General features: G+C 71.7%; 44 protein-coding genes, 1 tRNA gene, 2 pseudogenes and 1 riboswitch (2 of these 48 cut by a window edge). Of the genes and pseudogenes, 28 read left to right on the top strand and 19 right to left on the bottom strand.

Annotated elements, in window-relative coordinates:
- Together MTF69_RS16905 and MTF69_RS16900 are read right to left on the bottom strand one after the other, a co-directional pair.
- On the bottom strand, positions 1-37 hold the 5' end (the start) of the coding sequence (locus tag MTF69_RS16905; protein ID WP_243335625.1) for a TetR/AcrR family transcriptional regulator. It extends 635 nt beyond the left edge of the window; 37 of the gene's 672 nt are visible here — the first part of the coding sequence; the start codon lies at positions 35-37; its stop codon lies beyond the left edge, outside the window.
- On the bottom strand, positions 37-1,017 hold the full coding sequence (locus tag MTF69_RS16900; protein WP_243335283.1) for a fatty acid desaturase: 981 nt from the start codon (positions 1,015-1,017) through the stop codon (positions 37-39). The genes MTF69_RS16905 and MTF69_RS16900 overlap by 1 nt, the downstream gene beginning before the upstream one ends.
- Before the next feature lie 362 nt (positions 1,018-1,379).
- Between MTF69_RS16900 and ppc the strand changes: the two genes are divergently transcribed.
- Entirely contained in the window at positions 1,380-4,142 is a 2,763-nt protein-coding gene (gene ppc, locus MTF69_RS16895; RefSeq protein WP_374323211.1) for a phosphoenolpyruvate carboxylase, read from the top strand.
- 61 nt (positions 4,143-4,203) lie between these two features.
- On the opposite strand, the gene pth is transcribed toward ppc, so the two are convergent.
- From pth to MTF69_RS16865, 6 genes and pseudogenes are all read right to left on the bottom strand, one after another.
- Positions 4,204-4,794, bottom strand: coding sequence for an aminoacyl-tRNA hydrolase (gene pth / locus MTF69_RS16890; protein ID WP_243335281.1), 591 nt, complete (start codon positions 4,792-4,794; stop codon positions 4,204-4,206).
- A 91-nt stretch (positions 4,795-4,885) separates the two neighbouring features.
- On the bottom strand, positions 4,886-5,464 hold the full coding sequence (locus MTF69_RS16885) for a 50S ribosomal protein L25/general stress protein Ctc (protein WP_243335279.1): 579 nt from the start codon (positions 5,462-5,464) through the stop codon (positions 4,886-4,888).
- A 208-nt stretch (positions 5,465-5,672) separates the two neighbouring features.
- On the bottom strand, positions 5,673-6,650 hold the full coding sequence (locus MTF69_RS16880) for a ribose-phosphate diphosphokinase (RefSeq protein ID WP_243335276.1): 978 nt from the start codon (positions 6,648-6,650) through the stop codon (positions 5,673-5,675).
- Between the two features lie 133 nt (positions 6,651-6,783).
- A complete protein-coding gene (gene glmU, locus MTF69_RS16875) occupies positions 6,784-8,235 on the bottom strand; it encodes a bifunctional UDP-N-acetylglucosamine diphosphorylase/glucosamine-1-phosphate N-acetyltransferase GlmU (RefSeq protein ID WP_243335274.1) in 1,452 nt (483 codons plus the stop codon).
- A gap of 110 nt (positions 8,236-8,345) precedes the next feature.
- Positions 8,346-8,422, bottom strand: a tRNA-Gln gene (locus MTF69_RS16870).
- A gap of 15 nt (positions 8,423-8,437) precedes the next feature.
- A pseudogene (locus tag MTF69_RS16865) lies at positions 8,438-9,329 on the bottom strand (hypothetical protein).
- 131 nt (positions 9,330-9,460) lie between these two features.
- Between MTF69_RS16865 and MTF69_RS16860 the strand changes: the two are divergent.
- Entirely contained in the window at positions 9,461-10,726 is a 1,266-nt protein-coding gene (locus MTF69_RS16860) for a sensor histidine kinase (protein WP_243335272.1), read from the top strand.
- A gap of 147 nt (positions 10,727-10,873) precedes the next feature.
- Here the strand turns inward: MTF69_RS16860 and MTF69_RS16855 are convergent, their stop codons facing one another.
- Both MTF69_RS16855 and MTF69_RS16850 read right to left on the bottom strand, forming a co-directional pair.
- Positions 10,874-11,398 carry an SUKH-3 domain-containing protein gene (locus MTF69_RS16855; protein ID WP_243335270.1) on the bottom strand — a complete coding sequence of 175 codons (525 nt, stop codon included), beginning with the start codon at positions 11,396-11,398 and terminating at the stop codon, positions 10,874-10,876.
- A gap of 5 nt (positions 11,399-11,403) precedes the next feature.
- Positions 11,404-11,868 (bottom strand): YwqJ-related putative deaminase, encoded by a 465-nt coding sequence (locus MTF69_RS16850; RefSeq protein WP_243335614.1) that lies wholly within the window; start codon positions 11,866-11,868, stop codon positions 11,404-11,406.
- Between the two features lie 502 nt (positions 11,869-12,370).
- Between MTF69_RS16850 and MTF69_RS16845 the strand changes: the two genes are divergently transcribed.
- From MTF69_RS16845 to MTF69_RS16830, 4 genes are all read left to right on the top strand, one after another.
- A complete protein-coding gene (locus tag MTF69_RS16845; protein WP_243335268.1) occupies positions 12,371-14,272 on the top strand; it encodes a transposase in 1,902 nt (633 codons plus the stop codon).
- Between the two features lie 48 nt (positions 14,273-14,320).
- Positions 14,321-15,394: an SMI1/KNR4 family protein gene (locus MTF69_RS16840; protein ID WP_243335266.1), complete on the top strand. Its 1,074-nt coding sequence runs from the start codon at positions 14,321-14,323 to the stop codon at positions 15,392-15,394.
- A gap of 7 nt (positions 15,395-15,401) precedes the next feature.
- A complete protein-coding gene (locus tag MTF69_RS16835) occupies positions 15,402-17,672 on the top strand; it encodes an SUKH-4 family immunity protein (RefSeq protein ID WP_243335265.1) in 2,271 nt (756 codons plus the stop codon).
- 137 nt (positions 17,673-17,809) lie between these two features.
- Positions 17,810-18,682 carry a DivIVA domain-containing protein gene (locus tag MTF69_RS16830; RefSeq protein WP_243335263.1) on the top strand — a complete coding sequence of 291 codons (873 nt, stop codon included), beginning with the start codon at positions 17,810-17,812 and terminating at the stop codon, positions 18,680-18,682.
- Between the two features lie 100 nt (positions 18,683-18,782).
- Here the strand turns inward: MTF69_RS16830 and MTF69_RS16825 are convergent, their stop codons facing one another.
- On the bottom strand, positions 18,783-19,346 hold the full coding sequence (locus MTF69_RS16825; protein WP_243335261.1) for an ABATE domain-containing protein: 564 nt from the start codon (positions 19,344-19,346) through the stop codon (positions 18,783-18,785).
- A gap of 96 nt (positions 19,347-19,442) precedes the next feature.
- Between MTF69_RS16825 and MTF69_RS16820 the strand changes: the two genes are divergently transcribed.
- Positions 19,443-20,312: an alpha/beta fold hydrolase gene (locus tag MTF69_RS16820; protein WP_243335259.1), complete on the top strand. Its 870-nt coding sequence runs from the start codon at positions 19,443-19,445 to the stop codon at positions 20,310-20,312.
- A gap of 19 nt (positions 20,313-20,331) precedes the next feature.
- Here the strand turns inward: MTF69_RS16820 and MTF69_RS16815 are convergent, their stop codons facing one another.
- On the bottom strand, positions 20,332-21,141 hold the full coding sequence (locus tag MTF69_RS16815; protein ID WP_243335258.1) for a hypothetical protein: 810 nt from the start codon (positions 21,139-21,141) through the stop codon (positions 20,332-20,334).
- A 71-nt stretch (positions 21,142-21,212) separates the two neighbouring features.
- Positions 21,213-22,898, bottom strand: coding sequence for an MFS transporter (locus MTF69_RS16810; protein ID WP_243335256.1), 1,686 nt, complete (start codon positions 22,896-22,898; stop codon positions 21,213-21,215).
- Positions 22,899-23,241: 343 nt separating this feature from the next.
- Between MTF69_RS16810 and MTF69_RS16805 the strand changes: the two genes are divergently transcribed.
- From MTF69_RS16805 to mfd, 3 genes are all read left to right on the top strand, one after another.
- The gene (locus MTF69_RS16805) at positions 23,242-24,018 is read left to right on the top strand and encodes an ABC transporter ATP-binding protein (protein WP_279345861.1); all 777 of its coding nucleotides are present in this window, start codon (positions 23,242-23,244) and stop codon (positions 24,016-24,018) included.
- Complete coding sequence (locus MTF69_RS16800; RefSeq protein ID WP_243335252.1) at positions 24,015-26,588, top strand: ABC transporter permease; 2,574 nt, start codon at positions 24,015-24,017, stop codon at positions 26,586-26,588. The genes MTF69_RS16805 and MTF69_RS16800 overlap by 4 nt, the downstream gene beginning before the upstream one ends.
- 244 nt (positions 26,589-26,832) lie before the next feature.
- On the top strand, positions 26,833-30,369 hold the full coding sequence (gene mfd / locus MTF69_RS16795; protein WP_243335250.1) for a transcription-repair coupling factor: 3,537 nt from the start codon (positions 26,833-26,835) through the stop codon (positions 30,367-30,369).
- A 152-nt stretch (positions 30,370-30,521) separates the two neighbouring features.
- On the opposite strand, the gene MTF69_RS16790 is transcribed toward mfd, so the two are convergent.
- Entirely contained in the window at positions 30,522-30,695 is a 174-nt protein-coding gene (locus MTF69_RS16790) for an Rv0909 family putative TA system antitoxin (RefSeq protein WP_243335248.1), read from the bottom strand.
- A gap of 111 nt (positions 30,696-30,806) precedes the next feature.
- On the opposite strand from MTF69_RS16790, the gene MTF69_RS16785 reads away from it, so the two are divergent.
- From MTF69_RS16785 to MTF69_RS16775, 3 genes are all read left to right on the top strand, one after another.
- A complete protein-coding gene (locus MTF69_RS16785; protein ID WP_374323208.1) occupies positions 30,807-31,289 on the top strand; it encodes an HNH endonuclease family protein in 483 nt (160 codons plus the stop codon).
- A gap of 102 nt (positions 31,290-31,391) precedes the next feature.
- Entirely contained in the window at positions 31,392-32,105 is a 714-nt protein-coding gene (locus MTF69_RS16780) for an HNH endonuclease family protein (protein WP_374323263.1), read from the top strand.
- 63 nt (positions 32,106-32,168) lie between these two features.
- Positions 32,169-32,681 (top strand): NUDIX hydrolase, encoded by a 513-nt coding sequence (locus MTF69_RS16775; protein WP_243335245.1) that lies wholly within the window; start codon positions 32,169-32,171, stop codon positions 32,679-32,681.
- 527 nt (positions 32,682-33,208) lie between these two features.
- On the opposite strand, the gene MTF69_RS16770 is transcribed toward MTF69_RS16775, so the two are convergent.
- Positions 33,209-34,276: a hypothetical protein gene (locus MTF69_RS16770; protein WP_243335244.1), complete on the bottom strand. Its 1,068-nt coding sequence runs from the start codon at positions 34,274-34,276 to the stop codon at positions 33,209-33,211.
- A 205-nt stretch (positions 34,277-34,481) separates the two neighbouring features.
- Positions 34,482-35,198, bottom strand: a complete 717-nt coding sequence (locus tag MTF69_RS16765) for a hypothetical protein (RefSeq protein ID WP_243335242.1) — start codon at positions 35,196-35,198, stop codon at positions 34,482-34,484.
- Between the two features lie 144 nt (positions 35,199-35,342).
- Between MTF69_RS16765 and MTF69_RS16760 the strand changes: the two genes are divergently transcribed.
- The 3 genes from MTF69_RS16760 to MTF69_RS16750 all read left to right on the top strand — a co-directional run bounded on the left by MTF69_RS16760 (position 35,343) and on the right by MTF69_RS16750 (position 39,914).
- Positions 35,343-37,526: an N-6 DNA methylase gene (locus MTF69_RS16760; RefSeq protein ID WP_243335241.1), complete on the top strand. Its 2,184-nt coding sequence runs from the start codon at positions 35,343-35,345 to the stop codon at positions 37,524-37,526.
- Positions 37,527-37,728: 202 nt separating this feature from the next.
- Complete coding sequence (locus tag MTF69_RS16755; RefSeq protein WP_243335239.1) at positions 37,729-38,409, top strand: hypothetical protein; 681 nt, start codon at positions 37,729-37,731, stop codon at positions 38,407-38,409.
- On the top strand, positions 38,406-39,914 hold the full coding sequence (locus tag MTF69_RS16750; protein WP_308401411.1) for a serine/threonine-protein kinase: 1,509 nt from the start codon (positions 38,406-38,408) through the stop codon (positions 39,912-39,914). The genes MTF69_RS16755 and MTF69_RS16750 overlap by 4 nt, the downstream gene beginning before the upstream one ends.
- Here the strand turns inward: MTF69_RS16750 and MTF69_RS16745 are convergent.
- On the bottom strand, positions 39,902-42,397 hold the full coding sequence (locus tag MTF69_RS16745) for a YfhO family protein (protein ID WP_243335238.1): 2,496 nt from the start codon (positions 42,395-42,397) through the stop codon (positions 39,902-39,904). The two genes, MTF69_RS16750 and MTF69_RS16745, sit on opposite strands and share 13 nt — an antisense overlap.
- Positions 42,398-42,573: 176 nt before the next feature.
- Between MTF69_RS16745 and MTF69_RS16740 the strand changes: the two genes are divergently transcribed.
- The gene (locus MTF69_RS16740; protein ID WP_243335237.1) at positions 42,574-43,194 is read left to right on the top strand and encodes a SurA N-terminal domain-containing protein; all 621 of its coding nucleotides are present in this window, start codon (positions 42,574-42,576) and stop codon (positions 43,192-43,194) included.
- Between the two features lie 42 nt (positions 43,195-43,236).
- Positions 43,237-44,226, top strand: coding sequence for a nucleoside triphosphate pyrophosphohydrolase (locus MTF69_RS16735; RefSeq protein WP_374323203.1), 990 nt, complete (start codon positions 43,237-43,239; stop codon positions 44,224-44,226).
- Positions 44,227-44,259: 33 nt separating this feature from the next.
- Here MTF69_RS16735 and MTF69_RS16730 read toward each other — a convergent pair whose 3' ends face one another.
- A complete protein-coding gene (locus MTF69_RS16730) occupies positions 44,260-45,471 on the bottom strand; it encodes a globin domain-containing protein (protein WP_243335236.1) in 1,212 nt (403 codons plus the stop codon).
- 172 nt (positions 45,472-45,643) lie between these two features.
- Here MTF69_RS16730 and MTF69_RS16725 point away from each other — a divergent pair, with 172 nt between their 5' ends.
- From MTF69_RS16725 to MTF69_RS16685, 8 genes and pseudogenes are all read left to right on the top strand, one after another.
- The gene (locus MTF69_RS16725; RefSeq protein WP_243335610.1) at positions 45,644-46,921 is read left to right on the top strand and encodes a cytochrome P450; all 1,278 of its coding nucleotides are present in this window, start codon (positions 45,644-45,646) and stop codon (positions 46,919-46,921) included.
- A gap of 89 nt (positions 46,922-47,010) precedes the next feature.
- Positions 47,011-47,343: pseudogene (locus tag MTF69_RS16720) on the top strand (recombinase family protein); the annotation flags it as partial.
- 324 nt (positions 47,344-47,667) lie between these two features.
- Complete coding sequence (locus MTF69_RS16710; protein ID WP_308401410.1) at positions 47,668-48,798, top strand: transglycosylase family protein; 1,131 nt, start codon at positions 47,668-47,670, stop codon at positions 48,796-48,798.
- A 276-nt stretch (positions 48,799-49,074) separates the two neighbouring features.
- Positions 49,075-49,247, top strand: a riboswitch (cyclic di-AMP (ydaO/yuaA leader).
- A gap of 2 nt (positions 49,248-49,249) precedes the next feature.
- On the top strand, positions 49,250-49,942 hold the full coding sequence (locus MTF69_RS16705; RefSeq protein ID WP_243335224.1) for a transglycosylase family protein: 693 nt from the start codon (positions 49,250-49,252) through the stop codon (positions 49,940-49,942).
- 311 nt (positions 49,943-50,253) lie between these two features.
- Positions 50,254-51,540, top strand: coding sequence for a phosphopyruvate hydratase (gene eno / locus MTF69_RS16700; RefSeq protein WP_243335222.1), 1,287 nt, complete (start codon positions 50,254-50,256; stop codon positions 51,538-51,540).
- A gap of 108 nt (positions 51,541-51,648) precedes the next feature.
- Positions 51,649-52,137 carry a septum formation initiator family protein gene (locus MTF69_RS16695; protein WP_243335220.1) on the top strand — a complete coding sequence of 163 codons (489 nt, stop codon included), beginning with the start codon at positions 51,649-51,651 and terminating at the stop codon, positions 52,135-52,137.
- Positions 52,138-52,177: 40 nt separating this feature from the next.
- Positions 52,178-52,744 (top strand): DUF501 domain-containing protein, encoded by a 567-nt coding sequence (locus MTF69_RS16690; RefSeq protein WP_243335219.1) that lies wholly within the window; start codon positions 52,178-52,180, stop codon positions 52,742-52,744.
- A complete protein-coding gene (locus tag MTF69_RS16685; RefSeq protein WP_243335216.1) occupies positions 52,741-53,682 on the top strand; it encodes a Ppx/GppA phosphatase family protein in 942 nt (313 codons plus the stop codon). The genes MTF69_RS16690 and MTF69_RS16685 overlap by 4 nt, the downstream gene beginning before the upstream one ends.
- Before the next feature lie 340 nt (positions 53,683-54,022).
- Here MTF69_RS16685 and MTF69_RS16680 read toward each other — a convergent pair whose 3' ends face one another.
- Complete coding sequence (locus tag MTF69_RS16680; RefSeq protein ID WP_243335214.1) at positions 54,023-55,123, bottom strand: MerR family transcriptional regulator; 1,101 nt, start codon at positions 55,121-55,123, stop codon at positions 54,023-54,025.
- A gap of 465 nt (positions 55,124-55,588) precedes the next feature.
- Here MTF69_RS16680 and MTF69_RS16675 point away from each other — a divergent pair, with 465 nt between their 5' ends.
- Positions 55,589-56,971, top strand: a complete 1,383-nt coding sequence (locus tag MTF69_RS16675) for an NAD(P)/FAD-dependent oxidoreductase (protein WP_243335212.1) — start codon at positions 55,589-55,591, stop codon at positions 56,969-56,971.
- 162 nt (positions 56,972-57,133) lie between these two features.
- Positions 57,134-57,671, top strand: the beginning of a protein-coding gene (locus tag MTF69_RS16670) for a cyclopropane-fatty-acyl-phospholipid synthase family protein (protein ID WP_243335209.1). It continues 785 nt past the right edge of the window; 538 of the gene's 1,323 nt are visible here — the first part of the coding sequence; its start codon is at positions 57,134-57,136; the stop codon falls past the right edge of the window.

Raw genomic sequence — 57,671 nt, 5'->3', positions numbered from 1 at the left:
TGCTGGAACTGCTGCCGTCGTTTCCCACACCCCCCATCATGCCGCGTTCGACACTTCTTCCTTGCGCCGGGCGTCGATGCGGGCCTCGGACGGCCAGCGGACGTCGGACGCCCAGCCCAGCTGTTCGAACCAGCGGATCAGCCGCGCACTGGAGTCGACCTGGCCGCGCAGCACACCGTGCCGGGCCGAGGTCGGGTCGGCGTGGTGCAGGTTGTGCCAGGACTCACCGCAGGACAGCACCGCCAGCCACCACACGTTGCCGGAGCGGTCGCGCGACTTGAAGGGGCGCTTGCCCACCGCGTGGCAGATCGAGTTGATCGACCACGTCACGTGGTGCAGCAGCGCGACCCGGACCAGGGAGCCCCAGAAGAACGCGGTGAAGGCGCCCCACCACGACATCGTCACCAGACCGCCCACCAGCGGCGGCAGCGCCAGCGAGAACATCGTCCAGAAGACGAAGTCGCGCGAGATCCGGCGGATCGCCGGGTCCTTGATCAGGTCCGGGGCGTACTTCTGCTGGTCGGTCTGCTCCTCGTCGAAGAGCCAGCCGATGTGCGCCCACCACAGGCCCTTCATCAGGGCCGGGACCGTCTCGCCGAAGCGCCACGGCGAATGCGGGTCGCCCTCGTGGTCGGAGTACTTGTGGTGCTTGCGGTGGTCGGCCACCCAGCGCACCAGGGGTCCTTCGACCGCCATCGAGCCCATGACCGCCAGCACGATGCGCAGCGGCCGCTTCGCCTTGAAAGAACCGTGCGTGAAGTAGCGGTGGAAGCCGATGGTGATGCCGTGGCAGGCCAGGAAGTACATGAACACCATCAGGCCCACGTCCAGCCAGCTCACCCCCCAGCCCCAGGCGAGCGGAACGGCCACCAGCAGGGCGAGGAAGGGGACGGTGATGAACAGCAGCAGCGCGATCTGCTCGACGGACCGCTTGCTCTCACCGCCGAGGGTCGCGGACGGCGCGGACGCGCCGGAAGACGCCGAGGCGTCCTCGATCACGTCGGGACTGATGGTCATAGGTGTGTCCCCTGAGGGTGAGGGAGTCGGCAGGCGCGCCGCCCGGCCACACATCCCTACGGATGCGTAACCTACGGCAACGTAAGTATGGCAAAGGTCCCCCGCGGGGCAAGAGGAGCGCGCCCGCAGCCGGGTCCATCGGCCCGAGCCGCAGGGCCGTCGTCCCGCCTGGTGACACACGGGCCAGGTCACCGGTACGGGCCACCTATCCTGGTGTCGTCGGACAGCGCGGTCCGCACGGGCAGCCCGAGCTGCGCATCAGGAGCGGTGGCACCGCCGGACCCAGGTCCGGGCGGGCACCACCGCGCGCAACCGGAGCCCACCTCCCAGTAGCGCTCGAAACACTGCAAGGAGCCGCACCTGTGAGCAGTGCCGACCAGGCCCACTCGACCACCGCCACGGCGACGTCCGCCGGCGCCGCCAACGCCGAGCTGCGCGCGGACATCCGCCGCCTCGGCGACCTCCTCGGCGAGACCCTCGTACGCCAGGAGGGCCAGGACCTCCTCGACCTGGTCGAACGCGTCCGAGCCCTCACCCGCACCGACGGCATCGCGGCCGCCGAGCTGCTCGGCGACACCGACCTGGAGACCGCCGCCAAGCTGGTGCGCGCCTTCTCCACCTACTTCCACCTCGCCAACGTCACCGAGCAGGTGCACCGCGGCAAGGAGCTGCGCGCCCACCGCGCCGCCGAGGGGGGCCTGCTGGCCCGCACGGCCGACATGCTCAAGGACGCGGACCCCGAGCACCTGCGCGAGACGGTCAAGAACCTCAACGTCCGCCCCGTCTTCACCGCGCACCCCACCGAAGCGGCCCGCCGCAGCGTCCTGAACAAGCTGCGCCGCATCGCGGCCCTCCTGGAGGAGCCCGTCGCGGGCGCCGGCGAGCGCCGCCGCCACGACCTGCGCCTCGCGGAGAACATCGACCTCGTCTGGCAGACCGACGAACTGCGCGTGGTCCGCCCGGAGCCCGCCGACGAGGCGCGCAACGCCATCTACTACCTGGACGAGCTGCACGCCGGCGCCGTCGGCGACGTCCTGGAGGACCTCGCCGCCGAGCTCCAGCGCGTCGGCATCGAGATCCCGGCCGGCACCCGCCCGCTCACCTTCGGCACCTGGATCGGCGGCGACCGCGACGGCAACCCCAACGTCACCCCCGAGGTGACCCGGGACGTGCTGATCCTCCAGCACGAGCACGGCATCACCGACGCCCTGGAACTCATCGACTTCCTGCGCGGACTGCTGTCGAACTCCATCCGCTACACCGGCGCCACCGAGGAACTCCTCACCTCCCTCCAGGCCGACCTGGAGCGCCTCCCGGAGATCAGCCCGCGCTACAAGCGGCTGAACGCCGAGGAGCCGTACCGCCTCAAGGCCACCTGCGTCCGGCAGAAGCTCCTCAACACCCGCGAGCGCCTCGCCAAGGGCATCCCGCACGAGGAAGGCCGCGACTACCTCGGCACCGCCGAGCTGCTCACCGACCTCACCCTCATCCAGACCTCCCTGCGCGAGCACCGCGGCGCCCTCTTCGCCGACGGCCGCATGGACCGCACCATCCGCACGCTGGCCGCCTTCGGCCTCCAGCTCGCCACGATGGACGTACGCGAGCACGCGGACGCCCACCACCACGCGCTGGGCCAGCTCTTCGACCGGCTCGGCGAGGAGTCCTGGCGCTACGCGGACATGCCCCGCGACTACCGCGGCCGGCTCCTGGCCAAGGAACTGCGCTCGCGCCGCCCGCTGGCGCCCACCCCGGCCCCGCTCGACGCGGCCGGCCTGAAGACCCTCGGCGTGTTCGGCGCCATCAAGGACGCCTTCGAGAAGTTCGGCCCCGAGGTCATCGAGTCCTACATCATCTCGATGTGCCAGGGCGCCGACGACGTATTCGCCGCCGCCGTCCTCGCCCGCGAGGCCGGTCTCATCGACCTGCACGGCGGCTGGGCCAAGATCGGCATCGTCCCGCTCCTGGAGACCACGGACGAGCTCAAGGCCGCCGACGTCATCCTCGACGAGATGCTCGCCGACCCCTCCTACCGGCGCCTCGTCTCGCTGCGCGGCGACGTCCAGGAGGTCATGCTCGGCTACTCCGACTCCTCCAAGTTCGGCGGCATCACCACCTCCCAGTGGGAGATCCACCGCGCCCAGCGCCGGCTGCGCGACGTGGCCCACCGCTACGGCGTCCGCCTGCGCCTCTTCCACGGCCGCGGCGGCACCGTCGGCCGCGGCGGCGGCCCCTCGCACGACGCGATCCTCGCGCAGCCCTGGGGCACCCTGGAGGGCGAGATCAAGGTCACCGAGCAGGGCGAGGTCATCTCCGACAAGTACCTCGTCCCCTCGCTGGCCCGCGAGAACCTGGAGCTGACCGTCGCGGCCACCCTCCAGGCCTCCGCCCTGCACACCGCCCCGCGCCAGTCCGACGAGGACCTGGCCCGCTGGGACGCGGCCATGGACACCGTCTCGGACGCCGCGCACGACGCGTACCGCGAGCTCGTCGAGGACCCGGACCTGCCGGCGTACTTCTTCGCCGCCACCCCCGTGGACCAGCTCGCCGACCTGCACCTGGGCTCGCGTCCCTCGCGCCGCCCCGACTCCGGAGCGGGCCTCGACGGCCTGCGCGCCATCCCGTGGGTGTTCGGCTGGACCCAGTCCCGCCAGATCGTCCCCGGCTGGTACGGGGTCGGCTCGGGCCTGAAGGCCCTGCGCGAGGCCGGCCAGGGCGACGCGCTGGCCGAGATGGGCGAGCGCTGGCACTTCTTCCGCAACTTCCTGTCCAACGTCGAGATGACGCTGGCCAAGACGGACCTGCGGATCGCCCGCCACTACGTCGACACCCTGGTGCCCGACGAGCTCAAGCACGTCTTCGCCCGCATCGAGGCCGAGCACGAGCTCACCGTCCGCGAGGTCCTGCGGATCACCGGAGGCGAGAAGCTCCTCGACTCCAACCCGGTCCTGCAGCAGACCTTCTCGGTCCGCGACGCCTACCTGGACCCGATCTCCTACCTCCAGGTCTCCCTGCTGGCCCGCCAGCGGGCGGCCGCCGAGCGCGGCGAGGAAGCGGACCCGATCCTGTCCCGGGCCCTGCTCCTCACCGTGAACGGCGTCGCGGCCGGCCTGCGCAACACCGGCTGAGGTTTCGTACGGCACGGCAGAGGGCCCGCACACCGGATGGTGTGCGGGCCCTCTGCCCGTACTAACTGTTGTACGTGGACTGCGCGCGCTCCAGGCCCTCCTGGATCAGGCACTCCACGGCGTCCGCCGAACGGTCCACGAACCAGTCCAGCTCCTTGCGCTCCGTGGAGGAGAAGTCCTTCAGCACGAAGTCGGCGACCTGCATCCGGCCGGGCGGGCGGCCGATGCCGCAGCGCACCCGGTGGTAGTCGGGGCCCATCGACTTGGTCATCGACTTCAGGCCGTTGTGGCCGTTGTCCCCGCCGCCCAGCTTCAGCCGCAGCGTCGGGTAGTCGATGTCCAGCTCGTCGTGGACCGCGATGATCCGGTCCAGCGGCACCTTGTAGAAGTCCCGCAGCGCCGTCACCGGGCCGCCGGACAGGTTCATGAACGACATGGGCTTGGCCAGCACCACCCGCCGGTTCGCCGGCCCGGGCGGGCCCATGCGGCCCTCGACCACCTGCGCGCGGGCCTTGTGCGCCTTGAACTTGCCGCGCATCCGCTCCGCCAGCAGGTCGGCCACCATGAAACCGATGTTGTGGCGGTTGCCCGCGTACTCCGCACCCGGGTTCCCGAGACCCACGATCAGCCAGGGCGCCGCGTCGTCCGACATCAAAAGCTCCTTATACGAAGACGACCGCCGTCCCGCTCCAGTGGAGCCGGACGGCGGTCGTTCAGCAAGTGCTGAGGGGGAGGGGCGAGGCTCAGGCCTCGGCGCCCGCCTCCGCGGCCGGCTCCTCGGCCGAAGCGCCGATGACCTGCAGGACGGCGATGTCGCCGTCGACGGCCAGCGTGGTGCCGGCCGGCAGGACCAGGTCCTTGGCGGTGATGGTGGTACCGGCCTCCAGGCCCGCGATCGAGACGGTGACCTCGGTCGGGATGTGCGTGGCCTCGGCCTCGACGGAGATGGTGTTCTGGAGGGTCTCCAGCATGTTGCCGCCCGGGGCCAGCTCGCCCTCGGTGACGATCGCGACGTCGACGGTGACCTTCTCGCCCTTCTTGACGATCAGGAAGTCGACGTGGGAGATCGAGCGCTTCAGCGGGTGCTTCTGCACGGCCTTCGGGATGACCAGCTCGGTGCCGGCGCCCTCGATGTCCAGGGAGAGCAGGACGTTCGGGGTGCGCAGCGCCAGCTGGAGAGCGTGGGCGTCCACGTTGACGTGCTTCGGGTCGGTGCCGTGGCCGTAGATGACCGCGGGGGTCAGGGCGTCACGGCGGGCCTGGCGGGCAGAGCCCTTGCCGAAGTTTTCGCGGACCTTCGCGGCAAGCTTGATCTCGGACATGCTCACTCCTCGTGGGGTGACGGAAATGGACGACAGTCACCCGGCCGGAACACGGCCTGCTACGAAGAGCGCGTCGATAACGGAGCATCCATACCCGTGGAAAACAGGTACGGCCTCCCTCGCCGAGCAACTCAAGGAGTGTACCCGGCGGGGAGGCCGTACCCAAAAATGATCTCACCCCAGAGGAGTCAGCACCGTGGGGACGTGCTTACTGCTGCTCTTCGAACAGGCTGGTGACCGAGCCGTCCTCGAAGACCTCGCGCACGGCGCGGGCGATCATCGGGGCGATGGAGAGCACCGTGATCTTGTCGAGCTCCAGGTCGGACGGGTCCGGCAGGGTGTTCGTGAACACGAACTCGCTGACCTTGGAGTTCTTCAGGCGGTCGGCGGCCGGGCCCGACAGGATGCCGTGCGTGGCCGTCACGATGACGTCCTCCGCGCCGTGCGCGAAGAGCGCGTCGGCGGCGGCGCAGATGGTGCCACCCGTGTCGATCATGTCGTCGACCAGGACGCAGACGCGGCCCTTGACCTCACCGACGACCTCGTGGACGGTCACCTGGTTGGCGACGTCCTTGTCGCGGCGCTTGTGCACGATCGCCAGGGGGGCGTCCAGGCGGTCGCACCAGCGGTCGGCGACGCGTACGCGGCCGGCGTCCGGGGAGACGATCGTCAGCTTGGAGCGGTCGACCTTGGCGCCGACGTAGTCCGCGAGGACCGACAGGGCCGAAAGGTGGTCGACCGGGCCGTCGAAGAAGCCCTGGATCTGGTCGGTGTGCAGATCGACCGTGAGGATGCGGTCCGCACCCGAGGTCTTCAGCAGGTCCGCGACCAGGCGGGCCGAGATCGGCTCGCGGCCCTTGTGCTTCTTGTCCTGGCGGGCGTACCCGTAGGACGGGACGATCACGGTGATGGAGCGTGCCGACGCGCGCTTGAGCGCGTCGACCATGATCAGCTGCTCCATGATCCACTTGTTGATCGGAGCCGTGTGGCTCTGGATCAGGAAGCAGTCCGCGCCGCGCGCCGACTCCTGGAAGCGGACGTAGATCTCGCCGTTCGCGAAGTCGAAAGCCTTGGTCGGCACGAGGCCGACACCGAGCTGGTGCGCGACCTCCTCGGCCAGCTCGGGGTGGGCGCGGCCGGAGAAGAGCATCAGCTTCTTCTCGCCGGTCGTCTTGATCCCGGTCACAGCACTGTCTCCTCAGACGTGGGAAAGCTGCTCGCCCCCATGTGCGTCCGTCCCGCACACGGTGAGCCAGCCGAATTGCGTTCACGTATCACGGTACGCCGTCTCGGGCGTAGCCGTTTCCGGTCAGTTCACCTCAGCGTTCGTCGGAGTCCTCGTGGACCGCCGACTGAGCCGCTGTTGCGGCGGCGCTTCCCGGACGCTTGCGGGCCACCCAGCCCTCGATATTCCGCTGCTGGCCACGGGCCACGGCCAGGGCGCCGGGCGGCACGTCCTTCGTGATCACGGAGCCGGCGGCCGTGTAGGCGCCGTCCCCGATGGTGACGGGAGCCACAAACATGTTGTCCGAACCCGTCTTGCAGTGTGAGCCGACGGTCGTGTGGTGCTTGTGCTCACCGTCATAGTTCACGAACACGCTGGCCGCGCCGATGTTCGTGTACTCGCCGATCGTCGCGTCGCCGACGTAGGACAGGTGCGGGACCTTGGTGCCCTCGCCGATCGTGGCGTTCTTCATCTCCACGTACGTGCCGGCCTTGGCCTTCGCGCCCAGGTTCGTGCCCGGACGCAGGTACGCGAAGGGGCCGACGCTGGCCGAGACGCCGACGACGGCGGTGTCCGCCACCGTGTTGTCCACGCGGGCGCCGGCGCCGACCTGCGTGTCCTTCAGGCGGGTGTTGGGGCCGACCTCGGCCCGCTCGGCGATGTGCGTGGTGCCGAGCAGCTGGGTGCCGGGGTGCACGATCGCGTCCTGGCCGAAAGTCACCGTCACGTCGACGAGGGTGCTCGCCGGGTCGACGATGGTCACGCCGGCGAGCATGGCGCGCTCCAGCAGGCGGGCGTTCAGCAGGGCGCGGGCCTCGGCGAGCTGGACCCGGTTGTTGATCCCGAGGATCTGCCGGTGGTCCGCGCCCACGGCGGCGCCGACGCGGTGGCCGGCCTCGCGCAGGATGCCGAGCACGTCGGTGAGGTACTCCTCGCCCTGGCTGTTGTCGGTGCGGACCTTGCCGAGAGCGTCCGCGAGGAGGGCGCCGTCGAAGGCGAAGACCCCGGAGTTGATCTCGCGGATGGCGCGCTGGGCGTCGGTGGCGTCCTTGTGCTCGACGATGGCGGTGACCGCCCCGGTCGCTTCGTCGCGGACGATCCGGCCGTACCCGGTGGAGTCGGGGACCTCGGCGGTCAGCACGGTGACGGCGTTGCCGTCGGCCTCGTGCGTGGCCGTCAGCGCGGCCAGGGTCTCGCCGGTCAGCAGCGGGGTGTCGCCGCAGACGACGACCACGGTGCCGGCCGGGCGGTCGGCGCCCAGCTCTTCGAGGGCCATCCGGACGGCGTGCCCGGTGCCGTTCTGCTCGTACTGGACTGCCGTGCGGACGTCGGCGTCGATCGCGGCGAGGTGCGCGGTGACCTGCTCGCGGGCGTGCCCGACGACGACGACGAGGTGGGTGGGGTCCAGCTCGCGGGAGGCGGCGACGACGTGACCGACGAGCGAGCGCCCGCTGATCTCGTGCAGAACCTTGGGTGTGGCCGACTTCATGCGGGTGCCTTCACCCGCTGCGAGTACGACGACGGCTGCCGGGCGGTTGGCGCTCACGGGTGTGCCCTTCGGCTTCGGGTGGTGGACCCGTGAAGGATACCGGTGGGTTTAGGGCGCCAAACGAGGGCGGGTCCCGACCGTGTAGGTCAGGACCCGAACCTGCTGAGCTCCCGGGGCAGGAGTCGAACCTGCGTCGTACCCAGATTCAAAGTCTGGTCGCCCCTGCCGACAGAGCAACCCGGGATTGCGCGCCGCCAGCCTACGCGTTTCTGCGGCGCGCCTCCACTGCCATCCGTGACCACCACCCTTCTATGCGGCGGTAAAGGTCGGTGCTGCCCAGTACGTTGACGACCAGGCAGCCGTGGTAGTCGTCGCCGGTGTTCTTCCGTACCGTCTTCGGGTTGTGCTTCTTGAGCGTTGCCCTCTGGAGCTCCGAAAGATCCACTTTGGCCAGGTCGGCCCAGTACTGCTCGGCGCCCCTCACGTCCCCGGACTCGTGGATCATGACGCGGTAGCGGATTCTCGCGGGGTCCACTCCAAGGACGCCCAACCAGGCCAAGTAGACGTGGATCATGTCGGGGTCGCTGTTTACGAAGGTGACACGTTCGCGTCGGGAGTAGGTCTTGCTCTTCGAGCCCTCAGCCCAATAGAGCCCCACGCCGACCAGGAAGAGCTCCCGCTCGGACATCTCGCCCAATTCCTCGGCGGCCTGCTGCTTGGTCCCCTGTCGCACTTCCTCGCGGAGCAAGGGTCCTCTCCCATCCGCGCTTGGCGATCGCTGACGCCTCTTCGGGGGTGCGCCGCCGCTCCGGCTTCGGGAGGTCGCGGACCCAGAGGGAGATGGAGCTCTTCGAGCAGCCCAGCTCGACCTGGATCTCGTCGTAGGTCATGCCCTGGAGGCGGAGTTCGCGGGCTCGGTCGCGGAGGTCGTCCTTCGCGTTGGGGCGCTTCGTCCATTCCGGTGGGGGCTCTCCCTTCACCAGGGCGTTGAGGATGTTGTTGTTGTGGATGCCCAGGCGGTCGCGGATCTGGCGCAGGCTGAGCCCCTCGCGCCGCAGGGCTATCGCCTGCTCGCGCAGGGATTCGTAGGTCGCGGTTCCGGTGCGGAGGCCGCCGGTGCCGTCGCCGGGGCGACGTCGGATTTCGGTCATGTCGCCAATGTCGTCCGGAATGCGGGATTCAGGTCTCGCTCAGCGGGCTATTCAGTCGTACGTGCGGTTACCGCTGGTTTGCAGGAATTTCGTTCGCCTGTGTGCTGGGGCCCCTGCGTACGCTGGTCGGCATGACCAGTACGGGGGAAGAGCAGGGAGAGGCGGGGGCCGGGCGGGACGGGCCCCTGTGGTGGGAGCGGCGCAGGTCGGCCGCGTGGGACGTGGGGCTCGGGGCGGTGTCCGCCGTCGAGTGCGGGGTGCTGGGCGTCAGGTTCGCCCACGAGGCCGGGATCCCGGTCTTCGCCGGGGTGCTGTTCGGGGTGCTGGTCGGGTCGGTGCTCGTGCTGCGGCAGCGCTGGCCCATCGTCGTGGTGCTGGTCGGCATCGCGGTGTCGCCGGCGGCCATGGGCTTCCTGCTCGGGGTGGTCGGGCTGTACACGCTGGCCGCCTCCGAGGTGCCCCGGCGGATCACCGCGACCCTGGCGTCGATGTCGCTGGCCGCGACCTTCGTGGTGATGTACATGAGGACCCGGGCGCAGGACCCCGATGTCACCCTCACCCTCGCCATCACCCTGTCCGTGTTCGTGGCGGTGGCGCTGACCGTGCCGCCGGTGCTGTTCGGGCTGTACACGGCGGCCCGCAGACGGCTGATGGAGAGCCTGCAGGAGCGGGCGGACTCGCTGGAGCGGGAGCTGTCGCTGCTCGCGGACCGTGCGGAGGAGCGGGCCGAGTGGGCCCGTACGGAGGAGCGGACCCGGATCGCGCGGGAGATGCACGACGTCGTGGCGCACCGGGTGTCGCTCATGGTGGTGCACGCGGCGGCGCTCCAGGCGATCGCCGCGAAGGACCCGGTGAAGGCGGCGAAGAACGCCGCGCTGGTCGGGGACATGGGACGCCAGGCGCTGACGGAACTGCGCGAGATGCTCGGGGTGCTGCGGGCCCAGTCCCCGAAGCCGGCGGCCGTGGCCGCGCCGACGGCGCTGGTGGGGAGCTTCGACGACGGACCGACGCTGGGCGAGCTGGAGGCGCTGGTCGGACAGTCGCGGGCGGCCGGGATGGCCGTGGAGCTGGACGTGCACGGCGAGTACTCCGCGTACGTGGCGGAGGTGGAGCAGACCGCCTACCGGGTGGTGCAGGAGGCGCTGACCAACTGCCACAAGCACGCCGCGGGCGCACGGGTCGTCGTACGGCTGGCGCACCGGGAGGGGGAGGTGGCCATGCAGGTGGAGAACGGCCCCTGCGACGGCCAGGCGGCCGAGCCGGGGCTGCCGAGCGGCGGGAACGGCCTGCTCGGGATGCGCGAGCGGGTGCTCCGACTGGGCGGGGTGTTCGTGTCCGGCCCGACCGACGAGGGCGGCTTCAAGGTGTCGGCGGTCCTGCCGGGCGAGCGGGGGTAGGGACGGATGGCGGGGGATCCGGTGGCGGCCCCGGGCAGGTCCGGGCGTACCGGGCTGCGGGCTTGCCCGTGATCTGCGGGCGTACCCGTTCCGGCGGGAGGAGGGCCGCTGCCCGCAGGGCGGGGAGCGGCCTCCGGAGCCGGCGGGTCAGCCCGTCGTCAGACGGGTCGGCTGGAGGCCGGTGAGGAGGAGGGTGAGGGCCTCGTCGAGGCTCGCGCCCAGGTACCAGTCGCCCGTGTGGTCCACGCAGTAGACGCGGCCCTCGCGGTCGAGGGCGAAGTGGGAGCCGCCGCCCCCGGCCTGGTCCGTGTCGGCCTCGACGCCGAGCGGGCAGAGCTGGGTGGACAGGGCGCGGCCGAGGTCCGCGAAAGTACGGGCGAGGTGCAGGCCCGTGAGGGGGTCCAGGCGTATCGCGGTGGGCGCGATCTGGCGGCCGGGGCCCGGGGCGGTGACGGTGAGGTTCCCGAACTCCGCCCAGGCTTCGACGGCGGCCGGGAAGACGGTGTGCCGGTGCCCGGCGGGGGTGGTGTGGTCGCGCAGGGCGTCGGCCCAGTACTCGGCCTGCTTGATGTCCCAGCGGCCCGGCTCCCAGCCGGCGGTGCGCAGGGCGGAGTCCACGGCGACGGGGAAGCGGGTCGCCGAGGAGCGGGCGTAGGAAGCGGAGGTGGTCATGGCGGCTACTCGGGGTGAGTGAGGTCGACGGGGCGTACGCCGAAGTGGGCGAGGAGGGCCTCGCAGGAGCGGCAGGGGGGTGCGTAGCTGCCGTGGAGCGGGTCGCCGTCCTCGCGGATGCGGCGGGCGGTGATCTTGGAGTGCTTCAGCGAGCGGCGCGCCTCGCTGGGCGTCAGGGGCTTGCGCGAGGCGCGCTTGCTGCGGGCGCCCTCGACGGTGGCGAGGTGGCGGGAGAGCAGGATCGCCTCCGGACACCGGCCGGTGAAACGTTCGCGCTGGCCGCTCGTGAGGGTGTCGAGGAAATCCTGTACGAGGGCGTGCAGTACGGGGGGCAGGTCCGCCTTGCCGGCGGTCCCGGTGAGGGTTTCGCCGCGTACGGACAGGGCGGCGGCCACGGTGGGCAGGATCCCGTCCCGGCGGAAGCGGAGCGTGGGCACGGCGGGGCGGCCGTCCCCGCCGCCCCAGCGCAGCCGGGGATCGCCGGGGCCCTGCTCGGCCGTGGCGCGGGCCTGCGCGGGGACGGCCGCCGGGCCGCCGGTTCCCGTGGGACCGGCGGTATCCGCGGGTCCGCGGGCGCCCGCGGGGCCCGCTGACCCCTGGGCTCCCGCGCCTCCTGAGTGGGCGTCGGCCGCTTCTGTACGTGTTGCCGTGTTCTGCATGGTTGCGCTTTCCCTCCCGTGGCCGCGGCGCCGGCCGCTGTCGCGCACGCCCCCGTGCTCTGGGGACAGCCTGTCAAATGTCCCGTGGCATGTGGAAGCGGGGTCGAATATTCGTATCAATTCGGATCTTCCCGGCCGTCCCGCGGGTGTCGTGTGTGGGTTCGTGAATCGAATGAGTGACCTTTCTCCAGGGGTGTCGTTGATGAGATGACAGCACTGGGGAGGTTGGGGGCGAAGGGTGGGTCGGAAGGGGACGCTCACCGAGGGCGAGGCCACTCGGATCGCTTCTGCCCGTGGTCTGTTGCGGACGGGTGTGGATGAGGAGAGCGGTGAGCTGCTGACGGTCTCGGTGCTGGCGGAGCGTGTCGGCTGGGCAACTGCTCTGGTGTCCGACATGGCCGCCGAGCTGCTCGGCACCCACTGGAGCGCGGGTGATGTGAATGCGTTGGCATCCGGGGCGGACGGTGGGGGCCGGAAGCTGCCGTCGAATGCATGGATGGCGTTGCGCCGCCTGGGCTGGACCGCCGGGCCGCCCCCCGGTATCCGGGTCAACGACCGGATCGTCCGCATGGCGCAGGAGCTGGCCGGACGCTTGCTGCGTTCGGTGAAGTGGCGCGGCGACCTGACCGCCGGGGTACTCACGACCTGGCCTGCTCAACCTGCCAGGCGAACTGGCCTGGAGTGGGATGCGGTGCGTGAGGCGGTGCCGGGCGGATGGAATCTGCCGTCCAGTGTCATCACGTCCCGTACCCGGCAGATCGCCGCGTTCGCCAAAAAGCGGGGGCGGCTGCCTGTCGATGTGTTCGAGGTGGAGAGCGCACCCAAGGCGGCGCGGATGCTGCTGCTGTCGGCATGCGACGGGCAGCAAGCCGTCATCGAACGGGCAGACGATCCTGGCCGGGCAATGCTGCGCTTGCAGCTTCCCACCCGGCCCGACCCGCGGTCGTACCGGGACTGGACGTGGGTGTCCTGTCCCGTCAAGCTGCCGCCGATGATCCCCGCCTCGGCGGTGTTGCACCTGCCCACCCTGCGCCCGCACCAGGGCCGTGTTCGCGTAGATCTTGCCTACACCCACGCCGTCCCGAGGGCGGCACGCAGCGGGCACACGGTCGCGCTCGGTGTGGACTGGGGTCTGAACACCCTCCTCAGCGCGGGCCCGGCCCGGCTGCACGAGGACGGGCGGATCACCGCCCTCGGAGCAGGGGGTATGTTCCGGGCAGCTGGTGTCCTCGCCAAACAGCACCGCCTGCGCCGACTCTCCGAGTACCTGCATGCCAAGGCCGAGGGCTATCAGCGGCTCACCGGCGGAGAAGAGCAGCACGTCCTGGCCGCCAAACACGCCATCCTGCGCGAGGAGATCGGCCGGGTTGGCGCACGCCGGTCGAATCTCAATGACGCGCTGGCCCGGGCCGCCGCCAGGTGGGCGGTTGATCAGGCCATCGCCGCCGGGGCCGGCGTCATCTACGTCGAAGACCTCCGTTCCCTGGAGGCGCGTGGCATGGGCCGCACCGTCAACACCCGCATGTCCCAGCAGGTACGCGGGAAGATCGTCGACAACATGCGGCATATGGCAGCCGAGACGGGCATAGCCGTCGTCACCGTTCCGGCGCGCAACACCTCCAGGCACTGTCCGCAATGTCTCACCCCGTTGCGGCACCGCAAGGCTCCCGACAGGCCCACCACACCGGGCTGGAAATGGGCCATCTGCCCATCCTGCCTTTGGCAGGGAGACCGGGATCACGGTGCCTGGCAGCGCATCGCAGCGCGCGGCCTGGCCCATCAGGCCGAGACCGCCTGTGACCGTGTCACAGGCGCCATGGCCATCCACGCGATCGTGGACAACCTCGAAGCGGGCGCGGTCATTACACCGCGGGCTAACCTGACCAGCAGGCGGGACCGGACCAAGACCGGACCCACCCGGCACGAGACAACATGTCCGACGCCCAGGCGACGCCGGACACCCTCCCCCACCAGACCGCAAGGCCCGGCGGGAAAGCGTCCGGAGGGACACGTTCACAGGGACCGGACCCGGCTGCCCCGCGCAGCCCACCGGCACCAGGACGTGACAACGATCAGCACACCCGCCACCGGTCGGCACCGGCCACGAGGCGCGGCGCTGGGCGCGGGATTCCACCTGCAGGCTCACGTCACTCCTCCATGGTGGGAACATATCCTCGAACCAGACACTCAGTCCGGCTCAGGATCACTTAGCTGATCAGAGACGCTGTGGTGAACCAGCCAGATCCAGCAGGGGGCTACCGCCATGACGACAGGTCGGCTCGGGCATCAGGCCGCGCCACCCAACGCCGCTTATTCGGGGCAGGTCGTGCATTTCCCGGACCCCGTCCGGGCCGCGCGCCATCCCCACGGAGTCCGCATCGACGCGAACGGACACCCCGACTTCGCGCTGTACGCCCGTGCGGCCGTCGAGATCGCCGAACCCCCGGAGGGCTTCGGCGTGGACGAGCTGCGCCTGACGGACTGCGTGTCCGCGAACGCCGCCATGCGGGCCACCGGCCACGAACTGTGGGACACGGTCGGCCCGGTGTCGACCCCGCACGGCTGGACCTGGCACCACGTGTCCGGGACGCGCCGGATGGAGCTGGTCCCGGTCGAGGTGAAGTCGCTGCTGAGGCACCACGCCGGTCTGGCGACGGCGGCGGTGGACCACGGCAAGCGCGGGACGCGGTCGTTGCAGGAGGTGCGCCCGGTGCACCTGGGGCTGCCCAAGACGGTGGTCTCGGTGTCCGAGCAGCAGGTCCAGGGCGTCGAGGAGGACCTCGGCTACCGGCTCCCGGAGGCGTACCGCTCCTTCCTGAAGGCGGCGGGCGGCTGCGCGCCGGTGGGCACGGGACTCGACGTGGACCTGGGACTGCTGGTGGACCAGCCGTTCTTCACGGTGCGCGAGGAGGCGGCGGTCAACGACCTCGTCTACGTCAACAAGTGCCTGCGGGACCACCTGACGAAGGACTACCTGTGCGTGGCCTTCGTGCAGGGCGGGCTGCTCGCGGTGAAGGTGCGCGGTGAGGCCGTGGGTTCGGTCTGGTTCTCCCCGTACGACGATGCGCGCGACCAGGACGGCTGGTCGGTGCAGGAACGCGTGGAGCGGTTGCTGCTGCCGTGCGGTGCGGATTTCGACGCCTTCCTGGAACGGCTGGCGGGCAATCCGCCGGAACTGGAAACGGTGGCCGGTCTGATGGTGGACGGCGGATTCGCGCGCTCGGTTCCCGTGACGGGTCCGGGTCCGGGAGCGGGGCCGGGTGCGGGTTCGAGTGCGGGTTCGGCGGAGCGTTCGGTTCCGGGTGCCGGGCCGGCAACGGCACCGGTGGAAGGGTGACGGCGCGATGGTGACGTTTGCGCAGGCGCAGGAGCGCGCCGAAGAGTGGATCAACGGGGACGTGCCCGGGTACCAGCACCGCGAGGTGCGCGTACGGGAGTTCGGACTCGGTTTCGTGGTGTGGGCGGAGGACCGCCCGGCGGGCCCGGTGTCCGGGGGCGGCCGGCAGCGGCTCGTCATCGCGCGGGACAGCGGGGAGGTGACGCTCTGGCCCGGCCTGCCGGTGGGTGAGGTGATCCGCCGCTACGAGGAGGAGTACGGGGCGTCGGCCGCGCAGGCCGAGGCTTCGGTGCCGGTGCCGCGCATCGACTCGGAGCAGACCTCGTTCATGCTGAGTCCGCCCGAGTGGCTCCAGGAGGCGGCGGACCGGGCGGGGATCCCGGCGGCTCCGGCGGCTCCTGCTCCGCAAGCCCCGGTGGCTCCTCCGGCGCCGGCCGGGCAGGCGGTTCCGGCCGCTTCCGGGGCGGGCTCTGCGGAGCCGGACCCGGAGCCCGTGCCGCTGCGGCGCGGGGGAGAGGTCCCCTACGAGCCGACCGCCAACGACGGGGTGCCCGCCGCGGTCCCGACCGGGGCCACGCCGTGGGCCGGTACCGACGTGAACCCCGGTGCGGACTCCGTGTCCGTACCGCTGCCGGCGACGGTGTTCGCCCCGCCGCTGTCCGGGACGGACCTGGACGACGCCCCGGCGCCGTCGGGGCCGGGCCCGGAGGCGCGCACGACCCTGATGCCCAGGGGCAGTGAGCTGCCGAAGACCGCCGTCGTGCCCGCGCTGGACCCGGAGTCCTCCGGGCCGGGGCAGGGTGCGGCCTCCGGTCCCGGGCCGGTGTCCCGCGGGGACATCGCCGACGCGCCGACGAGCAAGGCCCGGGTCAACCGGCCCGGGGCCCCCGCGCCCGTGACTCCGCCGGGTCCGCCCGGTGCGCCGGGCAGCGGCGCGGACTCGCCTTCGTACGCCGCCACCATGCTGGCCGGTCCCGGCGGACCGCAGCAGCCCGGCCCGCCCGGCCCGCCCGGAGCTCCGGGCGGCGGGCTGGACCACGCGGCGACGATGCTGGCGGGTCCGGCCGTGGCGGGGCAGCCCGCGCCTCCCGGTCCGCCGGGGGCTCCCGGGGCCTCCGGCGGGCGCGGAGACGCGTACGCGGCCACCATGCTGGCCGGTCCCGGCGGACCGCAGCAGCCCGGTCCGCCCGGCCCGCCCGGAGCTCCGGGTGCCGGGCAGCCGCCCGCGCCGCCCGGCCCCGCGCCGCAGTCCCCCGTACACGCGCCGCAGGCACCCGCGCCGCAGGCCCCCGCTCCCGGGGTGCCCACGGTCGGCCCCGGCTACCAGGCCGTGCTGCGCTACCGGGCTCCCGACGGCTCCGAGCAGCAGCTCATCCGCCGCTCCGCGCCCGGCACCCCGCACCCGGAGTGGCAGATCCTGTACGAGCTGCGGGCGATGAACGTGCCTCCGCAGCAGGTGCTGGAACTGCACACCGAGCTGGCTTCGTGCGAGCTGCCCGGCGGCTACTGCGCCCGCATGATCCGGGAGACCTGGCCGCAGGTCCGGATCACGAGCGTGGCCCCGTACGGGACGGACCACGCGGGCCGACAGCAAGGCATGCGGCACCTGCTGACCCACCAGGGCGAACTGCACCAGGTGGCGGACGGCCCGGCGCGGCCCGCGCCGGTGCGCGCACCGCTGCCCCAGGTGCCGTTGCAGCCGGCGATCCCGCTCGACGCGATCGCGCAGGAGCTGGCGGGGGCGTTCGGGCCGCAGGGCGTCTTCCGCTTCGAGCAGCGTGCGGTGTCCCGGCAGGGTGTGCCGGAGATCGTGGCGCAGACGCTGATGTGGTCGGGTCTGCCGGTGGACTTCGGGCCGTTCTTCTGGGCCCAGGCCGTACCGGGTGCCCCGTTGCCGACGCTGGCCGAGCTGGCGGCGCAGCGGCAGGTGCAGCCGGCCTCGGACGCGGGCTCGTACCTGGTGGTGGGCAGCGACTTCGGCAAGGCGCTGTGCGTGCAGTACGGGACCGCGCACATCGTGGCGGTGCCGGTGGAGGCGGGTCCGGGGGGCGCTCCGGTGCCTCCGCAGTTCGTGAACTCCTCGCTGCCGCAGTTCGTCCGGTCGCTGGCGATGCTGGGTCACATGTGGCGGCTGCGCCAGCATCTGACGCCGGAGCAGGCGGGCCGCTGGACCGTCGATTTCCAGGCGAATCTGGCGGGCCTGGACAGTGCGGCGCTGGCGTCGCCGGAGAACTGGTGGTCGGTGCTGCTGGAGCAGATGTGGGACGGGCTCCTCTGAGCGGTTTCTGCTGATCCTGCGCTGATCCGGATGGCCGGGCCGTGACCCCCGAACGGGGTCTCGGCCCGGCCATTCGGGCTTCTGCGAGCAAATGACGCATCCTTGGCAGGAACCCCCGCGAGAGAGGCGCTTCCAGGATGAGTGCACCCTTTACGACCGTGCGTGGCCGTGGCTACCGGGCGGAAGAGGTGGACCGGTACCTCGCCCGGCTGTCGGGGAGCCGGGACGAGGCCTGGGAGCGGGTGGCCCGGCTGACCGTCCTGGCCAGGCAGATGGAGGCGGACGCGGAGCGGCTGCGTGTGGAGGTCTCCCACCTGGCCCCGCAGATGTACGAGGACCTCGGCGAGCGAGCCCGCCGGATCCTGCTGCTGGCCGAGGAGGAGTCCGAGACCCTACGGGGTGACGCGCGGGCGGACGCGCTGGCGGCGGCGGGCGCCGCCGAGGCACACGCCGACCGGGTGACGGAGCTGGCGCGCGGCGACGCGGAGGCGGTGCGCGAGCAGACCGAGGTCCGGGCCCGGCAGGGGCTGCTGCGGGCGGGGCGCGAGGCGGACGACGCGCGGACGGAGGCGCGGGACGACGCGGCGGCGTGGCGGGCGGAGGCGCAGGCGGCGCTGGCGGACACGGCCCGCCGGGCGGACGCGCTGCTCGCCGAGCGCGAGCAGGAACACGCGGAGCGCTGGGACGCGGCGGAGCGGGAGCTGGCGGCGCGGCAGGCGGAGCTGGAGTCCCGGCACGCCGAGCTGGAGAGGTACGCGGAGTCCCGGCTGGCGGAGGCGAAGCGGGGCTTCGCGCAGGCCCAGGAGACGGCCCGGCACGGCCAGGAGGACGCGGAGGCGAAGGCGGCGGAGCTGATCGCGGAGGCGCGGGTGCGGGAGGAGCGGGTCGGGCGGGAGACGGAGCGGATCCTGCGGGAGCACGGGGAGTCCCAGGACGAGATGCGGGCCCACATGAACCACGTCCGCTCCAGTTTGGCGGCGTTGACGGGCCGGGCCCCGGCGGAGGGCTGACACCCCGGGGCCCGCGGTCCGGGGTCTGCGGTCCGGGGCCGGCCCCGCGCACCGGGCCCCCGGCCTCGCGGTCCGCAGCCCCGCGGAGGCCCGGCCCGGGCTACGGGGTGGGCTTGTGGCGGGCGTAGTAGCGGGCGACGCGTGCGCGGTTGCCGCAGAGCGAGGCCACGCACCACCGGCGCCGCGGGTGCGCCGGGAGGAACACCAGCGTGCACCCCGCGCCCTCGCAGTCGCGGAGCTCCTCGACCCGCCCCCCGAGCAGCAGTTCCGCCACGGCCTCCGCGAGTTCCGCCGCGAGCCTGCGGGCCCCGGGCGCCGCCTCCGGCCGGACGGTGGCGGCCGTCAGCCCGGCTTCAGGGGTCCAGGCGAGCTCCTGGTGGGCCGGGGCGCCGGCCAGCGCGGAGTTCAGCACGCGCATTGCCTCCGCCGGGGGCTCCGCGCCGCTCCGGGCGGCGGTCAGCGCGGCGCGCGCGGCCTCCCGTACGGCATGCACCGCGGTCACCTCCGCCGCGCCGACCGGCGGTACGTGCGCGAGCCGGCCCTCCTGTGTCGCCAGCCAGTCCGCGAGGCCGGCCGGCTCGGCGACGAGGTCGCCGACCGCGCAGTCGGTGTTGAGGAGGTCCAGTGCGAGGGGCTCGCCGGTGAGCGGGAAGAACGCTGTCATGCCCTCACATTACCTGTGACTAATGGGAGTTGAGACCCTTGACACGTTAGTGATCTTCGGTGAGACTAATGGAAACAACGCCACAGGGGGAATGTGATGACCGTCGTACCCGCCATCCGGCACAACAGCGTCGACGTAGCCGGCGTTCAGGTCGCCTACCGCGAGAGCGGCCCGGCCGACGCCCCCGTACTGCTCCTCCTGCACGGCTTCCCGACCTCCTCGCACCAGTTCGCCCGGCTGATGGACGCCCTTGGCTCCACCCCGTACCGGCTGATCGCCCCGGACTACCCGGGCTTCGGCCGCACCCGGGCCCCGGACGGGTTCACGTACACCTTCGACCGGCTCGCGGACGTCGTGGAGGGCTTCACCGACGCCCTCGCCCTGGAGAGCTACGCCCTCTACGTCTTCGACTTCGGCGCCCCCGTCGGCCTGCGCCTCGCCGAGCGCCGCCCGGACCGGGTGACCGGCCTGATCGTGCAGAACGGCAACGCGTACGAGGAGGGCCTCTCCGACATGGCCCGGGAGTTCACCGGGCTGCGGCGCGAGGTCCCGGGCCACGAGGAGCAGGTGCGGGGGCTGTTCGGCGAGGACGGCACCCGCTTCCAGTACGAGGCCGGAGTCGCCGACACCTCCCTGATCTCCCCGGACGGCTGGACGCTCGACGTCCACTACCTGGGCCTGCCCGGGCGCGCCGACGCCCAGGCCGACCTCGCCTTCGACTACCACTCCAACTTCGCCCACTACCCGGCCTGGCAGGCGTGGCTGCGCGCCGCGGACATCCCGGTCCTCGTCGTCTGGGGCGAGGGCGACCCCTTCTTCCTCCCGGCGGGCGCGAAGGCGTACCAGCGCGACGTGCCGGACGCCGAGGTCCACCTCTTCGCGGGCGCCGGTCACTTCGCGCTGGAGACCCACCTCCCGGAGATCGCCCCGCTGATCGAGGACTTCCTGGCGAAGCTCGGCCAGTAGGTGGGCGCCCGAGGGGTGCCTAGGCGGCGCTCGTGTACCGGTAGGGGTCGCTGCGGAGGCCGCGGGTGGTGACCACCACCGTGAACGCGGCCGGCGCCGGTGTCGGGAGGGGAGCCGTCAGGGCTCCCGTCGGGTCGGCGGACGTCGCGAGCGCCGTTCCGTCCAGTTCGACGCGCGGGTCGTCGCCGAAGCCGCCGCCCTCGACGGCCAGGAGCCCTTCGGTCACGGAGACGTGCGTGATCACCGGGTTCGCGCGCGTCGCCATCTTGTTCACCAGGTACGCGCCCGCAGGTGCGCCCGTCAGCGCCCACATCTCCGCCGGCAGCTTCGGCAGCCCGCCGCCCACGTCCGTCAGGAAGAACGCCACCACGTACAGCATCGTGACCGCGCTCAGGGCGACGTACTGCAGGTCGACCAGGTCGGTCCGCCCGCCGTCGTTGGAGATCAGGTCGTGCATCGGGCGCCGCTCCGTGCCCTTCGGCGCCGGTTTGGCCATGGAGCCCCGCTCCACCCGCATGCCGACCACCGCCTTCGCCGCGATCAGGGCGGCGTACGGGCCTCCGAGCAGCGGGAGGTAGACGGTCGTGAGGGAGGACAGCGGGCCCTCGGGGCCCTGGAACCAGTCGACGCCGCCGCCCGCGGTGAGCCCGTAGCCGAGGGTCGCCAGGAGCAGCCAGACCAGGATCACCGTCCAGGCCAGGGCGAGCGTGGTCGAGGTGGAGAGGCGCCCGTCGCGGCCGGTGACGAAGCCGGGGTGGCGGAGCAGGCGCAGGGCGATGGGGCCCGTCAGGGCGGCGAGTAAGGCGAGTGCGAAGAGTGCGGACGTCATGTGTGGTCCCCCCGGGAGTGCGGCGTCTCAGAAGAGGGTTACCGTCTCGGCCCGGGCATGACAAGTCGCCCTCAGCCCTCCCGCTGTTCCGGCAGCAGCGGGAACCGCCGCGGCGCCACCAGCAGCAGCACCAGCGCCGACGCGGCCGCCGCCAGGGTCGCGCCGAGGAAGATGTGGTCCCCGGCGGCGGCCACGGCCCGGCGCAGGTACTCGGCGGCCTCCGGGGAGAGGAGGCCGGGGTCGGTCAGGGCCTTGGACACGTCGTCCAGGGTCGCGGGGAGCCCGGGCACCGGGGCCTGCGCGAGGCGGCCGGCGATGGTGGCGTTGGCCACGGCTCCCAGCAGCGCCGCTCCGACGCTCTGCCCGACGTTGCGGCAGAACAGCACCGAGGCCGTCGTGGTTCCGCGTTCCTCCCAGCCCACCGTGGACTGGACCCCGACGATCAGCGGGAGCTGGAAGAGGCCGAGGGCCGCGCCCAGCAGCAGCATGATCAGTACGGGCTGCCAGACCGGGGCGGGGTAGGGGAGCAGGGTGAAGGAGCCGAGGATGAGGGCGGCCAGGGCGACCCCGGTGGCGGCGGTGTTGCGGAAGCCGATGCGCCGGTAGACGTGCTGGGCGCAGGCGGCGCTGATCGGCCAGCTCAGGGTCATCGCGGAGGTCACCAGGCCGGCGCCGGTGGGGCCGAGGCCCAGTACGGACTGGGCGTACGTCGGCATGAACACCATCGGGGCGACCATCAGCAGGCCGAGCCCGGCCATGGCCAGGTTGACGGCGGCGATGGTGCGCCGGCGCCACACCCAGCCGGGCAGGATGGGCTGCGCGGCCCGGCGTTCGATCCAGACGACGAGCGCGCCCAGCGCGGCGGCGGCGGCGAACAGTCCCAGCGAGGGCGCCGAAAGCCAGGGCCAGGCGACTCCGCCCTGGACCAGCGCGAAGAGCAGCAGCCCCCCGCAGGCGAAGACGGCGAGGGCTCCCGCCCAGTCGACGGGGCCGGTACGGCCGGGGGCCCGGGTGGGCTCGACCAGGTGGCGGCTGATGATCCACAGGGCGGCGGCGGCCAGCGGCAGGTTGATCAGGAAGATCCAGCGCCAGTCGGCGTACGTGGCGATCAGCCCGCCGAGCGCGGGGCCGGCCAGCGCCGAGGTGGCCCAGACCGTGGACATCCGGGCCTGGATGCGCGGCCGGTCCTTGAGCGGGTAGAGATCGGCGGCCAGGGTCTGGACGGTGCCCTGCAGGGCACCGCCGCCCAGGCCCTGGAGGATCCGGAAGGCGATGAGGGCGGCCATGTTCCAGGCGGCCGCGCACAGCAGCGAGCCGAGCAGGAAGAGGCTGATGCCGAGGAGCAGGACGGGCTTGCGGCCGTAGGTGTCGGAGAGCTTGCCGTAGACGGGCAGGGTGACCGTTGCGGCCAGGATGTAGCCCGAGAAGATCCAGGAGAAGACGGCGAAGCCGCCGAGGTCGCCGACGATCTGCGGGACGGCGGTGGCCACGACGGCGCTGTCGAGGGCGACGAGGCCCATGGTCAGCATCAGGGCGGCGACGACGGCCGTCCGGGGCCGGCCGGGCGGGGCGGTCGCCTGCGTACCCGTACCTGTACCCGTACCTGTACCCGTACCTGTACCCGTACCTGCACCTGCACCTGCACCTGTACTCGGCGGCTTGGCGGAGGCTCGGCCACCGGATCTTGCCGGGGCGCTCCCGGGTATGCCTCCGGCGCTGTCGTCGGTACTCGCGCCCGTGCTCTCCCCTGAGCCCATGAAAAACCTTCCCCCCCGTCCGTACCTGCGCGGACACCATCTCACCGCGGCACGACGGGGTGGTATCCCTCAGGGCGCCTCGTCCCAACGGGCGAGATCCCCTAGGGGTCGGTCCTCACAAGGATCCAGGGACGCTTCGTCCTGGGGGAGGAGGAGGAAGGGCCGCGAAAGTCCTTAACTGGTTTCTACAGGGCGGGAGTCCGGGGGGTGGGGCTAGCACCCCTATGGATACGGCGATTGGCACCAGCGCGCCGCGGCACCCCCGGCCAGCAGACTTCGGATGAAGCGCATCACGTGCTTCGAACCAGGCGACAGAACGAGGGGAAACACCGTGACAACGGCTATGACCGAAACCAGGCACGGGGGTACTGGAGGGCATGAGGCCGTCGCGGCGCGGGCGCGGAAGGTCGTCAAGGCCTACGGCTCCGGCGAGACGCGGGTCGTCGCCCTCGACGCGGTGGACGTGGACATCCAGCGCGGCCAGTTCACCGCGATCATGGGGCCCTCGGGCTCCGGCAAGTCCACGCTGATGCACTGCCTGGCCGGTCTGGACACGGTCACGAGCGGCCAGATCTTCCTGGACGACACCGAGATCACCGGTCTGAAGGACAAGAAGCTCACGCAGCTGCGCCGCGACCGGATCGGCTTCATATTCCAGGCCTTCAACCTGCTGCCGACGCTCAACGCCCTGGAGAACATCACGCTCCCCATGGACATCGCCGGCCGCAAGGCCGACGCGGAGTGGCTGAACCGGGTCGTGGAGACCGTGGGTCTGGCGGGCCGCCTCAAGCACCGTCCGACCGAGCTCTCCGGCGGCCAGCAGCAGCGCGTGGCGGTCGCCCGCGCCCTGGCTTCCCGGCCCCAGATCATCTTCGGTGACGAGCCCACCGGAAACCTCGACTCCCGGGCCGGCGCGGAGGTCCTCGGCTTCCTGCGCCGTTCGGTGAACGAGCTGGGCCAGACCATCGTCATGGTCACCCACGACCCGGTCGCCGCCTCCTACGCGGACCGCGTCATCTTCCTCGCCGACGGCCGGATCGTGGACGAGATGCACAGGCCCACCGCCGACCAGGTCCTGGACCGCATGAAGGACTTCGACGCCCGTGGGCGGACGTCATGACCGTCATGAAGACCGCGCGGCGCAATTTCGTCGCGCACAAGGGCCGCATGGCGCTCTCCGCCGTGGCCGTCATGCTCTCCGTCGCCTTCGTCTGCGGGACGCTGGTGTTCACGGACACCATGAACACCACCTTCGACAAGCTGTTCGCGGTCACCAACTCCAATGTCACGGTCACCCCGAAGGAGGCCGATAACAGCGGGGAGACCCCGGACACCGGCAAGCCGCCGGCGCTGGCCGGCTCGGTCGTCGACCAGGTGAAGAAGGCCGAGGGAGTGAAGTCCGCCGAGGGCGGCGTCTCCTCCATGGCGGTCACCGTCGTCAACTCCAAGAACGAGAACCTCGGCTCGTCCACCGGAGCCCCGACCTTCGCGGGCAACTGGACCGAGAACGACCTGCGGTCGATGAAGATCATCGAGGGGCAGGCCCCGCGCGGCCCCACCGACGTGATGATCGACGCCGACACCGCGAAGAAGCACCACCTGAAGCTCGGTGACGACATCCGCACCATCGCCGTCACCGGCGACATCCGCTCCAAGATCACCGGTATCGCCGCCTTCACCGTGACCAACCCGGGCGCGACCGTCGTCTACTTCGACACCGCCACCTCGCAGCACAAGCTGCTCGGCTCCCCGGACGCCTTCACGCACGTCAACGTCACCGCCAAGAGCGGGGTGAGCGACACCCAGCTCAAGCAGAACGTCGCCACCGTCGTCGGCGCCGACACCTACAAGCTGCAGACCGCCAAGGAAGCCGCGGACGCCAACCGCAAGAGCATGGACTTCCTCGACATCATGAAGTGGGTGATGCTCGGCTTCGCCGCGATCGCCTTCCTCGTCGGAATCTTCCTGATCTTCAACACCTTCTCGATGCTGGTCGCCCAGCGCACCCGTGAGATCGGCCTGATGCGGGCCATCGGCGCCGACAGCGGCCAGGTCCTGAAGTCGGTGGTCATCGAGGCCCTGCTGCTCGGCGTGGTCGGATCGATCCTCGGCGTCGCCGCCGGCATCGGCCTGGCCGTCGGCCTGATGGAGCTCATGAGCGGGCTCGGCATGAGCCTGTCCACCGAGGACCTGACCATCGCCTGGACCACCCCGGTCATCGGCATAGCCCTCGGCGTCGTCGTCACCGTCATCTCCGCCTTCCTCCCGGCCCGCCGGGCCGGCAAGGTCTCGCCGATGGCCGCCCTGCGCGAGTCGGGCACCCCCGGCGACAAGAAGGCCGGCCGGATCCGCGCCGCCCTGGGCCTGGGCCTCACCGGCATCGGCGCCGCGGCCCTGTACCTCGCCGGTACCGCCGACGCCGCCGGCACCGGAGCGCAGTGGCTGGGTCTGGGCGTGCTGTTCACCCTCATCGGCTTCATCGTGATCGGCCCCCTCCTGGCGGGCGTCGTGGTGCGGGCCCTGTCCGCCCCCGTGCTGCGGCCCTTCGGCTCCATAGGCCGCCTCGCCGAGCGCAACGCGCTGCGCAACCCGCGCCGCACCGGCGCCACCGCCGCCGCGCTGATGATCGGCCTCGCCCTGGTCGCCTGCCTGTCGGTGGTCGGCTCCTCGATGGTGGCCTCGGCCACCGACGAGCTCGACAAGTCGGTCGGCGCGGACTTCATCGTCCAGTCCCAGACCGGTCAGCCGGTCGTACCGCAGGCCGAGGAGGCACTGCGGGCCACGCAGGGCCTGGAGCACGTCACGGCCTACCGGGAGGTGGACGCCAAGATCACCACCTCCGACGGCACCACCGAGATCTACGGGCTCGGGGTCCAGGACCCCACCTACGCCAAGGACATCCGGCGCAAGATGATCGCCGGCGAGCACGCGGACGCGTACAAGCCGGGCTCGATGTCGGTGGGCTCCGACTTCGCCACGAAGCACCGGGTGAAGCTCGGTGACGAGCTGACGGTCGCCTTCACGGGCGGCAAGACCACCAAGCTCAAGGTCGCGGCGATCACCAGCGACGAGGGCAACCTCGACAAGGGCATGAAGTACGTCAGCACCGCCGTCGCCGAGGCGAACATGCCCGCCGACAAGTTGCCCAGGCCCTTCATGCTGCTGGCCACCGCGAAGGACGGCCAGGACGCCGCCGCGTACAAGGCGGTCAAGGCGGATCTGGCCGAGTACCCGCAGTACCAGGTGTTCAACCAGACGGACTACAAGCAGGCGCTGAAGGACCAGGTCGGCCAGTTGCTGAACGTGGTCTACGCCCTCCTCGCCCTCGCGATCATCGTCGCGGTCCTGGGCGTGGTGAACACCCTGGCCCTCTCGGTGGTCGAGCGGACCCGCGAGATCGGCCTGATGCGCGCCATCGGCCTCTCCCGCCGCCAGCTGCGCCGCATGATCCGCCTGGAGTCGGTGGTCATCGCCCTCTTCGGCGCCCTGCTCGGCCTCGGCCTGGGCATGGGCTGGGGCGCCACCGCCCACCAGCTCCTCGCACTGCAGGGCATGAAGATCCTCGAGATCCCGTGGCCCACCATCCTCGGCGTGTTCGCCGGCTCCGCCCTGGTCGGCCTGCTGGCCGCACTGGTCCCGGCCTTCCGGGCGGGCCGGATGAACGTCCTGAACGCGATCGCCAGCGAGTAGTCGCCGGCGGTCGTACGGGGGAACGCCGCGGCCCCGCCTCACCCGTTCGGGTGGGGCGGGGCCGCGGTCGTCCCCGGCAGGACCGGCTGACCCGCCGCCACCACCACGGGCGTCCCGAATCCCACGCGCGGCTGTCGGACCCGCGTCGTAGGGTGGGAACCCCCGGCCCGTTCGACGTGTCGGGTCCTTCGCGTTGCCGCCCCGCGGGAACTCGCCGCACCTCACCGGACGGAAAGCCGCCTTCATGAGCCTGCACGGACTGCTCGACGCCGTCACCCGGGACCCCGCACTCGCAGAGGCGGTCACCGCGGCCGGGGACGGCAACCGCATGCACGTGGACCTCGTCGGCCCGGCCGCCGCGCGGCCCTTCGTCATCGCCGCGCTCGCCGCCCGCACCGGGCGCACCGTGCTCGCGGTGACCGCCACCGGGCGGGAGGCCGAGGACCTGGCCGCCGCGCTGCGCTCGATGCTCAACCCCGACGAGGTCGCCGAGTACCCGTCCTGGGAGACGCTCCCGCACGAGCGGCTGAGCCCGCGCAGCGACACCGTCGGCCGCCGCATCGCCGTACTGCGCCGCCTCGCGCACCCCAGCAAGGACGACCCGGCGGCCGGCCCGGTGTCCGTGGTCGTCGCGCCGATCCGGTCCGTGCTCCAGCCGCAGGTCAAGGGGCTCGGGGACCTGGTCCCGGTGAGCCTGCGCCAGGGCGAGAGCGTGGACCTCGGCGCGGTGACGCAGGCACTCGCCGGCGCCGCGTACGCCCGCGTGGAGCTCGTCGAGAAGCGCGGCGAGTTCGCGGTGCGCGGCGGCATCCTCGACGTGTTCCCGCCCACCGAGGAGCACCCGCTGCGCGTGGAGTTCTGGGGCGACGAGGTCGAGGAGATCCGTTACTTCAAGGTCGCCGACCAGCGCTCCCTGGAGATCGCCGAGCACGGCCTGTGGGCCCCGCCCTGCCGGGAACTGCTCCTCACCGACGAGGTGCGCGGGCGCGCCGCGGCGCTGGCCGAGCTGCACCCCGAGCTCGGGGAGCTGCTGCACAAGATCGCCGAAGGGGTCGCGGTCGAGGGCATGGAGTCCCTGGCCCCGGTCCTGGTCGACGACATGGAGCTGCTGATCGACGTACTGCCGGCCGGGTCGATGGCCGTCGTGTGCGACCCGGAGCGGGTGCGGACGCGGGCCTCGGACCTGGTGGCGACCTCGCAGGAGTTCCTGATGGCCTCCTGGGCCGCCACCGCGGGCGGCGGCGAGGCCCCCATCGACGTGGGCGCGGCCTCGCTCCGCGGGATCGCCGACGTACGGGAGCACGCGCGCGAGCTCGGCATGATGTGGTGGTCGGTGTCCCCGTTCGCCGCCGACGAGGCGGAGCTCACCAGTGGAGACACCCTCAAGCTCGGCATGCACGCCCCCGAGGCCTACCGCGGCGACACCGCCCGCGCGCTCGCCGACACCAAGGCCTGGCTCGCCGACGGCTGGCGCACCGTCTACCTCACCGAGGGCCACGGCCCGGCCGCCCGTACCGTCGAGGTGCTCGGCGGCGAAGGCATCGCGGCCCGGCTCGAGGCGGACGTCACCGTCCTGGAGCCCTCGCTGGTCCACGTCTCGTGCGGCTCCCTCGACAACGGCTTCGTCGACCCGGTGCTCAAGATCGCCGTCCTCACCGAGACCGACCTGACCGGCCAGCGCACCGCCACCAAGGACCTCGGCCGGATGCCGACCCGGCGCCGCAAGACGATCGACCCCCTCACCCTGGAGGTCGGCGACTACATCGTCCACGAGCAGCACGGCGTCGGCCGCTACATCGAGATGGTGCAGCGCACCGTGCAGGGCGCCACCCGCGAGTACCTGCTCGTCGAGTACGCGCCGGCCAAGCGCGGCCAGCCCGGCGACCGCCTCTACATCCCCACCGACCAGCTGGAGCAGGTCACCAAGTACGTCGGCGGCGAGGCCCCGACCCTGCACCGGCTCGGCGGCGCCGACTGGACCAAGACCAAGGCGCGCGCGAAGAAGGCGGTCAAGGAGATCGCCGCCGACCTGATCAAGCTGTACAGCGCCCGCATGGCGGCCCCCGGCCACACCTTCGGCCCCGACACACCCTGGCAGCGCGAGCTGGAGGACGCCTTCCCGTACGCGGAGACGCCCGACCAGCTCACCACCATCGCCGAGGTCAAGGAGGACATGGAGAAGTCGGTCCCCATGGACCGCCTGATCTGCGGGGACGTTGGATACGGCAAAACCGAGATCGCCGTGCGAGCGGCCTTCAAGGCCGTCCAGGACGGCAAGCAGGTCGCCGTCCTCGTGCCCACCACGCTGCTGGTGCAGCAGCACTTCGGGACCTTCTCCGAGCGGTACGCGCAGTTCCCGGTCAAGGTGAAGGCGCTGTCCCGCTTCCAGAGCGACACCGAGTCCAAGGTGACGCTGGAGGGCCTGCGCGAGGGCTCCGTGGACATCGTCATCGGCACGCACCGGCTGTTCTCGCAGGAAACCAAGTTCAAGGACCTGGGCCTGGTCATCGTCGACGAGGAGCAGCGGTTCGGCGTCGAGCACAAGGAGCAGCTGAAGAAGCTGCGCGCCAACGTCGACGTGCTGACCATGTCGGCGACCCCCATCCCGCGCACCCTGGAGATGGCGGTGACCGGCATCCGCGAGATGTCCACGATCACCACCCCGCCCGAGGAGCGCCACCCGGTCCTGACCTTCGTCGGCCCCTACGAGGAGAAGCAGATCGGCGCCGCGATCCGCCGCGAGCTGCTCCGCGAGGGCCAGTGCTTCTACATCCACAACCGGGTCGAGTCCATCGACCGGGCGGCCGCCAAGCTCCGCGAGATCGTGCCCGAGGCGCGCATCGCGACGGCGCACGGCCAGATGTCCGAACAGGCCCTGGAACAGGTCGTGGTGGACTTCTGGGAGAAGAAGTTCGACGTCCTCGTCTCCACGACGATCGTCGAATCCGGCATCGACATCTCCAACGCCAACACCCTCATCGTCGAGCGCGGCGACAACTTCGGCCTCTCCCAGCTGCACCAGCTGCGCGGCCGCGTGGGCCGTGGCCGCGAGCGCGGGTACGCGTACTTCCTGTACCCGCCGGAGAAGCCGCTGACCGAGACCGCGCACGAGCGGCTCGCGACGATCGCCCAGCACACCGAGATGGGCGCGGGCATGTACGTGGCGATGAAGGACCTGGAGATCCGCGGCGCGGGCAACCTGCTCGGCGGCGAGCAGTCCGGCCACATCGCGGGCGTCGGCTTCGACCTCTACATCCGGATGGTCGGCGAGGCCGTGGCCGACTACCGGGCGGCCGTCGACGGCGGGGTCGAGGAGGAGCCGCCGCTCGAGGTCAAGATCGAGCTGCCGGTCGACGCGCACGTCCCGCACGACTACGCGCCGGGCGAGCGGCTGCGCCTCCAGGCGTACCGGTCCATCGCGGCGGCCAACTCCGAGGAGGACGTCAAGGCGGTCCGCGAGGAGCTCACCGACCGCTACGGCAAGCTGCCGGAGCCGGTGGAGAACCTGCTGCTGGTGGCCGGGCTGCGGATGCTCGCCCGCGCCTGCGGGGTCGGTGACATCACCCTCCAGGGTCCCAACATCCGCTTCGGGCCGGTGGAGTTGCGCGAATCGCAGGAGCTGCGGCTCAAGCGGCTCTACCCGGGGTCGGTCATCAAGCCGGCCGCTTCGCAGGTGCTGGTGCCGCGGCCGAAGACGGCCCGGGTGGGCGGGAAGCCGCTGGTCGGCCGGGAACTGCTGGGCTGGACCGGGGAGTTCCTCGCCACGATCCTCGGTTCGTAGCTCCGTAGCTCCGTAGCTCCGTAGCCTCGTAGGCGCGTACGCGGAGGCCGTACCCGGCATCCGTACGCGGACCCGGACCCGGACACGGCGACGGCCGCGGCGGGGGACCCTTCCCGGTTCCCGGCCGCGGCCGTTCGCGTTCCCGCCGGGAATTACTTCATCGGGTCGTCGTCGATGCCGAGCTTGTCTTCCATCTGCTGCTGGGCCTTGTCGATCCGCTCGGAGTACTTGCCACCGGTCTTCTCGTTGGCCTCGGCCTCGACGTTGTCGGAGATGTCCTTGGCCTTGTCCTTGGCCTGGTCCTTGAACCTGTCAAAGATCCCCATGACTCGGGCTCCTTCCGTAATCCCGTTTGCGACGCTACGCGCGTTTATGGCGATTCGCCCGCTGGAGGGTCGGAACGCCCGGTAAGGGCATGGAGTTTATGATCTTGTCCTATGCGTTCCCACCTGCTGTTTCCCGCCCTCCTGCTCGCCTCGGCCGTCGCGCTCTCCGGCTGTACGGTGCTCCCCGAGCCCGGCTCCGGTGCGGCCGCGAATGCCCCCGGTCCGGCGAACGGGCCGGTGGCCCTGGCCTCGGTGGACGGGCTCGCGGTCAAGGGGCGGGCGCCGAAGACGGGTTACGCGCGCGAGCAGTTCGGCAAGGGCTGGCTGGACACGGACGGCAGCGGCTGCGGGACCCGCGAGGACATCCTCAAGCGGGACCTGGCCCGGACCACCTTCAAGGACGGCTGCAAGGTGCTGAGCGGGGTACTGGAGAAGGACCCCTACACCGGCACCCGCATCACGCACGAGCGGGGCCGCACCGGCGTGGACATCGACCACATCGTGGCCCTGTCCGACGCCTGGCAGAAAGGGGCCGGAGGCTGGGACAAGGGCAAGCGGATCGCCTTCGCCAACGATCTTATGTTGGCGGTCTAGGTGTCTCACGGTGTTGTGTCTCACGAACGGAATCGGCGGAGCGGGGTTGTCCAGGTGAACGGGGTGGGGGCGCGGGTGACCCGCGTGTCGGTGGCCGGGTGCTTGCTTGCCCTGGCGGGGGCAGTCTTGGCCGCCTGCACGGTCACAGGACCTGAGGGTGGCGGTGAACCAGTGGGCGACCGTGGGGTCGCGGGACCGCTCGCCAACGCGGACGGCACCAAGCCGGGCCTTGCGGCGATCGGCTCGGAAAGAGAGAAGTCGGCGGGTCGCGACCTGATCGACAAGGTCACGACCAAGGGACGCGGGCCGAAGACCGGCTACGACCGCAAGGAGTTCGGTTCGGCGTGGCTGGACACCGCCGATGGGGTGCCCTTCGCTCGCAACGGCTGTGACACCCGCAATGACCTGCTGAAACGTGACGGCAGGGAGGTCCGCTTCCGGTCCGGCTCAGCCTGCGTGGTGGTGTCGATGACCCTGCCGGACCCGTACACGGGCAAGGACATCGCCTGGAAGAAGGAGAAGGCGGCCGAGGTGCAGATAGACCACGTCGTGCCGCTGTCGTACGCGTGGCAGATGGGAGCGTCCCGCTGGGACGCGGCGAAGCGGCAGCGGTTCGCCAACGACGGCCTGAACCTCCTGCCGGTGTCGGGACCGGCCAATTCGTCCAAGAGTGACTCCGGTCCGGCTTCATGGCTACCGCCGAACAAGGCCATCCGCTGCTCGTATGCGGTGCGGTTCGCGCAGGTGGCAGAGAAGTACGAGCTTTCTGTGACGGCGGCGGACAAGAACGTGATGCTCAAGCAGTGCGGCGGTTGAGGGCCGGCTGTCCGGCAGGTCTGCACGCCGGGCCTGTCAGAGCGGTGTGGAACTGTGCGCGTCATGGGTGAATTGGTGGAGCAGGTCGACGATCGGGATCGGGTGCTGGGAGTCGTCGAGCGCGGTGATGCCATCCGAAGTGGGTGGCTGCACCGAGTTGCCACGACTGTCTGCCGTCGCCCCGATGGTCGGATCTTGGTGCATCGACGGCCGCAGACCGTGTCCCGGTTCCCCGGCCAGTACAACTGGCTGGTGGGCGGGGCAGTGGACGTCGGCGAGTCCTACGAGGATGCGGCAGCGCGGGAACTCGCCGAGGAGCTGGGCGTCAGCGCGTCACCACAGTTCGTCTTCAAGTACCTGTGTAGTGGGGTTATTAGTCCCTACTGGCTGGGGCTCCATGAAGTGGTGATCACGGAAGAGGTCGTTGTCGACCCGACGGAGATCGCGTGGCATGAGTGGCTCACTCCTCAAGAGTTCCTGGAGGCGCGGCAGCGCTGGAGCTTCGTAGAGGACGGCGTCGATGCGTTGAGGCGCTACCACCAGCGGCAGGAGGGTACGGCTGGGACGGTCTGGTGAGTCACGGCAGAACCGACGGCGACCCGACGGATGTCCGGGAACGGCGGAGCTGCTTGACCACTCCGTCCTCTCCCCCGGCGAGTTGGGCCTGCAGTCGGTGTGCGTCGGCTTCCAGTTCGGCGTTCCTGAGCGTGAGGACCTGGATCTGGTTCGCGTACGCCGTGACGGTCGATCGCAGGTCCCGGATCTCGGCAGCCTTCTCGCTGGGAGTTCCTGCATGGTTTTCTTGAGCCGGGTGATCTCCAGCCTGAGTTCGTCGGCCTCGGGCCGCTTGGCCTCCGGAGCGTCAAGGAGTTCCTTGATGACCGCCGAGACGGGTGAGCGGTAGTACGAGGCTCGGGAGACGCCGGCCTCGGCGCAGATGTTCACGGCTGACGTTCGGCCGTCGGTGATCTCGGGTCGGCCGATCATGAGCTGCTCGAAGGCGCGCATGATTCTCTGGTCGATCTCGCCCAGCGTGCTGTTCTCGCGAGTCAGCCGCGCGAAGGCGGCTTGGACGACGTGGAGGGTTTGGTCGGTGGAGTCGGTCATCGTCGGGTGTCCTCGTCGTCGATCTCGGCGATCAGACGGGTGAGCGTGGCCAGATGCTCGGTGATGGCGAGCTTCTGGAGATGCGGGATGTCCACCGCGACTCCGAGCTCGGTCTGTGCCATGTCCCGGGCCCGCTCCAGACGCGGCACGTGGACCGCGGAGCGGCGGGAGTTGGGGCAGCTCATGCACATGTCGAGCATCGGTACGGGGCGACCCAGAGGTTTCGCGCGTTTGCGGCAGACGGCTGTCTCGGCTTGGTAGAAGCAGTCGTTCAGGATGCCAGGATGGAGCGTCCTGGTCAGGTGCCGCAGCAGGGTCCGGAGCCGGGACGGGCCGGCCACGACGCCGGGGAGATCACCCAGCTCGCTGCGGACGCGGTCGAACTCCGCCTCGATGCGCTGGACGGCTCCGCCGGAGGAGGGGCCGCCGTCGTTCCAGTCGTGATAGAGATCCTCGACGTAGTCGAGCTTGGCGACAGCCTCCTCGGCGGCGACCTCGTCGGCGAAGCCCGACGCGGAGGTACCCGCGTACCCCTCGAACACGGCGATCGCCGTGTGTTTGTACTGGCGGGCACCGGCGACCACACCGAACGGCTGATGGGCGATGTGCCAGGCGAGGGTCCGGCGGAACTGCCGGGTATCGAAGGCCCAGGGGAGGGCGGCAGGTTCGTCGTCGGTTGTCTCGGCGTCGTCGGAGGCTGAACCGAAGCCGGGAGGGGCCGCCGTGACCGGCGGAATGTAGGGGTTCTCCGCAGTGCCGAATAGCTTGTCGAGGTGATCCCGGAAGGCGCACAGACGCCTGGGCATGTTACTGAGGAGCACATGCCCGTTGCGGCCTCCGCCGTCGTAGCCGAAGAGGTGGCCGGGATCGTCGTTGGCCTCCCGCAGTACGGCGATGGCACGGTGGACGATCTCCAGGACGACCCACTCGGCTTCCTCGCCGCCCAGTCCGCGGCCCTTCCCTTTGGAGACCTTGCCCCGGATCTTGTAGCGGGTCAGCCCATCCGCTCCGGGTTCCTCGAAGGCGCAGTCCCGGCCCAGCTCGCGCACTTCCACATCCCGCATGCCCGACAGATAGGCGATGACGGCGGGGAACGCCTGCCGACCGGGGGAAACCCCACCCGCCCGCCGGAGCGGCTGCGCTGATTCGACCCCTGGGTCGGGTCCTGGGCCGCCGCCGTTCGGGCCGGGCCCTGGACCACCCCCCTGCATCAGGTCCTGGGCCACCCGTGGGGCCGGGCCCGGACCACCCCCTGCATCAGGCCTTTGATCAGCTCTTCTTCCAGTCCTGGCAGTCGGCGGTCTTGAAGAAGCCGTCCCCGGCGGCGATCGTCACGACGGCCTGGCCCTCGGGGTTCTCGTTGGCGATGATCGTCTCGATGCTGCCGGTCGCGTCCTTGGTGCGCTCCCAGTAGCAGCCGCTGCCGTCTTCGGTGGAGCCGGCGGACTTGTAGGTGCCCGGGGCGACGTCGACGCCGACCTTGAGCATGCCGGCCTTGCCGGAGATCTCGGCCTTCGGCGTGCCGGTGGCCTTCGGGTCCACGAGCTGCCAGCCCTTGCAGCCATCGGTCTTGAAGATCTTGTCGGTGGCGGCGATGGCCACGTACGTGGAGCCGACGGCGTTGTCGTTGTCGATGATCGAATCGGCCTCGCCCTTGGAGTCCTTGGCGCGCTCCCAGTAGCAGTTGTCGTCGGCCGTGTTGCCCGTCGAGCGGTAGAGGCCCGGCTGGACGTCGGAGCCGACCTGGAAGGTGCCGCTGCCCTTGATGGCCGACTTCGCCTTGCCCGCGTCGGCGGCCGGGGCGCTGCTCGCCGCCGCCGGCTTGGAGGCGCCCTTCGAGGCGCCCGCGTCGGCGCCCTTGTCGGTGGTGGTCTCGGCGCCGCTGCACGCGGTGAGGGCCACGAGGGCGATGGCCGCGCCGCACCCGGTGAGGAGCTTGGTGCGGGCGTTGCGGGCGATCCAACTGGTGCGCGTGGTGTGGGACATGTGTGTGGCTCCTGCCTGATCTGACGTCCTGTTCGGTGAGATCATCACAGCAGAGCTTGTGAACCGAGTCAACGAGTTTCTGAGAGATTGTTAAATTCACACTGTGAAGGGGTGTCTTCTCTTTGCAGCTGTATGCTCGCGCACATGCCGGAGCAGAAGCCCCCCACCGAGGCCCCAGCCACCCCGCCCACCCCGCACGCCGTCGAAGCCGAAGCCGCCGCCCCCGAAGTCACTCCCGAAGTCGCCCCAGCAGGTGCCCCCGAAGTCACCGCCGCCGAGATCGCCCGCCTCGCGGGAGTCGGCCGCGCCGCAGTGAGCAACTGGCGCCGCCGCCATGCCGACTTCCCCCGCCCCGTCGGCGGCACCGACACCAGCCCCTCCTTCGCGCTGGCCGACGTCACCGACTGGCTCCGGGCCCAGGGCAAGCTCGCCGAAGTCCCGCTGCGCGAACGCGTCTGGCAGTACGTCGCCGCCCACCCCGGCGGTTCCGTGGCCGCACTCGTCGAAGCCGGGAGCGCGCTGCTCCTCGTACGGGACCGGCCCATGGAGTGGCTGGAGGCCTCGGCCGTCTCCGACGCGCGGATGGCCACCCTGCTGGCGCCAGCCATCGACCGGGTGCTCGCCCTGCGGTTCGGGCCCGCGCACCCGCTCGGAGCCGCCGCCCCCCTGCGGCCCGCCTCGGTACCCTTCCTGCGGGCCGCCGCCGAGCTCGCCGCCGAACTCGGCACCAGGGGAGCCTTCGAGTTCCTGCTCGGCCGCCACCTCGAAGCCAACCCCCGCCAGTACACGCTCACTCCGGACGGGCTCGCCACCCTCATGGCCGCCCTCGCCGGGCCCTCGGTCCGGACCGTCCTGGACCCCGCCTGCGGCACCGGCACCCTGCTGCGGGCCGTCCCCGGAGCCACCACCCGCTACGCGCAGGACAGTTCGCCCGAGCTCGCCTCCCTCGCCGCCCTGCGCCTCGCCCTGCAGTCGGACGCGCCGGTCCGCGCGGCGGCCGCCGACAGCCTGCGCGCCGACGCTTTCGCGCGCCCCGCCGCCGAGCCGGTCGACGCCGTGCTCTGCCACCCGCCGTTCAACGAACGCAACTGGGGCCACGAGGAGCTGGCCTACGACCCGCGCTGGGAGTACGGACTGCCGGCCCGCGCCGAATCCGAACTCGCCTGGGTCCAGCACGCCCTGGCCCACCTGCGCGAGGGCGGCACCGCCGTCCTGCTCATGCCGCCCGCCGCCGCCGCCCGCCGCTCCGGCCGCCGCATCCGCGCCGACCTGCTGCGCCGGGGCGCGCTGCGGGCCGTCGTCGCCCTCCCGGCCGGCGCCGCGCCGCCGTACGGGATCCCGCTGCACCTGTGGGTGCTGCGCAGGCCCGCCCCCCACGCGGCGCCCCCCTCCGGGCTGCTCCTCGTGGACACCACCGCACTCGCCGACGGTCCCGGTCCCGGGCAGGGACCCGGTCGGGCCGGGTGGGCCGCCGTGCACAGCGCGGTGGAGGAGGCCTGGACGGCGTACGAGCGCGGCGGCCCGGCCCCGGACGTCCCGGACCTCCCGGGCGTGCGCCGCGTGGTGCCCGTCGTGGACCTGCTCGACGACGATGTGGACCTGACCCCCGCCCGCCACCTGCCACCACCCGCCGCGGGCGGCGGCGTGGCCGAGCTGACCGCCGTACGGGACCGGCTGGACTCGACGCTGACCCGCGCGGCCCGGCTCACCCCGCCCGCCCCGCCGGCCCCGCCCGCCGGCTCCCCGGACCGGCCCGCCGCCGCGCCGGCCCGGCCGCCGATGACCACCGTCGGCGAACTCGCCCGCGCCGGAGCCCTGCTCCTGTACACGGGCACCGGCAGCGGCGCGGGCCGGGCCCCCGTCCTGACCGAGTACGACGTGAGCGCCGGCACCGGACCCTCCGGCACCCTGGCCGCCGCCACGGAGGCGCCGCTGCTCACCGCACCCGGCGACGTGGTCGTCCCGCTCACCGGAGGCGCGGGCGTGGCCCGCGTGGTCGACGCGGCCACCGCCGGGGCGGCCCTCGGCCGGGGCCTGCAGCTGCTGCGGCCCGACCCGGCCGCGCTGGACCCCTGGTTCCTGGCCGGCTTCCTGCGCGCCACCGCCAACAACCGCCGCGCCAGCAGCCACGCCTCCACCACGACCCGGCTCGACGTGCGCCGCCTCGAACTGCCCCGGCTGCCACGGACCGAGCAGGAGGTCTACGGGGCGCGGTTCCGGGCGCTCGCCGAGTTCGAGGACGCCCTCAGGCTGGCCGCCCGGCTCGGGGAGCAGCTCGTACAGGGGCTGTACGACGGGCTGTCGGACGGTACCGTCCGGCCGGAATGAGCGCGCGGCGGCCCGGCCGGGCTGCGACCGTACAACGGTTGAGCGCATCCCCTCACTCCCGGCCGGGAACGCTGTATACCCTCAGACCCGGAATCCTCCGCACTTTTCAGCCCCGCTCAGCCCCGCTCAGCCCCGCTCAGCCCCGCTCAGTCCTTCTCCGCCCTTCTCCGCCCTTCCTCCGCACGGCCCGTCAGGAGCAGCGATGCACGGCCCCGGCACCCCGCCGCCCCACGGTCACCAGCCCAGCACCGGGGGCGTGGTGGCGCTCCGCGTGCTGTTCGCGCTGCTGCCCATCCTGAGCTGCGGGTTCCTCGCCTGGGGGACGATGCTGCGGCTCGCGCTGGTCACCCGTAAAACCCGGGACTGGTGGCTGTTCGGAGCCTCCGGCGCGGCCGAGGTCCTGTCGCTGGCGCTGATCGGCGCGGACCCGACGCCCGACGCCAGCGGCTGGCAGGGCAACGCGGGCGCCTTCGGCACGCTCCTGAACGGCCTCGTGGTGTGCATCTACTACCTCGTCGCCGAGATCCGGCACTTCGAGGCGCTCAAGGCGCAGCCCGCCGAGGCCGGCTGGTACCCGCCGCCCGCCTCCCCCTACGTACCGCCCCAGCAGCAGGCCGGGCCCGCCTACGGCTACCCGCCGGCGGCCCAGCCCGCCCCGCAGCAGCACCAGCCGCAGCAGCACCAGCCGCAGCCGCAGCACCAGACGCAGCCGCAGCAACAGCAGCCGCATCAGCCCCAGCAGCCCGCCCCGCAGCAGGCCCCCGAGTCCGCGCCCGCCCCGACCCCGCCCCCGCGCATCGGGCAGGTCCGCGCCGAACTCGACGAGCTCAGCGAGCTCCTGCGCCGCCAGCAGCCGCCCCACAACGAGGGCCCCCGCCCGTGACGGACCGGCTCATCGGCGACCGCTACCAGCTCGCCACCATCCTCGGCCAGGGCGGCATGGGCCAGGTCTGGACGGCGTACGACCGGCGCCTGGACCGCCGCGTCGCGGTCAAACTGCTGCGCCCCGACAAGGTGGCCGGCCCCGGCTCCGTGGCCGAGGAACTGCGCCGCCGCTTCGTGCGTGAATGCCGGGTCACCGCGCAGGTGGACCATCCCGGGCTGGTCACCGTCCACGACGCGGGCAGCGACGGCGACGAGCTCTACCTCGTCATGCAGTACGTCGAGGGCGCCGACCTCGCCGACCACCTCGCCGAGCACGACCCGTACCCGTGGCCCTGGGCGGTCTCGGTGATCGCGCAGCTGTGCTCGGTGCTGTCGGCCGTGCACGCGGTGCCGATCGTCCACCGGGACCTGAAGCCGCGCAACGTCATGGTCCGCCCCGACGGGACCGTGCTGGTCCTGGACCTCGGTGTCGCCTCCGTGATGGACACCGACACCACCCGCCTCACCAGCACCGGTTCACCGATCGGCAGCCCCGCGTACATGGCACCCGAACAGGCCATGGGCGGCGCCGTAGGCCCGCACACCGACCTCTACGCGCTCGGCGTGGTCCTGTACGAGCTGCTCTCCGGCAACGTCCCCTTCGCCGGCTCCACCGCGCTCGGGGTGCTCCACCGCCACCTGTACGAACCTCCGCTCCCAGTACGCCAGTTGCGCCCCGAGGTCCCGCAGCAGCTGGAAGCCCTCCTGCTGAACCTGCTGGCCAAGGATCCGCAGGACCGGCCCGCCTCCGCGCAGGCGGTGTACGCGTCCCTCGCGCCCCTGCTGCCCCACCACGGCTCGGGCGCCCCCACCGGCCCCCTCGACCCGACCCGGCCCTTCCTGCGCCCGCAGGCCCCCTGGCCCGACCGCGCCACCGTGATCCCGCCCCGGCCGGCCACCCCGCCCCCGCCGGCGAGGCCGGACGTCCCGGCGGCCGTGGAGGAGGCCAAGAAGCTCCTCGACCAGGGCATGCTCACCCAGGCCGTGGACATCCTCGGCGGCATCCTCCCGGCGGCGGCCGAGCAGCACGGCGCGCACTCGCCGGTGGTCCGCTCCCTGCGCAAGCAGTACGCGGCCACGCTGATGGACGACGGCCAGTACCGCCGCGCCCTGCCCGAACTGCGGCGGCTCGCGGAGGAGTTCCCGGCCGGCGACCCGCAGTCCCTGCGCTTCCGCTACGACGCCGCCCAGTGCCTGGAACAGCTCGGCGAACCGGCGGCCGCCCTCGCCGAGTACCGCGCGCTGCTGCCGCTCTTCGAGAACCACTACGCGAACCCGGACCCGGGCCTCCCGCTGGAGGTCCGCCGCCGGATAGCGCACCTGCTGCTCTCCCTCGGCGACCGCCCGGCGGCCCACGACACCCTGGCCCGCCTCCTCTTCGACGCGGAACGCCTGCACGGCCCGAACCACCCCTTCACCGAGGAGGTCCGCCGCACCCTGCTCTGGCTGGGTCAGGTCCGCTGACGCTCCGGCCGGGGCAGGTCCGCCGACGACGCCGGCCCGGGCAGGTCCGCAGACGCTCCGGCCGGGTCGGCCCGCCTAAGCCGCGGAAGCCGCGGAAGCCGCCGCCGGCCCGCCGCGAGCGGGCCGGGCCGGCCGGGCAGTCCCAGCAGGGCTGCCAGGACCACCAGGGCAGCCGCCAGGGCCGCCGCGCCCGCCGCGAGGCCCGGGGGTCGGAAGGTGCAGGTCAGACTGGTGGTGCGGCCGTCCAGCGGGACCGAGACCAGGCCCAGCCGGCCCGCGGCCGGGCGGCCGTTGCAGGTCCAGCCCGCGATCGCGGGGGCGGCGAGCACCGCCGTGCCCGTGCTGCCCGGCGGGAGCACCGCGCGGACGTCCGACGAGCCGACCCGTACGGACACCGCCCCTGTGGCGCGCAGCCGGGCCACGGCCGCGGTCAGCAGGGAGCGGTCCAGGCAGGACAGCTGCCAGTGCGCCGCAGCCGCCCGCTCGAAGACCAGCGCCGAGGCCGGGCCGCGGGAGACCCCCAGGGGCTGCAGGGCGGCCCTGTTGCGCGGCGGGCTGCCGTTCAGCCGGAAGGCCGGCCCGTCCGCGAGCCGGGCCGTCGCGTTGTACTCCGGGGCCCACAGGAAGGCCTCCGTCCCCGCCCGGCAGACCCCGGGGGAGAGCGGATCCTCGTAGACCCGCGCGCCCAGCAGCAGTTCCTGGTTGGCGAAGGGCGAGGCCCCGTACGCCGGTTCCGGGCCCGCCGGGCCCGCCGGGCGCACCGTGACCAGCGGCGGGACCTCGGCCCGGGTCACCGTGCCGTCCGGCCGCAGCCGGGCCCCGACGGAGAACACGGCGTCCGTCACCGGGTTGTCGAGGCTCTGCACGTTGCGGCCGCGCGAGGTCCAGCCCGCCCCCAGGGCCACCATGGTCCGCGTGAACAGGTCCGGGGTGTGGCTGCTGTAGTACGCGCCGCCCTCCCCGCCCAGCAGCATCGGGTCGTTGCCGGTCAGCGCCGGCCGCCCGGCGTCCGTGCGGTACGCGGGCCAGCCCCCGGCGTCCTTCAGGGCCCCGGCACGCGCGGTGTGCGCCGCGCCCCACACCGGGTAGTCGTCCAGGCCCGCCAGCTTGCCCCGCTGCCCGTGGGCGGTGGTCGCCGCCGCCTGGGCCAGCAGGACCAGCGCCAGCACGGCCGCCGCCGGCAGGACCAGGCGCGGGTGGCGCAGCGCCCACCAGGCGGCGCCCGCCAGGGCCAGGCCGCCGCCGAAGAGGGCGAGGCCCCACGGGGTCGAGAGCGTGCTCCCGCTCGCCGCGAGCAGTACGGCCGCCAGGACGGCGGCGCCGCCCGCCAGCGCCCACGGCCGGGGCGGACCGGCCGACAGCCCCGCCCAGGCGGCCATCACCACGATCCCGGCCAGCACGAAGGTCTGCCGGTACGGGCTGCCGTTTGGCGTCGCGAAGAGGTGCCAGGCCAGGTGCGTCGGCATCCACTGGAAGGACAGCAGCACCAGCAGCACGAGCCCCGTCCACACCAGCCGCTCCCGCCCCGCCACCGCCCGGTGGAAGGGCAGGGCCGCCGCGAGCAGCAGGGTCCCGGTGCCGATGAACAGGGCGGGGGAGGAGAAGGAGTAGGTGGCGGGCAGCAGCCGGGCCAGCAGGTCCTCGGCCGCCACCGGCCGGAACGGCTTGAACCACCCCGGGTAGGCCTGCTTCGAGCTGAGGAAGAGGGGGAGGAGCACCGGAGCCGACAGGGCGACGCCCAGCGCGGTGGTCAGGGCCGCCCGCGCCAGGACCCGGCAGGACATCCGGAGGGGCTCCGCCGCGCCCTCCCGCGCGAGCAGCAGCCGGACCAGCAGCACCAGGACCGCGCCCAGCGTCGCCATGTAGGCGGTGTAGAAGTTCGCCGTCCAGCAGAGCGCCACCACCACGACGGCCGCCACCGGCCGGCGCGAGCGTAGCGCCCACTCACCCGTCAGACACAGGAGCGGGAAGGCGATCAGCCCGTCCAGCCACATCGGGTTGTACGAGGCCTCGATCACCGACCAGCCGCACAGCGCGTACGAGGCCCCGAGCAGCCCCGCCGCCCACGCCGGTCCGCGCCGCTGGGTGCGCAGCAGCCAGGCCATCGCCGCCGCGGCGGCCGCCGTCTTGAGCACGGTGACCACGTACACCGCGAGGTCGATGTCCTGGCGCGGGAACAGCCCCACCAGGACCGCGAACGGGCTGGCCAGGTAGGTCCCGAAGTCGGGCAGGAAGCTGGTCCCGTACCCGGACTGCCAGTTCAGCAGCAGTCCGCCCCCGGCGCGCCCGTGCAGCAGGTCCCACAGGTGCGCGTGGAAGGGCACGAACTGATTGCCGAGGTCGTTGATGCTGCGGTGGCGCGGCCCGTACGGGAAGACGCGTGCCACGGCGTCGCCGGCGCACACGGCCACCACCGTGACCAGGGAGGCGAGCGCCGAGCCGGACAGACTGGGGCGGCGCGGGGAGCGGTGCGGTGTCGACATGGTGGGCCGACCCTGGCACTCCCGGTGGGCCGAAGGGTGGCCATCGGTGGACGCGAACCCCAACACCCCCGGAATCGTTGGTCGAACCAGTGGCTCTGATCACCTCGACTGCATAACATCGATCACCGCACGGCCCTTGTGCACCGAAGCACAATCTCCCGGCCCTGGAGGCTCCTTTGCACCGTCGCACAGCGCTCTCCGTTTCCGCCGCCCTGCTCCTGGCGGCCCCTCTGCTGTCCGCGTGCTCGGGCGAAGCCCGCCCCGGCACCGCGGCCGTGATCGGCGGCGAACGGATCACCACCTCCGCGCTCCAGGCCCAGGTGAACGACGTCCGCACCGCACAGAACCGCTCCGACCACGCGGCCGAGCTCATCGCGGCCGTCCCGCAGCTCGAGCGGGTCAAGCTCAGCACGATGCTGCAGAGCCGGATCCTCGACCGGATGGCGAAGGACGCCGGCATCACCGTCACCCCCAAGGACCTCCAGGAGGCCCGCAAGGCCTACGACGAGGGCAACCGCGGGGCCGCGGCCTTCGAGGAGGCGATCCTGCAGAAGGCCGCCGTCGCCCCCGACCAGATCGAGCGCTGGGTCCGGGACCAGGTGCTCTTCGAGAAGCTGAACGCGAAGTACGGCGAGGGCAAGCTCGCCGAGCCCGCCGCGAAGGCCGCGGCCGGGCTCGGCATCGAGGTCAATCCGCGCTACGGCGTCTGGGACCCCCAGCGGGTCACCCTCGGCGAGCACACCACCCCCTGGATCACCCAGGTCACCCGGCCCGAGCAGCCCCCGGCCGGCGCCTAGGCCGACGGCCCGGGCCGTCCCGCCGGGAGGTAGGTTCGGAGGGTGACTGACGACGTGTCCTCCGAGCCCACCGGCCGCATCGTGCTGCTGACCACGAGCCACCGGGTGGCCCCCGGCGTGCTGTCCTGGCCCGCCTGGCAGACCCTGCACGCCGCGGACCGGGTGCTGTGCGCCGACTCGGGCCACGTCCAGCTCCCCTACCTCCGCGAGGCGGGCGTCGACGTGGCCCTGGAGACCCCCGACGCCCAGGCGCTGATCGAGGAGTGCGCCGGCGGGCACACGGTCGTCGTCCTGCTGAGCGGCGAGGGAGACCGGCGGCTCACCGACGGGCTGGCCCGCTTCGCCGGCTCGGGCCGGGTCGCCGTACCGGACCTGGAGCTGCTGCCGGGCTCGTACGATCTCCCGGGCGCACGCCTGCTCGACCTCGTCCAGGTGATGGACCGGGTCCGGCGCGAATGCCCCTGGACCTCGGAGCAGACCCACGAGGGACTGGCGAAGTACGCCATCGAAGAGGCCTACGAGCTGGTCGAGGCCATCGAGGCCGGGGACCGCGAAGAACTGCGCGAGGAGCTCGGCGACGTCCTGCTCCAGGTGGTCTTCCACGCGCGCATCGCGGAGGAGGGCGGCCCCGGTGAAGAGGACGAACCGTTCTCCATCGACGACGTGGCGGGAGCCCTCGTCGAGAAGTTGATCCACCGGCACCCGCACGTCTTCGGCGACGCGACCGCGGAAACCCCGCAGGACGTGCACGCACACTGGCAGCGCACCAAGCAGGTGGAGAAGCAGCGGGAGTCGGTGACCGACGGGATCCCGCTCGGCCAGCCCGGTCTCGCGCTCGCGGCCAAGCTGGCGGGCCGCGCCCGTGCGGGGGCGGTGCCCGTGGAACTGCCCCGCGGGGAGGGCGTCGGGTACGAACTGCTGGATCTGGCGGCGCGCGCCGAGGCGGCGGGCACCGACCCCGAGACCGCACTGCGCGCGGCGGCCCGGACCTACCGGGACGCGATCCGTACGGCCGAGGGCGTCGGCGAATAGCCCTCAGCGGCGGGAGGCGCCCCGCAACGGCGCTCAGTACTCCCGGGGAGCCCGGCCGGACGGGTTGTGCCAGTGCGGGTCGGGGCGGTTCAGGAACCACTCGCCGAAGCCCATCGGCCGGCTTCCGTCCTCGTGGCTCTTGCCACTGGCAGGTACGGAGTCGTAGAAAATCCGGTCGGGGCGCGCGCCGAGTTCCTCCAGGAGGTACGAGGTCTCCCGGATGAACTGCGGCGGACCGCTGAGGTAGACGTCCTGGTCGGGCCAGAGCCCGCGGTTGCTGAGCGCGGTCGTCAGCCGGTCGGTGGCCTGGTTGCGGTGCTGGCCGGGGGCGGGGGTGATGTAGGTGACGCTCAGCCAGCCGAGGGAGGCCGCGTACTCGTCGATGAGCGGGCGGTCGTAGAGGTGGGCGGCGTCGCGTGCGACCACGAAGAGCCGTACGTCCTGATCGGGAGGGTGTTCCGCCAGGTCCTCCAGCATGGCGCGGACCGGGGCCCAGCCGGTGCCGGCGGCTATGAAGCTGACCGGGCGGTCCTCGCGGCGGAAGGTCATCTGCCCGCCGGCCGCGCCGAGCCGCAGCACGTCCCCGGGCTGCGTCTCGCGGATCAGGGCGGTGCTGAGGCGGCCGCCCTCGATCCGGCTCACGTGCAGGTCGAGCGTCCCGTCGGCGCGGGGCGCGTTGCCCAGGGAGTACGTGCGCCAGGTCGTCGGCACCCGGTCGCTGCTCACGCTCGTGTACTGGCCGGGGAGGTGGGGGAAGGGGGCGTGCGGGCGGAGGGTGAGGACGCCGATGTCCTGCCCGTACAGCAGGTGGCGTACGACTTCCGCGTCCCACCAGGGTGGGTCGTCGCTGGCGGCGGCGCCGGCCATCATCGCGTCGGCGATCACCTGGTACGCCTCTGACCAGGCCTTTTCTGCCTGGGGATGCCAGGCGGACCCGGAGGCCTCGGCGAGCGCGGCGATGAGGCTGGTGCCCACGGCCGCGTAGTGCTCGGGTCCCGCCAGGAACTTGCGGTGGTCGCGGCCGAGGTCGCGGAGATAGGGGACGAGCGTTTCGTTCTCCAGGTGGGCGATCACATGGGTGAGCGCGGCGAAGAGCCGGTCCCGCTGTCGTTCCATGTCTTCGAAGGAGGCCGGGAAGAGATCACGGACTCCGGGGTTGTGCCAGAACAGGTGGGAGTAGAAGAACTTGACCGCATGCTCGGCCCGTCTCTCCACCACCGCGAAGCTGCTTTTCAAGATCCTCACATCCACAAAACCGAAAGTAGGAACGCCGGGGAACGTGAGGTCAAGCCAGAGCTGATCTACGGACAGCCGCGACAAACAGCCCATATGGGGTGATGGGTGGCGGGCGGGATACGGTCTCCGGGTGCACGAGCAGACCTCCGCAGCCCCCGAAGAGCCCGCCGCCGACCAGTCCGTGGACGGATCCGTGGACGGATCCGCCCCACCGCCGACCCTGTTCGACTGGGAGTTCGCGACCGACCCGTACCCGGCGTACGCCTGGCTGCGCGAGCACGCGCCCGTGCACCGCACCACGCTCCCCAGCGGGGTCGAGGCCTGGCTCGTCACCCGGTACGCCGACGCCCGCCAGGCCCTCGCCGACCAGCGGCTCAGCAAGAATCCGGCCCACCACGAAGGCTCCGCGCACGCCAAGGGCCGGACCGGGATCCCGGGGGAGCGCAAGGCCGAGCTGATGACCCACCTCCTCAACATCGACCCGCCGGACCACACCCGGCTCCGGCGCCTGGTGTCGAAGGCGTTCACCCCGCGCAGGGTCGCCGAATTCACCCCGAGGGTCCAGGAACTGACCGACCACCTCATCGACCGGTTCTGTGAGAAGGGTGAAGCCGACCTCATCCACGAGTTCGCCTTCCCGCTCCCCATCTACGCCATCTGCGAGATGCTCGGCGTACCGCGCGAGGACCAGGACGACTTCCGCGACTGGGCGGGCATGATGATCCGGCACGCGGGTGGCCCGCGCGGCGGGGTGGCTCGCGCGGTCAAGCAGATCCGCAGCTACCTCGTCGAACTGATCCACCGCAAGCGCGATGATCTGGGCGACGACCTGATCTCCGGCCTGATCCGGGCGAGCGACCACGGCGAACACCTCACGGAGAACGAGGCCGCCGCGATGTGCTTCGTGCTTCTCTTCGCAGGTTTTGAAACTACGATCAACCTCATCGGCAACGGGGCCTACGCCCTGCTGCAGAACCCGGACCAGCGTGAACGTCTCCAGTCCTCCCTTGCCGCCGGAGACACCGACCTGCTGGAAACGGGCATCGAAGAGCTGTTGCGCTACGACGGCCCCGTGGAAATGGCCACCTGGCGGTACGCGACGGAGCCGCTGACTCTGGGTGGCCAGGACATCCCCGCCGGCGACCCGGTCCTCGTCGTGCTCGCCGCTGCCGACCGCGACCCGGAACGGTTCAGCGATCCGGACACGCTCGACCTCGCCAGGAGCGACAACCAGCATCTCGGGCTCGGCCACGGCATCCACTACTGCCTGGGAGCCCCCCTGGCCCGCCTTGAAGGCCAAACGGCCCTCGCTGAGCTGATGACCCGGCTGCCCGACCTGGAACTTGCCGTGGACCCCTCAGAGCTGCGCTGGCGGGGCGGTCTCATCATGCGGGGCCTGCGCACCCTCCCGGTCCGCTTCACCCCGAGCCCTGCCCCGGATGCGGGCAAGGCCACCTGACGGGTTCTTGCTGAGCCGCCGGTCGGCGGTGGCCTGACGGGCATTGGCGTACAAGTCGGGCGAAGGGCCGAAATCCCCTCGACCGGTACGGCCGTACCGCCCGGATCATCAGCAACTGGATGTGGGAGATGGTCGACAAGGGGACTCGGGTCGTCACCTCGGACGGCCGGATCGACTCGGACGACCTTGAGTTCAAGGTCGCCATGCCGACCTTGGCGTACCTCGCCGAGTTGGAACACGAGCTGATCTTCTCCAGGACTTGGAGCGGCCGGGAGTGGAAGCTCCAGGCGGGCGGCTGGGCAGGTGGGCCCCCGCCGTACGGCTTCGAGCTGCTGAACAAGGGACGGAACGGATCGACTGTCGTGAGCAGCGCGCGGGGACACCGGTGTACGTCCGTCCGGCCATCCCGCCGCTGCGAGTGACGGTGCGTGTGGCGGAGACCTTGAGAGTGGTCTCCGGCTCGCGACCCTGCTGACGCGGCTGCCCGATCTGGAACTGGCCGTGCCCGTCGGGGAGCTGCGGTGGCGTGGGGGGCTCATCGTGCGGGGGCTGCGGACGCTTCCGGTCCGCTTCACGGCCGAATTCAACGCCCAAAACATCTGAAACCGGCCTGACCGGAAGTCAGTTCGCTGTCCAAACTTGTGACCGGCGTTCGAAGGCCGCTAGGTTCTGCCGTTACCCCGCCGTTATGCGAAAGGTGCAGCCTCATGCGTTCCGGGAACGGCCGCCACAGACGCCCCCGACAAGTGCCCGCACTTGTCGTCACCGCCGGAGTCACCGGCACCGCACTCGCCCTGCCGCTGCTCGCCGCCACCGGCGCGAGCGCCGCGGAGACCTCCACGTGGGACAGGGTCGCCGAGTGCGAGAGCGGGGGTACGTGGAGCGCCAACTTCGGCGGCGGCGCGTACGGCGGGCTCCAGTTCAGCCAGGAGCAGTGGAAGAGCGCCGGCGGGCTGGACTTCGCCGAGCGCGCCGACCTCGCCAGCCGCTCCCAGCAGATCGCCGTGGCCGAGCGGGTCCTGGCTTCCCGGGGTCCTGTGGCGTGGCCGCTGTGCGCGGTGCAGGCCGGTCTGACGCAGGACGCGCCCGCCGCCGACGTGGACCCGGGCCTCCCCGGCGGTTCCGCATCCGCCACCCCGGCGCCGTCCCGCCCGGACGACACCGTGCCCCACACGGGCTCGGGCAAGTCCACGGACTTCGGGGCCCCGTCGCAGAAGGGACCGGCGGGCCCGTCGGCCTCGGTGCTGCCCGACTATCCGATCGGCGTGCCGGGCGAACTGCCCGTCATGCCCTCGCCGGACCTCCAGACGCAGCCTCCCGGCCTCCCGGGCGACCCGACGCCTCCCACGAGCCCGGCGGACCCCACCACCCCGGTGGGCCCCACCATCCCGGTGGACCCCACCACTCCCGCGCCGCCGTCCACGGACGCGACCCTGCCGGTGGACCCGACGGCTCCGGTGACCCCGTCCGGCCCCGGGGACTCGACGAAGCCGACGAACCCCGGCAATCCGACGAACCCGATGAATCCGGCAGACCCGACGAACCCGGCGGATCAGGTCAACCCGGTTGATCCCACGGCCCCGACGACTCCGGCCGCACCCGGCGAGTCCGCCTCCCCGACCGCTCCGGCGACCCCCGGTGCGACCGAGGGCGGCGGCAAGCACCGCGGTCCGGCCGCCGTCGAGACGCCTGCCGCGCCTGACGCCGCGTCGGACCCGACGTACACCGTGAAGGCGGGCGACAGCCTGATCGCGATCGCGGACGCCAACGGAGTGAAGGGCGGCTGGAAGGGCCTCTACGAGGCCAACGAGCAGGTCATCGGCGGCGATGCGGACCTGATCAAGCCCGGCCAGAATCTGGATCTAACGCATCAATAGGGACACTTGAGGTGCCCGGAACCAGCTGATTGTCCGTTTTCTATAAGTGAGACATGTGTCTCTTCAGGTCAACTGGCGTGTCCCGCCCGCAGGGTTCCGCAAACCCCGCCCTCACCTGCGCAAACACCCTTCCGGGGAGCGCAAGTAGGCACCGTTTCCCCCCGATGTCGCTCGTTGAACATCGGGGGGAGACCTGTCTACCTTCTGAATCGCTCGCCACCGCGGGCTCCTTCGACCGCATCGCCGAATCCTGCCGGCGGACGGAGGGAACACTCGTCGCGTAAAGCGCCGAAGGCAGGAGCGGGGGAACCAAGGTAGGCGCCGGTAGCGGCCGTTGAGAGACGGTCACTTCAGCCGGCTAGGGGTTAAGCCAAGCGCTAGGTCGCTCGGCCGGGCACTCACTCGCCCGAACCCGACAGCTCACCTCGTAGGCGTCGGTGAGGAGAACTCCATGCTGCTTTCCGGCAAGGGCAAGCACCGTCGCGGCTCCAAGGCCGTCCGCATCGTCACGCTCGCCGGTGTCGCGGGTGTCGCCGTCGCGGCTCCCCTGATGGCCGCGGGCACCGCTTCCGCCGCGACCGCTGGCGAGTGGGACCGCGTCGCCTCGTGCGAGTCCGGCGGCAACTGGTCCATCAACACGGGCAACGGCTACTACGGCGGCCTGCAGTTCTCGTCCTCCACGTGGGCCGCGTACGGCGGCAAGACGTACGCCGCGCAGGCCAACCAGGCCTCCAAGTCGCAGCAGATAGCCATCGCCGAGAAGGTCCTCAAGGGCCAGGGCAAGGGTGCCTGGCCGCACTGCGGCGTCGGCCTGTCGAACTCCTCCTACAACGGCGGCTCGGCCCAGACCCCCTCCAAGCCGAAGACGCAGCCGAAGCAGGAGAAGAAGACCGAGGCTCCGAAGAAGGAGACCAAGCGCGTCGAGGCTCCGACCACCCGCTCCGAGCGTCCGGCCGCCGCGCCGAAGGCCGAAGCCCCCAAGACGGGCAACGGCTCCTACGCGGTCAAGTCCGGCGACACGCTGGGCGCGATCGCCGACGCGAACAACGTGTCCGGTGGCTGGGAGAAGCTCTTCGAGCTCAACAAGGACATCGTCTCGGACGCCGACCTGATCTACCCGGGCCAGAAGCTGAAGCTCAGCTGAAACCCGTGAGAACGGCCGTGGCCGCTTGTGCGGCGACACGCGGTGGTTCCACCACGTAATTCCACCGCCCGGCGCGTAACCCCCTTCGCGCCGGGCGGTGCTGTGTGCGGGTGTCTCCGGCCTGACGGACCCTCCGGAATGCCGATGATCAAGGGTCCTATGTCCCGTAAGGGGGGCATTCAGGCCCTTTTTCGTCCCAGGACCCGGGCGGTCGGCTGGCCGAGTGCCCAGAGGCGGTTAGGCTCTAAGCGGCAAGGCCATCCCACGGCCTGACATGCCACCGCACACCCAGCGTCACATCCCAGAAGGAGATGCTCGTGCCGTCCATCGACGTCGTCGTAGCCCGGGAAATCCTGGACTCCCGAGGCAACCCCACGGTCGAGGTCGAGGTGGGCCTCGACGATGGCAGCACCGGCCGTGCTGCAGTCCCGTCCGGTGCCTCCACCGGAGCGTTCGAAGCCGTAGAGCTCCGTGACGGTGACCCCAACCGCTACATGGGCAAGGGCGTGGAGAAGGCGGTCCTCGCCGTCATCGAGCAGCTCGGCCCGGAGCTCGTCGGCTACGACGCCACCGAGCAGCGCCTGATCGACCAGGCGATGATCGACCTGGACGCCACCGAGAACAAGGGCTCCCTCGGCGCCAACGCCATCCTGGGCGTCTCCCTCGCCGTCGCGCACGCCGCGTCCGAGGCCTCCGACCTCCCGCTGTTCCGCTACCTCGGCGGCCCGAACGCGCACCTGCTGCCCGTTCCCATGATGAACATCCTGAACGGTGGGTCGCACGCCGACTCCAACGTCGACATCCAGGAGTTCATGATCGCCCCGATCGGCGCGGAGTCCTTCTCCGAGGCCCTTCGCTGGGGTGCCGAGGTCTACCACACCCTCAAGAAGGTCCTGCACACCAAGGGCCTCTCCACCGGTCTGGGCGACGAGGGCGGCTTCGCGCCGAACCTGGAGTCGAACCGCGCCGCGCTCGACCTCATCGTCGAGGCCATCAAGCAGGCCGGCTACGTCCCGGGCACCCAGATCGCGCTCGCGCTCGACGTCGCCGCGTCCGAGTTCTACAAGGACGGCAACTACGAGTTCGAGGGCAAGTCCCGCTCGGCCGCCGAGATGACGGACTACTACGCCGAGCTCGTCGAGGCGTACCCGCTGGTCTCCATCGAGGACCCGCTGTTCGAGGACGACTGGGCCGGCTGGAAGACCCTCACCGACCGCCTGGGCTCCAAGGTCCAGATCGTCGGCGACGACCTCTTCGTCACCAACCCCGAGCGTCTCGCCCGCGGCATCGAAGAGGGCTCGGCGAACGCCCTGCTCGTCAAGGTGAACCAGATCGGTTCGCTGACCGAGACCCTGGACGCCGTCGAGATGGCCCAGCGCAACGGTTTCAAGTGCATGATGTCGCACCGTTCCGGTGAGACCGAGGACGTCACGATCGCCGACCTCGCGGTCGCCGTGAACTGCGGCCAGATCAAGACCGGCGCCCCGGCACGCTCGGACCGCGTCGCCAAGTACAACCAGCTGCTGCGCATCGAGGAGATCCTCGACGACGCCGCGGTGTACGCGGGCCGCAGCGCGTTCCCGCGCTTCAAGGGCTGAACACCCTGATCGGTCCTTAGGGGCGCAAGCCTCCCTACGTCCCCGCACTCGGTCCCGTACCGTGTGCGGGGACGTAGTGCGTCGTGCGCATATAGGGGAGGCGGATCAATGGCCGGGAACCGGGACCGGTTCGCCACGTTCTCGACCGCGACCAGGCTCAAGCAGCTCGGTGAGCGGACCGCGGCGCACGTGTACCGCTCGCAGTCCCGCCGCCAGGTCCGCCGCAGCCGGCTCACCGGCCGGGCCGCCCTGCTCGTGCTCGTCCTCTGTACCCTGGTCGTCGCCCTCGCGTATCCGATGCGCCAGTACGTGTCCCAGCGCTCGGAGATCGCGAAGCAGCAGAAGGACGCCGTTGCCGCGCGGGACCGGCTGGAACGGCTGCGCGACGAGAAGGCCCGCTGGCAGGACAACGCGTACGCCGAGCAGCAGGCGCGCAAGCACCTGCACTTCGTCCGGCCGGGGGAGATCAGCTACATCATGACCGACCCCGGGGCCGGCGGCGCCGAGCAGCGCCGCAGCGGACAGGCCGCCACCGACCGGCCCTGGTACTCCAACGTCTGGGACGGCGTCGACAAGGCCGACCGCCCGGGCGACTGAGTCCCACCCATCCACGAGAACGAAAAGACTTCCTCCAGGCATGCAGACGCCCCCGCCCCAGACCGACCGGACCGAGCCGACCGCCGCCGACATCGAGGCGTTCGAACAGCAGCTCGGCCGCCCCCCGCGCGGGCTGCGCGCCATCGCGCACCGCTGCCCCTGCGGGCAGCCGGACGTGGTGGAGACCGCGCCGCGACTCCCCGACGGCACCCCCTTCCCGACGCTGTACTACCTGACCTGCCCGCGTGCCGCCGGTGCGATCGGCACGCTGGAGGCCAACGGCGTGATGAAGGAGATGCAGGCCCGTCTCGCCGTGGACCCGGAGCTGGCCGACGCCTACCGGGCCGCGCACGAGGACTACATCACCCGCCGCGACGCCATCGAGGTGCTCCAGGGGTTCCCGAGCGCCGGCGGCATGCCGGACCGGGTGAAGTGCCTGCACGTGCTGGTCGGCCACTCCCTGGCCGCGGGCCCGGGCGTGAACCCGTTCGGCGACGAGGCCCTGGCGATGCTGCCCGAGTGGTGGGCCAAGGGCGCCTGCGTCACCCCGTGCGGCGAGAAGAAGGCCGCCGCTGCGGAGACCGCCGCGACGGAGGCGGGCGCGTGACCCGCGTCGCGGCCGTCGACTGCGGTACGAACTCCATCCGGCTCCTCGTCGCGGACCTCGACCGCGCCACCGGCGAGCTGATCGAGCTGGACCGCCGGATGATCGTCGTCCGGCTCGGCCAGGGCGTCGACCAGACGGGCCGGCTGGCCCCGGAGGCCCTGGAGCGCACCTTCGCGGCCTGCCGCGCGTACGCGGCGGTCATCAAGGAGCTCGGCGCGGAGCGGGTGCGCTTCGTGGCGACCTCGGCCTCCCGGGACGCCGAGAACCGCGACGAGTTCGTCCGCGGCGTCCTGGACATCCTGGGCGTCGAGCCCGAGGTGATCAGCGGCGGCCAGGAGGCCGAGTTCTCCTTCACCGGCGCCACCGGTGAGCTGACCGGCCACACCGACCTGGAGCGGCCCTTCCTGGTGGTGGACATCGGCGGCGGCTCCACGGAGTTCGTGGTCGGCACCGAGCACGTCCGGGCGGCCCGTTCCGTCGACGTGGGCTGTGTCCGGATGACCGAGCGCCACCTGACGGTGGACGGGGTCGTCACCGACCCGCCGACCGGGGAGCAGGTGGCCGCGATACGGGCCGACATCGAGGCGGCGCTGGACCTGGCCGCCGAGACCGTCCCGCTGGCCGAGGCGCGCACCCTGGTGGGCCTGGCCGGTTCGGTGACCACGGTCGCCGCGATCGCACTGGGCCTGGAGGCGTACGACTCGGCGCGGATCCACCACTCCCGGATCCCGTACGAGACGGTCCGCGAGGTCAGCGAGCGGATGCTGACGCTGACGCACGCCGAGCGCGCGGCGATCCCGGTGATGCACCCGGGCCGGGTCGACGTGATCGGCGCGGGCGCCCTGGTCCTGCTGGCGATCATGGAGCGGATCGGCGCCTCGGAGGTCCTGGTCTCGGAGCACGACATCCTCGACGGAATCGCCTGGTCCATCGCCTGACACCCGGCGCGGTCGCACGGCTCGAACGCACGGCACGGTGCCCCCGGCGGATCCATCCCGCCGGGGGCACCGCCGTTCCCAGGTCTGGCCAAACGGCCTCAGGTGTTGCGCTGGACGTCGCGGCGGTCGCCGACCGCGCCGTCACCCCGTTCGCTGAACAGGTCGGCCAATAGCTCCGCCATGGTCACGGTCGGCCCGCCTTCGGCCAGTACGGCCTCGGCTTCACGGGCGAGCAGCTCGTCGCACGCCCCTTCGACAGCGTTCTAACTCATGACCCCAGTGTGCACACGGCTGTGGACACGCGCGGTGCCAACCACAGCGAGGCACCGGCCGCCTGGGCCTACCCGTCCAGCCGGACCGGCATCAGGAGCGAGAACGACTCCTCGTCGTCGGGGCGGCGGATCACCACGGGGGCCTTGGGGGCGCCGAGCTCCAGGATCAGCCGGTCCCGGTCTCCGGCGGCGAGCGCGTCCAGCAGGAACGTGCGGTTCAGGCCGACGTCGGCCGGGTCTTCGTCATCGTCGTCGCAGAGGGAGACCTCGTCCCCGTCGCTCACCCTGAGCACGCTGACGTCGCCGGTCGCGCCGTCCTGCTCGCGCTCGGCCGGGCGGACGGGGCCGGTTTCCAGGGCCTCGCGGAAGGCCGGCACGTCGATGGGGACCCGGCGCCCCGCGGGCAGGCTGACGAGGCGGCGGTAGTCGGGGAACTCGTGGCCCAGGCAGCGCCCGGCCGCCTGGCGGTCCGCCGTCTCGGTCTCCAGGGCCACGCGGTCGCCGTCCACGGTGAGCAGGACCGGTGCGTCGTCGCTCAGCAGCGCCCGCATCGCGTCGGCGAGCGGGGCCGGTACGAGGAGCTGCAGGCGGGGCCCGGTGTGTCCGGTAGCCCCGGCGCGGGCGACGGCCAGGCGGTACCGGTCGGTGGCCACCACGCGCAGCGCCCCGCCGTCGATGTCGAACAGGATCCCGCCGAGCACCGGCAGCTCGGGGTCGGCGGAGACGGCGAACCGGACCGCGTCCAGCGCGGCGGCCAGCTCGGGTCCGGACACGGTGAGCCGGGTGGTCGGGGTGGCGTTGGACGTGCCGATGGACGTGATCATGGGGTTCTCCCTGCGTTCGAGTAGCGCGCGGACCGCGGAGAGCTCGCTGCGTGCATCGGACAGGCCCCGCTCGAGCCGGAGCAGGTGCGCCCGGAGCAGGCCGCGTACCAGATCGGTGTCCGCGCCGGCCCAGCCGGCCAGTACCAGCCGGATGTCCGCCACGGGCATCCCGGCCCGCCGGAGCCGGGCCAGCAGCCTGGCTTCCTCGACCTGCTCGGGCCCGTACCAGCGGTACCCGCTCGCCGGGTCGACCACGACGGGCACCAGAACGCCGGCCCCGTCGTAGAACCGCAGGGCACTCACGCTCAGGCCGCTGTCGCGGGCCGTCTCGCCGATACTGCGCATCTCGTTCTCCACGCCCCGCACACTGGTCCCTCGACCTGGTCGAGGGTCAAAACAGCGGGGTCGGCAGGGGGCCAACAGGGGTCCCGGAGGGCCTTTCGGGGGTCTTAGGTCCCGTCGTCCACATGAACTTCGTGAAGTTCTTCACAAGGAAAAGATGCCTGTGAGGGCTCTGGGGGAGCCTTTTGGGCGAGTCCGGAGCCCCCGGGGCCTTCTTTTTGCTCGCGTTCGTGCGATTGGCGGACTCCGCGAGCCTCTGGCGGTAGGTATCCACGAAGGCGGTGGTCTACTCCGCTTGAGGGCTTGGAGGCCAGTTCAGGACTGGTGTTCAACGACTCCCGTTACACCCTGGTTCCCGCTTCGCGCCATGACCTCGGTCACGTGGGCCGCGGAGTGTAGCAGAGGGTCCACAGGTCCTTGTGAAGGGGCTCACGAGCGTCACCCCTGGGGGTGCTGGATACTCGTTCCATGAGCACCACGGAGCGTCCCAGGATCCTCGTTGTAGGAGGTGGGTACGTAGGCCTGTACGCAGCCAAGCGCATCATGAAGAAGATGCGTTACGGCGAGGCGACCGTCACGGTCGTCGACCCGCGCTCGTACATGACCTACCAGCCCTTCCTCCCCGAAGTGGCCGCAGGCAGCATCTCGCCTCGGCACGTCGTCGTACCGCTGCGACGCGTGCTCCCGAAGGCTGAGGTCCTCACCGGCCGGGTCACGAACATCGACCAGGACCGCAAGGTCGCCGTCGTCACGCCGCTGGTCGGCGAGGCGTACGAGCTGCCCTTCGACTACCTGGTGATCGCGCTCGGCGCCATCTCCCGCACCTTCCCGATCCCCGGCCTCGCCGAACAGGGCATCGGCATGAAGGGCGTGGAAGAGGGCATAGGCCTGCGCAACCACGTACTCGAGCAGCTCGACAAGGCCGAGTCCACGACGGACGAGGACGTCCGCCGCAAGGCCCTCACCTTCGTCTTCGTCGGCGGCGGCTTCGCCGGCGCCGAGACGATCGGCGAGGTCGAGGACATGGCCCGCGACGCCGCGAAGTACTACACCAGCATCAAGCGCGAGGACATGCGCTTCATCCTGGTCGACGCGGCCGACAAGATCCTTCCCGAGGTCGGGCCCAAGCTCGGCACCTGGGGCAAGGAGCACCTCGAGTCGCGCGGCATCGAGATCTACCTGAACACCTCCATGGACTCCTGCGTGGACGGCCACGTGGTGCTGAAGAACGGCCTCGAGGTCGACTCCAACACCCTCGTGTGGACCGCCGGCGTCAAGCCCAACCCGGTGCTGGCCCGCTACGGCCTGCCGCTGGGCCCCCGCGGCCACGTGGACGCCGAGCCGACCCTCCAGGTCAAGGGCACGGACTACATCTGGACCGCCGGCGACAACGCCCAGGTGCCCGACCTCGCCGCCCGCAAGGCCGGCGTGGAGAACGCCTGGTGCCCGCCGAACGCCCAGCACGCGCTGCGTCAGGCCAAGGTCCTCGGCGACAACGTCATCTCGGGCATGCGGGGCTTCCCGCAGGCCGAGTACTCGCACTCCAACAAGGGTGCGGTGGCGGGCCTCGGCCTCCACAAGGGCGTGGCGATGATCGTCATGGGCAAGATGAAGATCAAGCTCAAGGGCCGGCTCGCCTGGTACATGCACCGTGGCTACCACGGCATGGCCATGCCGACCTGGAACCGCAAGATCCGCGTCTTCGCCGACTGGACCCTCGCCATGTTCCTCAAGCGCGAGGTCGTCTCCCTCGGCGCCCTGGAGAGCCCCCGCGAGGAGTTCTACGAGGCCGCGAAGCCGGCTCCGGCCGCCGTCGCCCCGGCCCCGGCCGAGAAGGCCAAGGCCTCCTGACCCCGTAGGACCAGCAGGACCGGTACGACCCAGCGTGTCCCCGAAGGGGCTGCCCGCCATCCGTGGTGCGGGCAGCCCCTTCGGCATATTCGGGACCGGATCCGGGTATGCCGTGCGGTCGGAACTTGTCGGAGCTAGTCGCAGTCAGTCGGAGGGACCTGCATGAACGACGCCGCGCCGCGGCTGGCCGCTCCAGCCGAAACCCTGCTGGGGGCCCCTCTCCCCGTCCGGATCCGGGCCTGGGACGGCAGCGAGGCCGGTCCGCTCGGCGGTCCCGTCCTGGTGCTGAACAACCGGCGCGCCCTGCGCCGGATCCTGTGGAAGCCCGGCGAGCTCGGCCTGGCCCGCGCCTGGGTCGCCGGGGACCTCACCGTCGACGGGGACCTGTTCGAACTGCTGGACCGGGTCGGCGGGCTGCTCTGGGAGCGGGACCGCGAGCCCGAGCCGGCGGCCGCCAAGGACACCCGGCCCGCCGCCCTGCTGCGCGATCCCCGCGCCCGGGCCGCCGTACGGAGCCTCGTGGGCCTGGCGCGGCCGTGGACCAAGCCGGCCCCGCCGCCCGAGGAGGCCGGCCGCCGCGGGGGACCCCGGCAACCCCGGCACAGCAGGGTCAGCGACCGGCAGGCCATCAGCCACCACTACGACGTGGGCAACGCCTTCTACGAGCGGGTGCTCGGCCCCTCGATGGTGTACTCCTGCG

Origin of the sequence: Streptomyces sp. AP-93, from assembly GCF_022808175.1 — a bacterium.
GTDB lineage: Bacteria > Actinomycetota > Actinomycetes > Streptomycetales > Streptomycetaceae > Streptomyces.
This window is presented reverse-complemented; position numbering and strand designations above follow the sequence as displayed.

What these genes read in the sequence shown, in the direction of transcription:
- MTF69_RS16860 (WP_243335272.1), top strand. Translation starts at nt 9,461, where the DNA reads ATGACCAGTACGGGGGAAGAGCAGGGAGAGGCGGGGGCCGGGCGGGAC.
- MTF69_RS16770 (WP_243335244.1), bottom strand. Translation starts at nt 34,276, where the DNA reads ATGCGGGATGTGGAAGTGCGCGAGCTGGGCCGGGACTGCGCCTTCGAG.
- MTF69_RS16765 (WP_243335242.1), bottom strand. Translation starts at nt 35,198, where the DNA reads ATGTCCCACACCACGCGCACCAGTTGGATCGCCCGCAACGCCCGCACC.
- MTF69_RS16800 (WP_243335252.1), top strand. Translation starts at nt 24,015, where the DNA reads ATGACCGTCATGAAGACCGCGCGGCGCAATTTCGTCGCGCACAAGGGC.
- MTF69_RS16675 (WP_243335212.1), top strand. Translation starts at nt 55,589, where the DNA reads ATGAGCACCACGGAGCGTCCCAGGATCCTCGTTGTAGGAGGTGGGTAC.
- MTF69_RS16690 (WP_243335219.1), top strand. Translation starts at nt 52,178, where the DNA reads ATGCAGACGCCCCCGCCCCAGACCGACCGGACCGAGCCGACCGCCGCC.
- mfd (WP_243335250.1), top strand. Translation starts at nt 26,833, where the DNA reads ATGAGCCTGCACGGACTGCTCGACGCCGTCACCCGGGACCCCGCACTC.
- MTF69_RS16680 (WP_243335214.1), bottom strand. Translation starts at nt 55,123, where the DNA reads ATGCGCAGTATCGGCGAGACGGCCCGCGACAGCGGCCTGAGCGTGAGT.
- pth (WP_243335281.1), bottom strand. Translation starts at nt 4,794, where the DNA reads ATGTCGGACGACGCGGCGCCCTGGCTGATCGTGGGTCTCGGGAACCCG.
- MTF69_RS16805 (WP_279345861.1), top strand. Translation starts at nt 23,242, where the DNA reads ATGACCGAAACCAGGCACGGGGGTACTGGAGGGCATGAGGCCGTCGCG.
- MTF69_RS16810 (WP_243335256.1), bottom strand. Translation starts at nt 22,898, where the DNA reads ATGGGCTCAGGGGAGAGCACGGGCGCGAGTACCGACGACAGCGCCGGA.
- MTF69_RS16830 (WP_243335263.1), top strand. Translation starts at nt 17,810, where the DNA reads ATGAGTGCACCCTTTACGACCGTGCGTGGCCGTGGCTACCGGGCGGAA.
- MTF69_RS16705 (WP_243335224.1), top strand. Translation starts at nt 49,250, where the DNA reads ATGCTGCTTTCCGGCAAGGGCAAGCACCGTCGCGGCTCCAAGGCCGTC.
- MTF69_RS16885 (WP_243335279.1), bottom strand. Translation starts at nt 5,464, where the DNA reads ATGTCCGAGATCAAGCTTGCCGCGAAGGTCCGCGAAAACTTCGGCAAG.
- eno (WP_243335222.1), top strand. Translation starts at nt 50,254, where the DNA reads ATGCTCGTGCCGTCCATCGACGTCGTCGTAGCCCGGGAAATCCTGGAC.
- MTF69_RS16840 (WP_243335266.1), top strand. Translation starts at nt 14,321, where the DNA reads ATGACGACAGGTCGGCTCGGGCATCAGGCCGCGCCACCCAACGCCGCT.
- MTF69_RS16755 (WP_243335239.1), top strand. Translation starts at nt 37,729, where the DNA reads ATGCACGGCCCCGGCACCCCGCCGCCCCACGGTCACCAGCCCAGCACC.
- MTF69_RS16900 (WP_243335283.1), bottom strand. Translation starts at nt 1,017, where the DNA reads ATGACCATCAGTCCCGACGTGATCGAGGACGCCTCGGCGTCTTCCGGC.
- MTF69_RS16835 (WP_243335265.1), top strand. Translation starts at nt 15,402, where the DNA reads ATGGTGACGTTTGCGCAGGCGCAGGAGCGCGCCGAAGAGTGGATCAAC.
- MTF69_RS16760 (WP_243335241.1), top strand. Translation starts at nt 35,343, where the DNA reads ATGCCGGAGCAGAAGCCCCCCACCGAGGCCCCAGCCACCCCGCCCACC.
- MTF69_RS16815 (WP_243335258.1), bottom strand. Translation starts at nt 21,141, where the DNA reads ATGACGTCCGCACTCTTCGCACTCGCCTTACTCGCCGCCCTGACGGGC.
- MTF69_RS16745 (WP_243335238.1), bottom strand. Translation starts at nt 42,397, where the DNA reads ATGTCGACACCGCACCGCTCCCCGCGCCGCCCCAGTCTGTCCGGCTCG.
- MTF69_RS16785 (WP_374323208.1), top strand. Translation starts at nt 30,807, where the DNA reads ATGCGTTCCCACCTGCTGTTTCCCGCCCTCCTGCTCGCCTCGGCCGTC.
- MTF69_RS16775 (WP_243335245.1), top strand. Translation starts at nt 32,169, where the DNA reads ATGGGTGAATTGGTGGAGCAGGTCGACGATCGGGATCGGGTGCTGGGA.
- MTF69_RS16855 (WP_243335270.1), bottom strand. Translation starts at nt 11,398, where the DNA reads ATGACCACCTCCGCTTCCTACGCCCGCTCCTCGGCGACCCGCTTCCCC.
- MTF69_RS16695 (WP_243335220.1), top strand. Translation starts at nt 51,649, where the DNA reads ATGGCCGGGAACCGGGACCGGTTCGCCACGTTCTCGACCGCGACCAGG.
- MTF69_RS16790 (WP_243335248.1), bottom strand. Translation starts at nt 30,695, where the DNA reads ATGGGGATCTTTGACAGGTTCAAGGACCAGGCCAAGGACAAGGCCAAG.
- MTF69_RS16825 (WP_243335261.1), bottom strand. Translation starts at nt 19,346, where the DNA reads ATGACAGCGTTCTTCCCGCTCACCGGCGAGCCCCTCGCACTGGACCTC.
- MTF69_RS16820 (WP_243335259.1), top strand. Translation starts at nt 19,443, where the DNA reads ATGACCGTCGTACCCGCCATCCGGCACAACAGCGTCGACGTAGCCGGC.